The following is a 54,706-nucleotide window of genomic DNA, read 5'->3' on the forward strand; positions in this document are numbered from 1 at the left end:
CGCTGTCCCGGATCGCCGACGCCGACACCCTCCACCACACCCCGATCGGCGTCCTGCGCGCCGTCCGACGCCCCGTCTACGACGAGCTGATGGCCGATCAACTGACCCAGGCCGAGAGCGAGCAGGGCCAGGGCGACCTGGCCACCCTGCTCACCGGCCGCGACACCTGGACGGTGCAGGCCTCCTGATGAAGCAGGTGACCGCTTCGGCGCAGCTCGTGGCAGCGGGCCCGGGGAAGGGCTCGGACCAGGGCCTTCACCCGGACGCGCCTAGAGTTCCTGACATGACTACCGCACCGCTCACCAGCCCGCCCCGCGTCCAGCGTCTCCGTTCGGTGGTCCGTCACTGTCTCGCCGAGTCCCGTCCGGTGGTGCAGATCGTCTTCTTGATGCGGTTCGTGGTGGGGGCGGTGTGCGCGGTGAGCGACGGCGACGACTGGTCGGTGCCGGGGGTGCTGGTCGGCGCGCTGGCGATGACCTGCGCCGTGATGGCGGCCTACCTGCTGAACGGTGTGATGGACATCGCCGAGGACCGGGCGAACGGTTCGCAGCGCCCGATCGCCCGTGGCGACCTGCCGGTGCGGGTGGCGGCCGGAGTGGTGTGGTTCCTCTCCGGTGTCGCCCTGTTCCTGGCGGTCTTCGTGTCCGGGGAGTTCTGGCTGGTCGCGCTCTCGCTCTGCATGGGGTACGCGTACTCGGTGCCGCCGCTGGCCGCGAAGCGGCGCACCGCCACCAGTGCCGCCACCGTGATCGTCCTGGGGGCCTCCAGCTACCTGGCGGGTGCGGTCTCCGCGGGCGGCGAGATCCCGCGCGGCCCGCTGCTGTTCTGCGGTCTGCTGGCCCTGTGGATGGGCTTCGTGGGCGCCGTCACCAAGGACCTCAGCGACATCACCGGCGACCGCGCAGGCGGCCGGCGCACCATCGCCGTGGTGTACGGCGAGCGGGCGGCCCGGATGTTCGCCGCGGTGTCGGCCGTCGTGCTGGGCGGGGCCGGGCTGCTGCTCGGCCTGCACACCGGGCCCGCGCTGCTGGCCGGCGCCGTCCCGCTGGCCCTGGGCGCCGGCTGGGTCGTGCTGCGCTGCCTGTGGCCGGACGCGAACCGGGCCCGCGGCCCGTACCGGGCGTTCATGGTCACCCAGTACGCGGCGAACACGGGCCTGGCCGCCGGCCTCCTCGTCGGAGGGTGATTCCGATCAGCTGCTCAGCGACCGATCAGCCGCGCGGACAGCGCCTTGTTGACCGCGTCGAGCCGGGTGGTCGCGTCCAGCTTGGCGAAGATGTTCCGCAGGTGCCGCTTGACGGTGCCCTCGGTGATGCCCAGCTGGCGGCCGATCTGACGGTTGCTCATGGCCTCGGCCACGCATTCGAGCACCTCCAGTTCGCGCGAGGTGAGCACGTTCTGCGGCTCGGGCCGCTCGGCCGCGCGCGGCGGCCGGGCGGTCGGCCGGTGCGGGGTGAACAGCGTGGTGCCGCCGGCCACGGCGCTGCGCACCGCGGCGAGCAGCACCTCTCTGGTGGCCGACTTGTGCAGGTAGCCGAAGGCGCCCTCGGAGAGCAGCGCGTGCACCAGATCGTCGTCGTCGTGCATGGTCAGCACGACGACGCGGGTGTCCGGTACGGACGCCTTGAGCTGACGAACCGTCTCCAGCGGGCCGGGGCCGGGCATTTCGAGGTCGAGCAGGATGACGTCGGGCCGCAGCTCGGCCGCCTGGTGGACGGTCATCGGGCCGTCGCCCGCCTCCCCGACCACCGTGATGTCGGGCTCTCTGGTCAGCAGGTTGCAGAGCGCCGTGCGGAGCAGGACGTGGTCGTCGGCCGCGAGGACGCGGACCTGGGTGTCGTTCATGAAAGGTCTTCGCCTGCTCTGTTGGCGGCCGGAAGGGGTATGTGGAACTGGATCCTGGTGCCCTTCCCGCCGAGGTTGGTGACCGAGAGGGTGCCGCCCATGGCGGTGATCCGCTCCCGCATGGAGACCATGCCGTTGCCGCTCTCGAACTGCGGGCCGGAGACGTCGATGCCCATGCCGTTGTCGGTGACGTGGGCGTCGAGCACGCCCTTGCCGATGATCGCCTCCACCCGGACGCTGGTGGCGCCCGAGTGCCGGTAGGCGTTGCGCAGGCACTCCCGGATGACGAGGAAGATCTCGTCGTGGTGGAGGGCGGTCAGTTGCGCGGTGCCGCCCTCGACCTGGATGTCGACCGCCGTCCCGGCCGGGCGGGAGAGTTCGACGTAATCCAGCAGCCGGGTGTGGAAGTTGGTGCGGCTGCGCGGCGCGCGCAGCCCGTTGACCAGTTCCCGGACGAACCCGAAGGTGTCCTGGAGCGCGGCCTTGGCCTCGACGACCCGCTCCAGCCCCTGCCCGGAGTGGCCCTCCTCCAGCTCGTGGAGTTCTAGCGAGCGCATCGCCAGGGCCAGGCTGCTGCCGATCCGGTCGTGGATCTCCCGTGCCAGCCGGGCCCGTTCGGCCGAGTTGATCCGGTTGACGCCGCGCATCAGGAAGGCGTCGTAGCCGATCAGGGCGGCCCGCACCCGGCTGTCGATGCTGTGGTGCAGGGTCCGCACCGCGTACTGCATCCGGGCCAGCGCCACGTCGTCCGGCAGGCCGGCCATCAGGTCCGGCAGTGCGTCGAGGACGACGCCGGTGAGGATCCGGGCGGCCCGGAGCGACTCCATGGCCGGGATGTGCTGGAGCGCGCGCCGGGCGCCGAGCTCCAGTGAGCTGAACTCCGCGTCGAGCGGCGCGGGCACGTCGGAGCAGGGGCCGTGGTGGATGGCTCTGATGCAGTCGGCCATGATGTCGCGCGCCTGCTGCTCGCACTCCGGCCACACGGTCTCGTCCAGGACGAGGAGGCTGTCCGCGGCTCGGAGCGCCTCCGCGTAGGACACGATGGCCGCGTCGACGACCTCTTCCAGCCCGCAGGCTTCGGACGATGTTGTGGCTGCCACTACACTCCCCCGTTCGTTCACGACCGGCGCTCCGCTCGAGCCAGTCACGACCGACATGCCTTGTCGATCATAAGCGCAACAACGTCGCTGTCTGTCAACTGGGTGTAACGGATGGGGTGCAGGCACGGGTCCGCGGCCGACCGTGCGGTTCGGCGGCGAACGGCCCCTCCGGGACGGCGCGGCGCGGCCCTCGGGCGGCGTCCGCCGGTGGTCACCCCTGGTGGTCGAGCGCCTCCCAGCGCTGCTGCGAACCGTCCGTGACGACCCGGCCGAACTGCACGTCCGCGAAGTGGCCGCCGAAACCCAGTGTGTCCGGAACGGACAGCTCCCGGAGGATCCGCAACCGGGTCTCCACCGAGACGTCCCGGGCGGAGTCCACCAGGACCCGCCAGTCCGGACGTTCCACCTGCACGGCGCTGTGCAGGGCGTCTCCGATGACGACGAGCCGTCGGCCACCGGACGAGATGACGTACGAGGTGTGGCCCAGGGTGTGGCCGGGGGTGTTCCAGGCCGTCACGCCCGGGAAGACCTCCTGGCCGTCCGCCGCGCCGACCGCGTGCTCCCGCAGGTGCCGCGCGGCGGCGGGGGAGGGCGCCCCGTACCAGCCCTGCCACTCGGTGGCCGAGGTGACGAACCGTGCGGCGCCGAAGAGCAGTCCCGGCCCGGCCGGGTCGGGGGCGAAGGCCCACCCCGTGTGGTCCTCGTGGAGGTGGGTGAACGCGACGGTGTCCACCGCCCCGGGCGCCAGGCCGTGCGCGGCCAGGGCCGCCGGCAGCCGTCCGCCCTCCTCGGCACCGAGGAAGGGGTAGCTGTCGGCCGGCGCGGTGCGCCGCGGCCCGTACCCGGTGTCGATCAGCAGGGCCCGGCCCCGGTGCTCGACCAGCAGGCCGCCGACCGAGGCGACCAGGTAGCCGGCGTCGTCGAGGTGCCCGGTGTGCCGCTGCCAGTCGGCGCCGCCCGTCTCCGGGAACCAGGCGCCGGGGATCAGCTGGACGAAGCCGTCCGGGAGGTAGGTGAGTCGGTGCTCGCCGAACTCCAGCGTGCGGGCGGGGGCGATCCGGCGGAGCCGCTCGCCCCCCGTCGCCTCCGCGGCCGTCCGGGAATCGTCTGGCTGCTGCGGATACGGCGCGTGTTCAACCACGTCGATCACCGTAGACGGATCGACCGTGCACATTCAACGCCTATCCACTGCGGCGGCGGTCACACGTGGCCGAACTGTCGATCCTGCGATGGTTTTTGGCCATCTGTCAGGATTCCGGCCGGGCGCCTCCCGGCCGCCGCTCCGGCCCTCGCGTCGGCTCTTGCTCCGGTTCGGGTTCCGGTTCGGTTCCGGTTCGGGTGCCGCCCCGTCGCCGGCGGTGCGGGTGGGGCCCAGGAGGTGGCGGTGGTCACCCTTCCGCCCGCGCCGGGGTGGCCCCGGGCCCGGCCTCGGCGGCCGTTCCGGAGCCGCTCCGGAGACGAATCCGCAGGTCCGGGGCCTGATGGCGGGAGCGGCCCGCGGCGGCCACCGCGACGGGCCGGGAGGCGTCGAGGAGGGACCGAACGAATGTTCGAAAATCGGCGAAGCTACCATGTGGGCAACACCCTCAGCTCGAAAGATGGACTTGTGACTGTCAACGACGACGTGTTCACGGACTGGAAGAACCGCGAGGAGATCGCGGAGTCGATGATCCCGATCATCGGGCGACTGCACCGCGAGCGGGACGTCACCGTCCTGCTGCACAGCCGTTCCCTGGTGAACAAGTCGGTGGTCAGCATCCTCAAGACGCACCGCTTCGCCCGCCAGATCGCCGGCGAGGAGCTCTCGGTCACCGAGACGATGCCGTTCCTGAGCGCCCTGACCGCCCTGGACCTCGGCCCCTCCCAGATCGACCTCGGCATGCTCGCCGCGACGTACAAGGCCGACGACCGCGGCCTGTCGGTCGAGGAGTTCACCGCCCAGGCCGTCGTCGGTGCCACCGGCGAGAACAAGCTGGAGCGCCGCGACGCCCGCGACGTCGTCCTCTACGGCTTCGGCCGGATCGGACGCCTGGTCGCCCGCCTGCTCATCGAGAAGGCCTCGGGCAACGGCCTGCGCCTGAAGGCCATCGTCGTGCGCAACAGCGGCGGCGACGACCTGGTGAAGCGCGCCTCGCTGCTGCGCCGCGACTCGATCCACGGCCAGTTCCAGGGCACGATCACCGTCGACGAGGCGAACAACAAGATCATCGCCAACGGCAACGAGATCACCGTGATCTACTCCGACGACCCGACCAAGGTCGACTACACGGAGTACGGGATCAAGGACGCCATCCTGATCGACAACACCGGCCGCTGGCGCGACCGCGAGGGCCTGTCCAAGCACCTGCGCCCCGGCATCGCCAAGGTCGTGCTGACCGCTCCGGGCAAGGGCGACGTCCCGAACATCGTCCACGGCGTCAACCACGACACCATCAAGCCGGACGAGCAGATCCTGTCCTGCGCCTCCTGCACCACCAACGCGATCGTCCCGCCGCTGAAGGCCATGGACGACGAGTACGGCGTGCTGCGCGGCCACGTGGAGACCGTCCACTCGTTCACCAACGACCAGAACCTGCTGGACAACTACCACAAGGCCGACCGTCGTGGCCGCTCGGCGCCGCTGAACATGGTGATCACCGAGACCGGTGCCGCCTCGGCCGTCGCCAAGGCCCTGCCGGACCTCAAGGCGAAGATCTCCGGCAGCTCGATCCGCGTGCCGGTGCCGGACGTCTCGATCGCCATCCTCAACCTCCAGCTGGCCCGCGAGGCCAACCGCGAGGAGGTCCTGGACTACCTGCGGGGCGTCTCGCTGACCTCGCCGCTGAAGCGCCAGATCGACTTCACCGACTCGCCCGACGCGGTGTCGAGCGACTTCATCGGCTCGCGTCACGCCTCGATCGTCGACGCCGGCGCCACCAAGGTGGACGGCGACAACGCGATCCTCTACCTGTGGTACGACAACGAGTTCGGCTACTCCTGCCAGGTCGTCCGGGTCGTCCAGTACATCTCGGGCGTCGAGTACCCGACGTACCCGGTGCCGGCGGTCTGACCGTCCGGTGATCCGGTAGCGGTTCTCCGGTAGGCCCGGTAGTCCCGTGTAGTCCCGGCGGCGGGGCGGCAACCTCAGTGGTTGCCGCCCCGCCGCTTTTTCGTGCGCCCGGTCGCGGGTCCGTCGCCCGGGCCGGGGTGTCGACAGCAGGACACGACGTGTCTTATCGTGAACGGCGTGTTCACGAGTCACCGTGCTCACGAGTCGCAAGGAGGACCCACGCACATGGCGGACACCTTCGCGGCGGGGAAGGCGGCCCTGGTCGACCTCGCCCACCAGCGGATGCGCGAAGCGATCCGGGACAACGGCTGGACGGTGCGGCAGAAGCTCGCGCTGACCTGTCGCATCCTGTTCGACGCCGGCCACGACTCCGGCCTGGCCGGGCAGATCACCGCCCGGGCCGACCGGCCCGGCACCTACTACACCCAGCGCCTCGGCCTCGGCTTCGACGAGATCACCGAGTCCAACCTGCTGCTCGTCGACGAGGACCTGAACGTCCTCGAAGGCGACGGCATGGCCAACCCCGCCAACCGCTTCCACAGCTGGGTCTACCGGGCCCGCCCGGACGTCAACTGCATCATCCACACCCACCCGCTGCACATCTCCGCCCTCTCCATGCTGGAAACCCCGCTCGTCGTCTCCCACATGGACATGTGCCCGCTCTACGACGACTGCGCGTTCCTGGAGAAGTGGCCCGGCATCCCGGTCGGCAACGAGGAGGGCGAGCTCATCTCGGCCGCGCTCGGCGACAAACGGGCCCTGCTGCTGGCACACCACGGACAGCTGGTTGCCACCGGCACCGTCGAGGAGGCCTGCACCCTCGCCCTGCTCTTCGAGCGGGCCGCGAAGCTCCAGCTGCTGGCGAGCGCCGCCGGGCGGATCCAGGAGATCCCCGAGCTGCTGGCCAAGGAGGCCCACGACTGGATCTCCACCCCCAAGCGCGGCCAGGCCACCTTCGCGTACTACGCCCGCCGCGCCCTGCGGGCCGGGCACACCGACGCCGTCGGCACCACCACCACCGCGACCGCTCCCGAGGAGGGCGACTGAGATGAGCGCGCTGAACCTGGACGGCATCATCGGCTACCCCGTCACCCCGTTCACCGCCGACGGCGAGCGGGTCGCCGTCGACCGGCTGGCCGCCCTGGTCGAGCGGCTGGTGGCGGACGGCTGCCACGCCGTCGCCCCGCTCGGCTCCACCGGCGAGAGCGCCTACCTGGACGAGCACGAGTGGTGCGAGGCCGCCGAGACCTCGATCGCCGCCGTCGCCGGGCGGGTGCCGACCGTCGTCGGCATCGCCGAGCTCACCACCCGCAGCGCCGTCCGGCGGGCGCAGTTCGCCGAACGGGCCGGGGCGAGCGCGGTGATGGTGCTGCCGCTGTCGTACTGGCGGCTCGACGAGCGCGAGATCGTCCGGCACTACACCGAGGTCGCCGGCGCCGTCGACATCGAGGTGATGATCTACAACAACCCGGCCACCGCCGGGGTCGACCTCTCCCCGGAGCTGATGGTCTCGCTGGTCGAGAAGATCGAGAACGTCACCATGGTCAAGGAGAGCAGTGGCGACCTCGGCCGGATGCACCGGCTCTTCCAACTCACCGGCGGCGAGCTGCCGTTCTACAACGGGAGCAACCCGCTGGCGCTCGCCGCCCTGATGGCCGGCGCGGCCGGCTGGTGCACCGCCGCGCCCTGCCTGATCCCCGGGGCGACCCTGGAGCTGCACCGCGCGGTCCGCGCCGGGGACTTCGAGACCGCCTTCAAGGTGTTCCAGCAGCAGCTGGCCGTCCTGCAGTTCATCGTCCGCGGCGGGCTGCCGACCACCGTCAAGGCCGGGCTCGCGCTGCGCGGCTTCGACGCGGGCGGCCCCCGGCGGCCGCTGCTGCCGCTCGACGAGGAGCGGACGGCCGAACTGTCCTCCCTGCTGGCGGCCGTGGACGCCGGACGGCCCTGAGCAGGACGTCCTACGGCAGCGGGGGGACCTTGTCGCCGGGCTCGGCGGGCTCGTCGTGGATCACCACCAGGACCACGGCGGGCTCCGCCCCGGTGCTGCGGCAGCGGTGCGGCAGCGCCGCGTTGAAGTACACGCTGTCACCCGGACCGAGCTGGACGGTCCGCTCCGGGAACTCCAGCTCGGCGCTGCCCGCGTGCACGAACAGGAACTCCTCGCCCGCGTGCGACTTGAACGGCGCCGGGCCCCGGCCGGTCGGCGGGTACATCACGAACGGCGCCATCCGCTTGCCCGGCAGACCGGTCGCGATGCCCTCGTACCTCGGCGCCTCGCGGCCCTCCTCGCCCACCTCCGTCGCGGCGGTGAGCGGGGTGCGCTCGTCCGCGCGCACGACCGTGACCAGCTCCGGCTCCACCTCGTCCGAGAACAGCCGCCCGACGTCCACGCCCAGCGCGTGCGCCAGCTTGAGGGCGGTCGAGATGGACGGGTCGCTGATCCCGCGCTCGACCTTGGACAGATAGCTCTTGGTCACCCCGACCTGCGCCGCCAGGGCCTCCAGGCTGAGCCGGTTCTGCGTCCTCAGCACCCTCAGTCGGCTGGCCATGCGGGTACCCCTTGCTCCGGAAGATCGGCTCATTATTCCACCGAGGCCAGGGGCCGACCCCGGGCCCCGCCCCCCCGGGCCTGCTCGCCTTGCCCGGCGTGATCAGCGGGTGGCAGGCTGGCCGGGCAGCGCCGAAGGCCCGAGGGGGAACCGATGGAGATGGCAGCGGGGCGGGTGCCCGGCGGGTGGCCGACGGTCGAACTCGACCCGATCCGCCGGCTGCGGGTGCTGGCGGCCTCCGGGGCCGGGCGTCCGCTGTTCGCCGAACGGCACGTCGCGGCCCCCTTCGAGCAGGTGTGGGCCGTGGCGAGCGACCTCTCCGGCGAACTGCCGAAGCTGATCACCGGGCTGCGCACCTTCGACGTCCAGCCGGCGCAGGGCGGCCGGCCGGGGAGACTGGCGGGGGTGGCCGTCAGCGTCGTCGGGCACCGCGAACGGTTCGGCATCGTGCTGCGCAGCGGCTGGTGCCTGATGCAGAGCCGGGCGCTGCTCGGCGGGATGGCCGCCGTCCCCGAGGGCGAGGGCACCAGGTTCGCCCTGCTCGGCACCCTGCGGCTGCCCGGCTCCGGCCCGGTGCAGCGCTTCCTCGGCGGCCTCGCCGACCGGCGCGGCGAGGTGCTGCTCGACCGGCTCGACCGCCGCGTCGCCGAACGGGCGGCCGCCGCCGACTGACAGCGGCCACCCCCTGATCACGGCCGGAACAGGCGGCGGGCGGCGGCCGCGACCTCCTCGGGGCGTTCGTGCGGCAGGAAGTGCCCGCAGCCGGGCAGGACTTCGGCCCGCAGGTCGTCGGCGGGCGCCCCGGCGGTGGCGAGCAGGGCCGGGCGGGTCACCGGATCCCGGTCGCCGCCCAGGACCAGCGTCGGCACGGTCAGCCGGCGGTGGCGGAACCGGCCGAGGGCCAGCCGCGGGATGTCCCGCACCACGAAGCCCCAGTGCAGCCGCTCCCCGGCACGGGCCGCGCCCGGCTCCCGGCCGGCCGCCGTGTACTCCGCCAACTCCTCGGCGGGCCACGGGCTTTCGGCGGGCACGCCGCGCCGCAACAGGTAGCCGAGCAGCTCCGGCCGGTGCCGGATCACCCGGCGGCCGATGCCTGGGTACTCCAGCAGCGCGGTGTACCAGAACCGCCAGGCCGTCCCGAGCAGCGCGCGCTGCCGCGGCCAGGGGTGGGTCATGTTGAGGGCCAGCAGTCCGGTGAAACGCCCGGGTGCGCGCAGCGCCAGCTCGAAGCCGGTCCAGGCCCCCCAGTCGTGCCCGACCAGCCCGACCCGCTCCAGCCCGAGCCGGTCCAGCGCGGCCAGCACCAGGTCGGCCCGGTCGTCCGTGGTGTAGCCCCGGCGCGGCGCCTCGGACCAGCCGAAGCCCGGCAGGTCCAGGCAGAGCAGCCGGAACTCCCCGGCCAGCAGCGGCAGCACGTGCCGCCAGGCGTACCAGTGCTGCGGGAAGCCGTGCAACAGCAGCAGCGGCGTGCCGGTGTCGACCCCGGCCTCCGCCAGGTGCAGCCGGACGCCGTCCGCCTCGACCACGCGGTGGCGCACCCCGGGCAGTTCGGGCAGCGGGCGGTGCGTCGGCAGCTGATCGTCCATCGGGACCTCTCCTCGACCTCTCGGCGCGGCCCCGGCCGGTGCTGACGGGGGCCTTCGGGAGATGAAGAGGGCGGCCGACGGCCGGGCAATCCCTGCCCGCCGACACTTTTTTCCGTTCGCGGTTTCCGTTCAGCCCTCCCCGGTGCCCCAGGCGGTCCGGAAGCCCTGCCGGGCCCGGAACAGCCGGGAACGGACCGTGCCGAGCGGCAGATCGAGGATCTCGGACACCGACTGCTCGTCCAGCCCCTCGACATGACGAAGCGTCAGAACGGCTCGGTGGTCCGGCGGCAGCCGCTCCAGGACGTTCCGGATGTCGGCGGCCAACTCGTCGTCGCGCAGGTCGGGTTCCTCGGCCGGCTCGGCGGCGGCGGTGTGCCGGGTGCGGCCCGAGGCGCGGGTCGCGAAGCGGACCGCCTCGCGTGCGGCGATCGCCCGGGCCCAGCCGAACAGCGCCTCGGGTGCCTTCAGTTGGTGCAGGTGCCGGACGATCGCGATCATCGCCTCCTGCGCGGCGTCCGGCGCGTCCTGAAGCGCGATCGGGGCGCAGACCCGGCCGACGTACGGCATCAGCACGGTCAGCAGCTCGTCCAGCGCCAGCGCGTCCCCCTGCTGCGCCTCCTGGACGAGGGCGCGCAACTCCGCCGGCTCCAGGCGCTGCCCGGGCACCCCGGACGCGGCGCTCGCCGCCCCTGCCATGTCGCCCCCTCGACGGCCGTCCTCGCGGTCGGTTGGACGTTACCGGACGCCCGGCGCGGGCCAGGCCCTAGCCTGGTCGGATGACCGAGGAACTCCCCCCGGGCGGTGTCCCGATGACCGAGGCCGAGGCCGTGGCCCGGTGGACGACGGCGTGGACCCCCGCCGAGGTCGCGGACCGGCTGGCCGGGGTGTCCGCCCCCTGGTGCGTCGCCGGGGGCTGGGCCGTCGACCTGTTCCGGGGGCGGCAGACCCGCCCGCACGGTGACCTGGAGATCGCCGTCCCGGCCGCGCACTTCCCGGAGATCCGGGCCCGGTTCCCCGGCTTCGCCTTCGACATCGTGTCGTCCGGACACCTCTGGGAGGAGCCCGCGCCGGAGGTCTGGGACCTCACCCACCAGACCTGGCTGCGCGACCCGGCGACCGGGGAGTTCCTGCTCGACGTGTTCCGCGAGCCGCACGACGGCCCGACCTGGATCTGCCGGCGCGACCCGTCGATCCGGCTGCCGTACGCCGAGGTCGTCCGTCGTACGCCGGACGGGATCCCCTACCTGGCCCCGGAGTTGGTCCTGCTGTTCAAGGCCAAGGCCGATCGGCCCAAGGACCGGCACGACTTCACCGGCGCCCTCCCGCTGCTGGACGACACCCGGCGCCGCACCCTGGCCACCCTGCTGGCCCGGGTGCACCCGGGGCACGCCTGGCTGGCGCAGCTGGCCGTCTGACGGCCGAGCCCGGCGGCGGCCCGGTCGCCCTCGAGGGGCGGCTCGTCCGGGGAACCCCGCGCCTCGGCCTTCCGGGGCCATGGCCTCCCGGCACCTCGGCTTCCCCGTGCCTCGGTCTCCCCGTGAGCGTCCGGCTGAGCAGGGCGAACCCGGCCGGGGGAGTGTCCGGGCGGGGGGCTATCTTGAGGGGTCACGGACAGCCGGAGGGAGCGGGCGATGGGGATGGTGGCGGGTCGGCGGGTGGCCGCCGGAGTGGCGGTGGGCGTGCTGGTGGGCGTGCTGGCCGGGTGCTCGTCGAGCGGCTCGGAACAGGCCAAGGGCGCCGCGGCGTCGTCGAGCACGACGGCGGGCGCGGCCGGCGCGGCGGGTGGCGCGGCGGCCACCGCCCCGGCCGCGGGCTCCGCGACGGCGACGGCGCCCGGGTCGGGCGCGGGCACGCCCGCCGCGCCGGGGGTCGCCTCGGCGTCGGCCCCGGCGGCCGGTGGCACCGGCGGCACCGGGAGCACCGGCGGCGGGTCGACGCCCGCACCGGGCGGCACCGCGGCGGCCGACGCCCCGGCACCCCGGGCGGACTCCGAGGCCACGCTGCTGGACGACAAGGTCGTCGCGCAGGTGCTGCCCGACCCCAAGGTGATGGCCGGCTGGGAGGAGGAGAAGCGCAAGGTCGACACCGCCGACCACACCGTCACCTGCACCGCGAAGACCCCCTGCACCGGCAAGCCGCTCAGCGGCTCGGTCCGGTTCTCCTCCGGGGACCTCGTCACCCGCTTCATCGTCGAGACCCTGCCCAGCCGGGACGCCGCCAAGGACCGACTCAAGGAGACCTACGCCTCCTACGCCGCCGGCCCGTTCACGGCCGTCGACACCGCGGCGCTGGGCAGCGAGAGCAAGGCCTTCCAGGGCAAGCTGGCCGCCAGTGACGGCGTCGGCATCGTGATCCGCTCCGGCACCGTGGTGGCGAGCGTGACCACCGAGGGCGGGCCGGTCGACGTGGCCGCCACCCGGAAGTTCGCCGTGATGCTGGTCAAGCGGATCGAGCAGGCCCAGAACGGCAAGACCCCGGACGCCGGCCTCGGCGTCGGCTGAGTCCCCGTCCGGTCACGGACGGACCGGGCGCCCCGGGCCGGGTCAGGCCCGGGGCGCCCTGCCGTGCCGGGGTCCTGTCGTACCGGCGCCCTGCCGTATCGGCGTCCGGCCGCGGGGCGCCCGAGCGGGCTGGGCTGGGCGAACGGATGTCAGTCGAGCGTGATATGTACTCCACCGGGGTGGTCGGTGTGCGGCCATGCGAGAGATACCGATGAAGTGCGAGGGGGCCACACATGGCGCTGTTCCGACGCCGATCCGGCGAGGAGGCCGGTCAGGAGCGGGCCGGGCGGCGCGGGTTCGGCTTCGGCCGGCGTAGCGCCGAGCGGTCCGCGCCGTCCGGCGGCGGTGCGGTGCCCAGGCTCGACCCGGCGTACGGGGACGAGACGCTGCGGCTGATGCTGGACCAGGCCGCCGCCGGGGACTGGGCGGTGCTCGGCCCGGCGCTGGCCGCGATCGGGGACCAGGCCGAGCTGACCCTGACGGTGGCCGCGCTCGCCGACGTGCGCGGCGTCGACCAGTGGACGGCCCGGGTGCTCGCCGAGCGGCCCGAGGACACCATGGCCCTGCTGCTGTCCGGCGCCCGGCACGTCTACTGGGCCTGGGCGGCCCGGACCGGCGCGCGCGCCAAGCAGGTCACCGAGGAGCAGTGGAAGGTCTTCCACCAGCGCCTCGGCGTCGCCGAGGAGCAGCTGCTGGAGGTCGCCGAGCGCGAGCCGTCCTGGCTGGCCCCCTGGTACTTCCTGCAGACCAGCGCCATGGGCGCCTCGCTCGGCCCGGAGGTCGCCACCTGCCGCTTCGAGGCCGCGGTGCGCCGCGTCCCCGGGCATCCGGCCTCGCACCGCAGCCGCTTGCAGCAGCTGTCCGCCAAGTGGGGCGGCTCGCACGACGAGATGCACGAGTTCGCCCGCTCCGCGATGCTGGCCGCGCCCGAGGGCAGTCCGCTGGGCGAGCTGGTCGCGCTCGCGCACATCGAGCGCTGGCTGGACCTGCCGGACGGCGAGGACCACGCCTACCTCACCAGCCCGACGGTGCTGGCCGAGTTGCAGGAGGCCGCCTTCCGGTCCGTCCTGCACCCCGACTTCACGCCGGTGCGCGGCTGGCAGGGTGCGTTCAACACCTTCGCGATGGTGTTCTCGCTGGCCGACCAGCGCAAGACGGCACACCTGCTGTTCGAGGCGCTGGACGGCGTCGTCACCCAGGCGCCCTGGCAGTACCTCTCCGGCGACCCGGTCAAGGCCTACCGCGCCCACCGCGACCGCTGCGCGCGCTGACCGCACCCGCACCCGGCCGTCAGCCCCCGTCAGCCCCCGTCACCCACACGCGATCGAAAGAGCCCCCGGTGTCCGTGTCCCCATCCGACAGCCCGACGAGCGCGCACACCTTCCAGGTGGACCTGCGCGGCCTGGTGGACCTGCTCTCCCACCACCTGTACTCCAGCCCGCGGGTCTACCTGCGCGAGCTGTTGCAGAACGCGGTGGACGCCATCTCCGCCCGCCGCGCGCTCGACCCCGAGGCGCCCGCCCGGATCACCGTCCGCGCCGATGACGAGCTGACCGTCACCGACACCGGCATCGGTCTCACCGAGGCCGACGTCCACACCTTCCTCGCCACCATCGGCCGCAGCTCCAAGCGCGACGCCGACGGCCGGCTGGACGGCGCCGGGCTGGCCAAGGCCCGCGGCGACTTCATCGGCCAGTTCGGCATCGGCCTGCTCGCCTGCTTCGTGGTCGCCGACGAGATCACCGTGGTGACCCGCTCCGCCGCCACCCCGGACGCCCCGGTGATCGAGTGGCGCGGCGGCTCCGACGGCCGCTACACCATCCGCACCCTGCCCGCCGAGGCCAAGCCCGAGCCGGGCACCACCGTCACCCTCGCCCCGCGCGCCGACGCCGCCGAGTGGACCAGCCCGGTCCGCGTCCTCGGCCTCGCCCGGGACTTCGGCAGCCTGCTGCGCCACGACGTCACCGTGGTCGACCCGAACGGCACCGAGCACCGGATCAACCGGACCCCGCCGTGGGCGGAGAAGCACGCCTCCCCGCTGGCCCGGCGCGACGCGCTCACCGAGTACTGCCGCGCCGCCTTCGACTTCACCCCGCTCGACACCATCGACCTGGACCTGCCGCTGGTCGGCCTGCGCGGCGTCGCGTACGTGCTGCCCGACGCCGCCCCGCCCTCGCGCCGCTCCGGCCACCGGGTGCACCTCAAGGGCATGCTGCTCTCCGACCAGGCCGACGAACTCCTGCCGGAGTGGGCGTTCTTCGTCCGCTGCGTGGTCGACACCGACGGCCTGCGCCCGACCGCCTCCCGTGAGGGCCTGTACGCGGACGAGACGCTGGCCGCCGTCCGCGACGCGCTCGGCGCCCGGATCCGCGACTGGCTGACCGGCCTGTCCGCGAGCGACCCGGCGCTGCTGCACCGCTTCCTCTCCGTGCACCACCTGGCCGTCAAGGAACTCGCCCGCTACGACGACGAGTTGCTGCGGATGATGCTGCCCTGGCTGCCGTTCGAGACCACCGACGGCAACGTCACCCTGGACGAGTTCGCCCGCAGCCACCCGGTGGTGCTGGTCACCCGGACCGTCGAGGAGTTCCGCCAGGTCGCCCCGATCGCCGGCGCGGCCGGCCTCGGCGTGGTCAACGGCGGCTACACCTACGACCGGGACCTCGTGCACCGGCTGCCCGAGATCCGCCCCGGCGTCTCGGTCGCCGACCTCGACCCCGGCACCGTCACCGCACACCTGGACACCGTCGACCCGGCCGCCGAACTCGCCGCCAACGCGTTCCTGACCATCGCCCGCGAGGTGGTCGGCCGCTTCGACTGCGACGTGGCCCTGCGCAGCTTCCACCCCACCAGCGCCCCCGCCCTGCTGCTGGACAACCGGGAGGCCCGGCACGAGCGCACCCGCGCCCAACTCGCCGACGAGGCCGACGGCCTGTGGGCCGACATCCTCGGCTCGCTGCGCGCCGAGGTGCCCCGCGCCCAACTGGTGCTCAACCACCTCAACCCGCTGGTGCGCCGCGCCGCGTCCGTCACCAGCCGCGAGCTGGCCGTCACCGCCGTCGAGGCGCTGTACGGGCAGGCCGTGCTGATGACCCGCCGGCCGCTCAAGGCCAGCGAGAGCGCCCTGCTCAACCGCTCGTTCATCAGCCTGCTCGACCACGCGATGCTCGGCCACGAGGCGGCCGGCCCGGCCGGTGGCAGCGGTACCGATAGCGGCAAGGGCACCGGCTCCGGCACCGACCCGAAGGAGGCGTGATGCTGGACACCCCCGACGCGGTGATGGCCGCGCTGCGCGAGAACGACGCCCGCCCGTACGGCCGCCAGCGCACCGTCACGGCCGAGGAACTCGTCGACGCCGCCGAGCAGTTCGAGGACACCAGGGTCCGTGCGATGGCCCTGCTGGAGCTGATGGAGGCGTACGAGTACGACGGCGAGCGCAGCAAGTCGCCGGTGGTCTTCGCCCGCGTGCTCAAGCTCTGGGACACCGACCCGGACGGCTTCGGCGACTGGGCCCGGCACCAGGTGTTCTGGCGCTTCAAGTGGGTCGCCACCGCGCTCCAGGGCACCCCGGACGTCCCGCTCGCCGCCGTCGAACGCTGGCACGCCGAGCTGCGCGACCGCTACCGGGCGGCCGACTTCGACCTCCAGCCGTACTACGCCCAGCGCTACCACCTGGCCGCGCAGACCGGCACCGCCGTCCAGGACGCCTACGAGCTGTGGACCGCCCGCCCGCGCTCCGAGCTCAGCGACTGCCACGCCTGCGAGACCCGCGCCCGCGCCGAGCACTTCGTCCGCGCCGGCGACGACACCCGGGCCCTGGAGGTCTGGCGGCCGGTCCTCGACGGCCGCAGCAGCTGCGAGGAGGAGCCGTACCTCAGCCACGCCGCCGCCCTGCTGCCGCTGCTGCGCCTGGGCCGGCTCGACGAGGCCCGCTCCAGCCACCTGGTCGGCTACCGCTACGCCCGCGGCAAGGCCGGGCAGGGCCGGGCGCTCGGCCGGCACCTGGAGTTCTGCGCCCTGTCCGGCAACGAGCCGCGCGGCCTGGAGATCCTCGCCGAGAACCGCGACCTGTTCGACGGCGCCGGCGACCCGATCGGCCGGCTCGACTTCCTCACCGGTGCCGAGGTGCTGATCGCCGCCCTTGCCCGGGCCGGTCACGGCGGGCTCGCGGTCGGCGGCCCGCCCGGCACCGCCTGGACGGTCGACACCCTGCTCGCCCACCTGCGCACCGAGGCGGACGCGCTGGCCGCCCGCTTCGACGCCCGCAACGGCACCGACGCGGTGAGCGCCGCCCGCCGCGAGCGGCTGGTGCGCGAGCCGCTGCTCGCCGAACCGCTCGCGCTCGGCGTCCGCGCCGCCGCCGCGCCCGAACTGGCCGCCGCCCAGGCCGCCTCGGCCGCCGTCCCCGCGCCGCGCCGGGCCGTCGAACCGGAGCCGGAGGACTTCACCGCCCTGGTGGTCCGCGCCCGCGAACTGGACCGGAGCGGCCACCCGGACGCCGACCGGCTCTGGCGGCGGATCGGCGAACGCGTCGCCGCCGACGACCACACCCACCCCGAGGACACCGAGGTCGGCAGCCCCGAGCGGCTGCGCGCCGAGATCGCCGCGCACCGGGCCAACGAGCTGATGGAGCGCGGCGACCACCCGGCGGGCAAGGCCGGCCTGCTGGCCGCCGCCGAGCTGTTCGACCGGGCCGGGGTGCCCGGCCGGGCGCTCACCGCCCGTACCCGCGCGCTGATCGTCGAACTCGGCGAGACCGAGGGCGCGACGGCCGACTGGGCGGCGCTCGACGAGGCGCTGCGCCGGGCCGAGGAACTGCGCGCCGACGGCGGTACGTCCCTCGACGCCGGGCTGTCCGACGACGGCTACCTGGTCGTGCTCCAGGTCCGCGCCTACGCCGCGCACCACGAGCTGACCGGCGCGCTGCCCGAGGTGCCCGCCGAGCTGGCCGAACGCTTCGAGGCGGCCGTCGGCGGCTACCGCGAGGCGGCCGAGGCGATCGGCTCCGCCCGCCGGGCGGCCACGGCCCGGCAGTACTCGGCCGACGCGGCCGCCCGACAGGGCCGGATCGACGAGGCCGTCGCCGAACTGCGCGAGGTGCTGGCCCGGTTGGACGCCGCCGAGCTGCCCTGGCAGACCCCGCGGGTGCTCGGCCTGCTCGGCCAGGTGCTGCTGCACAGCGGCCAGGGCGCCCAGGCCGTCGAGGTGTTCCACCGCGCGCTGGCCGAGGCGGCCCGCTGGGAGGACGACTCCTACCCGTTCGCGCCGACCTACATGATGCTCGGCCACGCCAGCATGCTGGCCGAGGACCGCGGCGGCGCGATCCGGGCGCTGTCCGAGGCCGCCGCGCGCTTCGACCGCAAGGGCCGGGAGGGTGCCGAGGACGCCGCCCAGGTGCGGCTCCAACTCGCCGACGTGCTGCGTGAATCCGGCCGCGCGGCGGACGCCGTCGCGGTGCTGGAGTCGGTGCTGCTGGACGCCTCCGCCGCGGAGCTGGACGAGCGGATGCTCGCCCAGGCCCGGCTGGACCTCGCCCGCGGCCTCGGCGAGCTCGACGAGCACCGGGCCGCCGCCGAGGAGTACCTGCGGCTGGCCGACGCCGTCGCCGGCTGGGAGGACCAGAGCACCCACACCATGGTCGCCTGCGAGGCCTCGCTGGCGCTGGCCCAGGCCGACCGCTGGGACGCCGCCAGGGCCGCCCTCGACCGCGCCCTGGCGGCGCACGCGGAGGCGCCGCAGGTGGAGCAGATGGCCGGCACGCTGCGGGAGTTCGCCCGGCTGACCATGCACCACGAGGGCGCGGACGGGCTGGACGCCGCGCTGGCCCTGGTCGCCGAGTCGGAGGCGGTCGGCCGGCGCGCCGAGGAGTCCGGCCAGGAGTACAACTCCTGGCACCTGCGCGGCGGTACGCACTTCGAGCGGGGCCGCTGCCTGGCGATGGCCGGGCGGTTCGAGGAGGCGCTGGCCCAGCTGGAGCTGGCGATTCCGGTGTACGAGCAGGGCGGGCAGCGGTTCGAGGCGCCGCGCGCGGAGGCGCTGCGGCTGGCCGCGCTGATCGAGGGCACCGACCTCGGCCGCCGCGAGGCGGCCGTCGCCCGGCTGACCGCCGGCATCGCCCGCTGCGAGGCCGTCGGGCTGTCGGAGGGGGCGCAGATCCTGGCCGAGCTGCGGCAGCGGATCGCCGCCGGGCAGGACTGAACCGCGCTGCGGGCGGGCCCGGTCGACCCCGGGCCCGCCCCCTGTCGCGACCGACTGATCGCGCCACCGACTGATCACGTCACCGGCTGACCAGGTGACCGGCCGATCAGCAGGGTCCGTCGTCCGCCCAGACGCCCCACTGGCCGCTGGCGGTCGGTACCTCGTTCAGCGTCCACCACTTGGCGTGGTACTTGTGGCCGTTGTACGAGACCTTGTTGCCCGCCGTGTACGTGGTGCTCGCGCTCCACGCCGGGTCGGTGCAGCTGCCCGGGCTGGTCGGCGGGGTCGTGGGCGGGGTGGTCGGGGGAGTGGTGGGCGGAGTGGTGGGCGGGGTCGCCCCGGCGAACTTCACGGTGTACTTGGTGAAGTCCCAGTCGTTCTGCACCACGCTGGAGCAGGAGCCGGACAGCCCCGGGTCCACGGTGCCCGGGCACTGGCGGTCGCGGTTGACCGACCAGTAGGTGTACCGGGCCAGCTTGTGCGCGGTGGCGAAGTCCAGCACGGTCTGGAAGTCCGCCTGCCGGAAGTACTCGGCGGCGTCGGTGCGGCCGTTCATCATCGACACGCCCTCGTGGGCGTAGGCGGTGGCTTCGGACCAGCCGAAGGTGGTCTGCAGGATCTGGTTGAACTTCACCAGCGCGTCGGTCTGCGCCGCCGCGCCGTTGAAGCCCCCGTCGAACGGCATGATCGAGTAGTTGTTCGGCGTGAAGCCCTGCGACTTGGCCTCGTTCAGCATCTGGGTGCCGAACCAGCCGGTGCCGGCGTTGGTCCCGGCCGTGGTGATCGAGACGTACAGGCCCGGGTTGTTCTGCTGGAGGATCCGGGCGGCGCCGATCTCGTTGTGGATCGCGGCGCTGTTCTCGTACTCCGGCTCCTCCAGGTCGAAGTCGACCGCCTTGAGCTGGTACTTGGTGACCACCTTCTGGTACGCGGCGGCGGTCGCCTCCGGAGTGCCGCAGGTCTGGCCGAGCTTGGTGCCGCCGTAGCCGCCGACGGACACCGAGACGTCGCCGCCCTTGGCGCGGACCGCCTGGATGACGGCGGGCATGGTGGTGTCGGAGTCGATCGAGGAGGTGCCGCCCCAGGCCGGGGCGCAACTGCTGCCCTGGGCGAGGATGAAGGCCAGCTGGAAGGCCTTCTGGCCGGTGGCGTCCATCACGGCGGCGGCGTCCGGCGGGCTGTTGTCCTCGGGCATCAGGTAGGGCGCGGAGGCGTACCAGTTGCTGCCGAGGGCGGTGGCGGGGGTGAGGTCCGCCGCCGTGCCGGCCGCGGTGGTGCCGGCGGCCGCGGTGCCGGTCAGCGCGGCGGCGGCGCCGACGGCCAGGCCGAGGGCCCCGGCCAGCGCGAGCGCGAGGGCGGTGCGGCGGGGTCTGCCGTGGTGCGGGGGAGCGGGGCGTGCGGGAGCGGGGAGTGCAGGAGTCGGACGTGCTGGACGAGCGCGTTCCATCGGAAGGCCTTTCCAGGAAACGGCGGTGGGGGAGGGCCTGTTCACGCCGGAGGTGGGGGAGGCGTGGTGCAGGCCGAACTGCCCAGTGGCGTGCGATGGTTGCCATGGGCTGTCACTGGTATAGACCTCTCCTTGGCGGGTGGTCAACCCCCGGGAGCGCCCGTCATCCGGTGCGGGCGTGCGGTGCGCGGTGGACTGCGGTCGGCCGGACCACGGGCGGGCGGACCGCGGGCGGGTGGGCCGGGACGGGGCCGGCGGACTTGAGGGTCTGCAGGATCGGGGCGGATTCCAGGGCGGTGATCTCGGGGACGGCGCCCAGGCGTTGGGTGAGGTAGCGGTGGAGGTCGGCCGGATCCGTGCACAGGGCGGTGGCGGCGAGGTTGCTGGGGCCGGTGGTGGCGGCGACGAAGGCGAGCTCGCGGTGCGTGGCGAGGGCCTGTCCGACCCGGTCGAGGTGGGCCGGGGCGACGGTCATCCAGAGCAGGGCCTGGAGACCGGCGCCGAGCAGCCGGGGATCGATCTCCAGGTCGAGGAACACGGTGCCGTCCGCCCGGAGTTCGGCCAGCCGCCGGGCGACGGTGGCCGGGGTCCGGCCGGTGGCGGCGGCGAGCTCGCCGAGGGCGGTGCGGCCGTCCCGGTGCAGCGCGCCGAGCAACGCGCGGTCGGACTCGTCCAGCTCGCCGCCCGTCCGACCGGCGCCCGTGCTCGCGGCCGTCTCCGGTGTCGGCCGCAGTCGGGCCTGCTGCTCCTCGGAGAGCGCCTCGGTGCTGCCCGGCCAGACGGACGGGCCGCCCCGGTAGGTGTGCAGGACGCAGTGGGCGGAGACGGCGGTGACGCTGGCCGTCCGGGGGATGTCGCGCAGCAGCAGGGTGTGGGCCTCGGGGCCGGGTGCGGTCTCGACGACGGCGGTGATCTCGGTACCGCCGGAGGTGAGCTTCACCCAGGCCGTGTCGCCCCGCCGGACCAGCGCCTGGGCGAGGCTCTGCGCGGTGTGCGGGGCGGTGGTCAGCCGCACCAACCACTGGACGCGCCCGGCCCGGTGCGCCTCGGCGAGCCCGACCACCCGCAGCCCGGCCTCCGCCCGCAGCCGCCGGTAGCGGCGGGCGACCGTCTGCGGCGACACGTCCAGGACGGCGGCGATCCGGCTGAACGGCGCCCGCCCGTCGATCCGCAGGGCGTGCACGAGCGCGCGGTCGAGCTCATCGAGCATGCGGGGCTCCCAGGTGTCGGCCGACGGGATCCGATTCTCCCGCCGTGCCGGTCTCCGCTGGGCCCGCCGGCTCCGCCGGGCTGTCCGGGGTCGCCGGCCTCGGGTCCATCAGCCGCGTGGCGACGGCGGCCAGCGCGAGCGCGCCGACGGCGACCCAGCAGGCCCGCTGCGCCCCGACCGGGTCGGGGCAGGACAGGTAGACCCGGCCGAGCACGGCGACTCCCAGGGTGGCGCCGAGCTGCTGGACGGCGTTGAGCAGACCGGCCGCCGAACCGATCTCCTGCGGCCGCAGCGGCCGCAGCGCCGCCGTGAAGAACGCCGACGTGAACAGCCCCTGCCCGATGCCGATCACAGTGAGCGCACCCACCAGCAGGGTCGGCTGACCGTCCGTACGGTACGCGCCGACGGCGGCCAGCAGGCCTGCCACGAGGACGCCGAGCCCGGCGGCCGTCACCCGCCGCCCGTACCGGTGGACCAGGTACGCCCCCGAGCACCACGAGGCCACCGCCATCCCGGCCGAGCACGGCAGCAGGGTCAGCCCGCAGGTCAACGCATCGGCACCGGAACCGAGTTGCAGCTGGAGGACGACGACCAGCGTCAGCCCGGTGGTGACCGCGAAGAACAGCGCCGAACTCACCAGCGCGGCCGGGAAGCGCACGGTGGCGAACAGGCTGGTCTCGACCAGCGTCTCGGCGCCGCGCCGGGCCCCGCGCCGCTGCTGCGCCGCGAAGGCGACCGCGACGGTCGCCCCGGCGGCGATCGCCGCGAGGGCCGGACCGTCCGGCACGCCTGCGCCCTGTCCCAGCAGCGGGAGGACGACCAGCCCGGTGGCGAGGACGGCGAGGCCGGTGCCGGCCGGGTCGAGACCGGGAAGCCGAGGGGCGCGGTTCTCGATCAGCAGCGGTGCGAGGGCCAGGACGGCGAGCGAGAGCGGCAGGTTGACCAGGAAGACCGCGCGCCAGGAGGAGCCGAACAGGTCCGCGTGGGTGAGTACGCCGCCCAACACCGGGCCGAGGACCGCGGCGAGCCCCATCACCGGGCCGATGGTGCCCAGGGCACGGGCGGTTTCCGCGCCGTGGAACATGGCCTTGATCAGGCCGATCGTCTGCGGGATGATCACGGCCGCCGCCGCGCCCTGGACGGCCCGGAAGGCGATCAGCGTGCCCAGGGTCGGCGCGCAGGCACAGGCCAGCGAGGCGAGCAGGAAGCCCGCGACCCCGTACCGGAACACCCGACGCCGCCCGTACCGGTCGCCCAGCCGCCCACCGGTGAGCAGCAGGACGGCGAACGGCAGCGTGTACGCCGAGGTGAGCCACGGTACGGCGGACGGCGCCCCACCCAACTCCTCCCGCATCCGCGGCGCGGCGACCTGCACGATCGTCGCGTCCAGCAGGTTCATCGCCTCGGCGGTGAGCAGCGCACCGAGCGCCACCCAGCGGCGCGGGTGTACGGACATGGGACCTCCCACGGACAGCGGCCGCCACCCCGGCAACCGGACCGCCGCCCACCCTCCGCCCACCCCACCCCCCGATCCAGCCGGAGCCACCCCACCCGATGATTTCTGCCATCCACCCACCCCTCACCCCCGAAATCCGCCACCCACCCCCACCCGCCAGGCCACCCGCCCAGCCGCAAGCCGAGGGCCGGAGCCACAGGCGTCTGCTCCCTCAGCGCCTGCCGGGCGCGCGGGCCGGTGCCGCGCGGTACGAGGGCGCTGCGGTGCCGCCGGGTGCGGGGGCCCGCTCCGCGGCCCCTGGCGGCCCGCTGCTCAGCGGCAGGCAGCGGGCGGGAGCCAGGGGCGTGTCCGGTCCGTCGGTGCCTGCCGGGCGTGCAGGCGAGCAGGTCGGGGCTGCGCGGTGCCGCTGGGCGCGGGGCCCGCTGTCCGGCCCCGGGTGGGCGTCAGGGGGCTTGCGGCCACCGGGGCGCTGGCGCCTGCCGCAGGGAGGGGCCGCTTGTGGTGGGGTGCCTGCCCTCGCCGGCCCTGGGCGGGGGTCAGGGTGTCGTGGTCACTCGGACGTCGGGGCCCACTGCTGAGAGGAGTTCGCTGACGGTGGGGGTCCAGGGGCGGGTGCTGGGGCCGGTGAGGGTGAGGGTGCGGTGGACGGCGGGGCGGATGGGGATGAGGACGCAGCCGGGCGGGAGCATGGTCTGGGCGAGGGCGGGAATGACGGAGACGCCGACGCCGGCGTGGACCATCCCGATGAGGCTGTTGAGGTCGCGGATGCGGTGCCGTGGGGTGAAGCGGGTGCCGGAGCGGCGGTAGGCCTCGCGGATGTGGCGTTCGCAGCCTCCTTCGGAGAGCAGGAAGTCGTCGTCCTCCAACTCCCCGACGTGGATGGTCTCCTGGTCGGCGAGCGGGTGGTCGCGGCGCAGCAGGGCGTGCATGGAGTCGGCGCCGAGGGGGATGGCTCCGGGCGCGACCGCGCCGGCGTCGACGAGGACCGCGGCGTCGACGGTGCCGGCTTCGAGCCACGCGCCGAGTTCGGCGTCCTCGCCCTCGAAGATGTGCACGGTGATCCGGGGGTAGGCGGCCTTCCAGTCGCGGAGCAGCCCGGGCAGCACCGCCTGGCAGACGGTGGTCGGGGCGGCCAGCCGGACGGTGCCGGCGAGCCCGCCGGAGTGACGGGTGGCGATGGTGCGGACGGCGGCGGCGGAGGCGACGGCGGTGCGGGCGTGGGGGAGGATCTCCTCGCCCAGCGGGGTGGGCCGGGCCGGGTTGCCGCGCCTCAACACGGGTGCGCCGAGGGCCTTTTCGAGGGCGGCGATGACGTGGGAGACGGCGGACTGACTGATCCCCAGTTCGTCGGCGGCCGTGCCGAAGCCGCCGGTGTCGGTGACCGCGACCAGCGCCCTCAGCTGGGCCAGGTTGATCTCCTTGTTGTCCGAGGCCATGAGTCTTCCTCATCTGTCCGGCACCGTCACTTGTTGGACTCATGTTCCGTGCCCGGGCCACCCTCTGTCCAGGTGGAGAACCGTGGACGAGTGCGGAGGTGGTCGAGAGTGCGGCGTTGGTGGCCGGGCTTCGTGATGCTGTCGGCGATCTGGGGCGCGAGCTTCGCCCTGATCAAGGTGGCGGTGGACGCGGGGGTGCCGCCGGTCTGGGTGGCGTGCTGGCGTTGCGTGCTGGGTGCCGCCACGCTGTGGACCGTCCTCGTGCTGCGCCGCGAGCGGGTGCCCCGGGACCGGGCGCTCTGGCGCCACTCGGCGGTGGTGGCGCTGCTGCTGAACACCGTGCCGTTCACCCTGTTCTCGTTCGGCGAGACGAAGGTCAGCTCGGTGCTCGCCGGCGTGATGAACGCGACCACCCCGTTGTTCACCCTGCTGTTCGCGGTGCTCACCGTCGCCGAGGAGCGCCGCCCGGGCGGGCGCCGGCTGGCCGGCCTGGCCCTCGGGTTCGTGGGCGTGCTGACCGTCCTCGGGGCGTGGCGCGGCATCGGCTCGGGCGAGGCCGTCGGCGGCCTGGCCTGCCTGGCCGCCGCCTGCTGCTACGGTGCGGGCTTCGCCTACCTGCGCCGCAACCTCGCCGGTCGGCCGGAGTCGGTGACCACCCTCTCCGCCGTCCAGATCACCTGCGCCACCGCCGAGTTGGGCGTGCTCGCACCGCTCGCCGCGGGCGCCCCGCACTGGCCCGGCGCGGGCCCGGCCGCCGCCCTGCTGGTGCTGGGCGCGGTCGGTACGGGCTTCGCGTACCTGTTGAACCTCGGCCTGGTCCGGGCCGCGGGCACGGCGGTGGCCTCCGCCGTCACGTACGTCATGCCGCTCTGGTCGACCGCCCTGGGAGCGGCCTTCCTCTCCGAGTCGGTCCGCTGGAACGCCCTGCTCGGCGGCGCGGCCGTGGTCGCCGCCGTCGCGCTCACCCGCCCGCAGCCGCGCCCGCAGCCCGAGCGGAGCCAGCACCAGAAGAACGCCAACCACCGCACCAAGCACGCCCATATGTGACTCCCTCCCCTCGGTCGACCCCGGACAACACCGCCGGAACCGGGACGATCGGACAGCTGAATTCGTATCCGATCTGACGTTCGGTGTCCACTGAATTACGGAAAGTCCCCGACCCCCGCTATCGTGGCCGCGTGGTGAGGTCGTGGGATGCTGCGGTGGAGCGGGCGCAGGACCGGCTGGCGGCGGGGCCGCGGCTGCGGTCGGCGGCCGACGGGGACGAACGGCGCTTCGCGCTCTGGGACTTGGCGTCCCTGGTGGAGGGCGAGCTCGGTGAGCGGGTGGCGCCGGACGCGCTCGCCCCGCCCGCCGAGCGGCAGTGGCGCGAACGCCTGGGGGAGAGCGGCCGGGAGTGGCCGGGCGGCGAGCTGTACCGGCGTCGGTACTGGGTGCTCGACACCGACGGCAGTACGGTGGCCGGGACGGTCGCCGTGGACAACTGGACCAAGGGGCCCGGCCAACTCGCCGTCTCCTCCCTCTACCTGAGCCCGGAGGCCCGCGGCCGCGGCCTGGCCGCCGCCGCGCTGGACGAGGTGTACGCGGCGGCCACCGCCGAGGGCCTGCCCGGCTTCCGCCTGGAGGCGCACTGGACCTGGCAGCACGCCGTCCGCTACTACCTGCGGCGCGGCCTCTGGGTGGTCGGCTGGAAGCACGCCCTCGCGCTGGCCCGGATGCCCCAACTCCCGCCCTACCGCGTCCGGGAGGAGGACGACCGGCTGGTCCTGCGGATCGCCGACCGGCAGCGCGGCTGGGTCCCGCTGCTGGCCGCCGGCTACGAGGGCCGGGTGGGCTGCCGGAGCGCCGGCACCCGGGCGGGCGGCGAAACCCCGGACGTCCCCGAGGTCGCGCAGCCCCCCGACGACCGCTGGCTGCGCCTCGACGAGACGGCCGACTACCGGGGTGCCGACGGCTGGGTGCACGGCTACGCGCGCTCGACGCTGGCCCTGTACCTGGCGCTGGCCGGCCGCCCCCTGGTGCGCGGCCCGCAGTGGTGGGCGGAGGCGTGGCGCTGGTCGGACGCCGGCGAGCCGGAGGGCCTGGCGTACAAGATCGGGCACTTCGAGCGGACCGCCCGGGCGGCCGGCCGGCGGGTCGTCAGCCCGTACCGCCCGACGCCCGCGGAACGGCCCGCCCCCCACGACCCCGCCCCGCACGACCCCGCCGTCCACCACCCGGCCCTCCGCCACCCCACCGCGCACCACCCCGCCCCGCGCGGACCCTTCACCGCACCCCGCCCCGCCGTCGGGCGGCTGGCAGACTCGGGGGATGGCTGAGATCGAGATCGACGGCGCCCCCGCCGACGTGGCGCAGGTGGCCGCGCTGGGGCTGCTGAACTACGGGCACTTCACCACCCTGCGCGTCGAGGCGGGCCGGGTCCGGGGCCTGGACCTGCACCTGGACCGCCTGGTCCGGGACTGCCGGACGCTGTTCGCCGTCGACCTGGACCGGTCCGAGGTCCGCGAGCGGATCCGCGCCGTGCTCCCCGCCGACGGCGCACCGCTGATCGTCCGGGCCACCGTGTACGACCCCGGGCTCGGCCTGGAGCGCCCCGCCGGCCCCGCCGCGCCCCGTCTGCTGGTCACCACCCGCCCGGCGCCGGCGGCCGCGCCCGGCCCGCTGCGGGTGCGCACCGCGACGTACAGCCGGGACCTCCCGGAGGTGAAGCACGTCGGCCTGTTCGGCCTGGTCCACCACCGCCGCAGTGCCCAACTCGCCGGCTTCGACGACGTCTTGCTGCTGGACCCGGTCGGCCGGGTGACCGAGGGCGCCACCTGGAACATCGGCTTCCACGACGGCCGCCGGCTGGTCTGGCCGCAGGGTCCGAGCCTGCCCGGCGTCACCGCCGCGCTGCTGGCGGCCGCCCACCCGGGGGAGCAGTCCCGCGAGCCGGTGGACGCCGTCGGCCTGGACCGCTTCGTGGCCGCGTTCGCGGTGAACGCGGGCGTCGGCGTACGGCCCGTCGCGTCCGTCGACGGTACGGCCTTCGACCCCGCCCACCCCGCCGTCGCCGAGCTCGCCGCGACCTACCGGGCGATCGCCGCCGACCCGCTGTAGGCGCGTGGCGTCAGCAGGACCCCGGCACCCGCGCAGCACCCCGGTCATGCCAACCCCGGTCAAGCCGCCCGGTCATGCTGCCCCGGCCATGCCGCCCCGGTCGAGGATCGCTCAAGGCCCACACCAGAGCGTCCCTCGTACGGGTGACGAACCTGGTCCGAGCAGGCGCAATGGGGTGGTGGATCACGCCAAAGCTCTTTATTGGAACTGATCGTGATGTCGGATCAGCTACGCTCTCGCCCGCCCCGCCCGACCCGCCGAGCAGAGAGAGTAGCCCGACAATGAGCAGTCCTCCCGCGGTCACCGCGCCCCGTTGGCCGCTGATCCTGCTACGCATCACCGCGACCACCCTCGGCCTGCTGGCCCTGCTCCAGGTGATGCTGGCCGGCAGCTTCCTCAACGGCACCTACGAGTCGCTCAAGGACCACGAGGGCACCGCGATGACGCTGGGCACGGTGGTCGTCGTCCAGCTGGTGGTCGCCGCGCTGGTCCGCCGCCCCGGCCGCGGCCCGCTCTGGCCGCTGTGGACCACCGCCGTGCTGACCGTCGCCGTCATCGGCCAGATCGCCGCCGGCTACGGCCGGGCCATCGGCGTGCACGTCACCCTCGGGGTGCTGCTGGTCTGCGGCATCCTGTTCGGGCTGGTCGGCGCCTGGCGGCTGCCGCTGCCCGCCCGCGCGGGCAGCCTGCCGGCGCCGGACGGCAGCGGACGGCTGCCGCGTCCCGGCGGGCCGGTGGAGGTGTCCAAGTGAACCGCCGCCGGTTCCTCGGCATCGGCGCCTCCGTCCTCGGCGCGGGCGCGCTGGCCGCGGTCGCCGTGCCCTCGGCCGCCCGGCTGCTCGCCGAAGGCCGCCCGGGCCGACTGCTCAGCAGCGAACTCGACCTGCCGGAGCCGTTCCAAGTGCCGCTGCCGGTGCCGTCCGTGCTCCAGCCCGTGCGCAGCGACGGCACCACCGACTACTACGAGATCACCCAGCGGGTCGCCAAACTGGAGATCCTGCCGGGCGTCAAGACCGAGGCCTGGACGTACGGGGGCACCTTCCCCGGGCCGACCGTGGTCACCCGGTCGGGGCGGGCGGTGGTGATCAAGCACCGCAACGAGCTGCCGGTCCCCTCCGTGGTCCACCTGCACGGCGGCCACACCCCCGCCGACAGCGACGGCTACCCGGTCGACCTGCTGCTGCCCGTCGGCTCCCCGGGCGGATCCGCCGGCCACGCGGGCATGCCCGGGATGGCCGGAACGGGTGGGACGGCCGGCATGGAGGGCATGGCCGGGATGGAACACGCCGCCGGGAAGACCGTCACCGGCGAGCGCGCCCACACCTACCCGGGCAACCAGCGCGCCGCCACCCTCTGGTACCACGACCACCGGATGGGCTTCACCGGCCCCGGCGTCTGGCGCGGCCTGGCCGGCTTCCACCTCGTGCACGACGACGAGGAGAACGCCCTGCCACTGCCGCGCGGCGAACGCGACCTGCCGCTGATGATCGCCGACCGCGCCTTCGCCGCCGACGGCTCCTTCCACTACCCCGCCACCGACGCCGCCCTCGCGGTGCCCGGCGTCACCGACGAGTACATGAACGGCGTCCTCGGCGACGTCATCCTGGTCAACGGCGCCCCCTGGCCCCGCCTCGACGTGGACCGCGCCCGCTACCGGCTGCGCCTGCTCAACGCCTCCAACGCCCGCCTCTACCGCCTCGAACTCGACCCGCAGCCCTCCGGCGGCGACGCCCTCGTCCAGATCGGGTCCGACGGCGGCCTGCTGGACGCCCCGGTCGCCCACGACGCGCTGGAGATCGCCCCCGCCGAGCGCTTCGACATCGTCGTCGACTTCTCCCGCTACGAGCCGGGCACCTCCGTCCGCCTGCTCAACCGCTTCGGCAGCGGCCGCACCGCCGAGGTGATGCGCTTCGACGTCTCCTCCCGGCAGGTCCACGACGACGCGACCGTGCCGGACAAGCTGTCCACCGTCGAACACCTGGACGCCGGTGCCGCCGTCACCACCCGTTCCTTCAACTTCCGGCGCAGCCGCGGCGACGGCTGGACCATCAACGGCCAGGCCTACGAACCGGGCCGCGAACTCGCCCGGCCCGCCCTCGGCAGCACCGAGATCTGGCGGCTCTCCAGCGACGTGCACCACCCCGTGCACGTCCACCTCGACCACTTCCAGGTGCTCGGCCGCAACGGCAAGGACCCGGGCCGGTACGACGGCGGCTGGAAGGACACCGTCGACCTGCGGCCGGCCGAGGCGGTGGAGGTGCTGGTGCGCTTCACCGACTACCGGGGGACGTACATGCTGCACTGCCACAACCTGGAGCACGAGGACATGTCGATGATGGCGGACTTCGTCGTGGAGTGATCCCGGCGGCCCGGGCCCCGGAGGCCGAGGCCCCCGGAGCCCCGGGGGCGGTGCCGTCACCGGAGTGAACCCGGCGCTCCCGGCGGCCCGGGTTTCACCCGAACGGCAGAGGTGCCGGGGGGCGTGCGCTGCGCCCCCCGGCACCCGTGCCCTAGCGTCACGAGGGAGGTGCAGGGGGAGGGTGCACCCGCCACCCCGTCGTCGACCGAGGAGCCGTGCATGACCACCCCCGCCGAACGCCGTCGGCACGGCCGGGAGGCCCGCGACCGTGTCTCCCGCTCCGCCCACGGCCGCTGGATCCCCGCCGCCGACCGGCCCGACCCGATCGACGTCCTGGTGCGCCAAGGGGCCGACCGGGTCACCCGGCTGCTGCCGATCCGCTACGGACGGATGTCCGACACCCCGTTCACCTTCCTGCGCGGCGCCGCCGCCGTCATGGCCGCCGACCTCGCGGCCGTGCCCGACAGCGGCCTCACCGTCCAACTCTGCGGCGACGCCCACCTGTTGAACTTCGGCGTGTACGCCTCCCCGGAACGCGCGCTGCTCTTCGACGTCAACGACTTCGACGAGACCTATCCCGGGCCCTTCGAGTGGGACGTCAAACGCCTCGCCGCCAGCGTGGCCGTCGCCGCCCGCGACAACGGCCTGGACGACGACCGGGTGCACCGCGCCGCCCGCACCGCCGTCCAGGGCTACGCCACCGCCATGCACAGACTGGCCGCGATGGGCGAACTCGACGTCTGGTACGCCCGGATCGACACCGAGGACCTGCTCCCGCTGGTGCCCAAGGCCAAGCAGCGCAAGCGGGTCGAGGAGAACCTCGCCCGGGCCCGCCGCCGCACCAGCCTCCATGCCTTCGGCAAACTCACCGAGGAGCGGGACGGGCGGCGCCGCATCGTCAACGACCCGCCGCTCATCGAACCGCTGAAGAAGACCGAACTGCGCGAGGTCGGCAAGGTGTTCAGCGACTACCGGGCCACCCTCGCCGAGGACCGCCGGGTCCTCCTCGACCGCTACCGCTTCCTCGACGGTGCCATGAAGGTCGTCGGCGTCGGCAGCGTCGGCACCCGCTGCTTCATCCTCCTGCTGGAGGGCCGCGACGAGCGCGACCCGCTGTTCCTCCAGGTCAAGGAGGCCGGGCGGTCGGTGCTCGAGGACCACCTGCCGCCCACCCGGGTCGACGCCGAGGTCGCCGCGCACCACGGCGGCCGGCGTGTGGTCACCGGGCAGCACCTGATGCAGGCGGCCAGCGACATCTTCCTCGGCTGGACCACCGGCCCGGCCGGCCGCCACTTCTACGGGCGCCAACTGCGCGACATGAAGGGCTCGGCCGAGGTCGGCGACATGACCCCGTCCGGCCTGCGCGCCTACGCCGACCTGTGCGGCCGCACCCTCGCCCGGGCGCACGCGCGCACCGGCGACCGGATCGCCATCGCCGGCTACCTCGGCAAGGCCGACACCTTCGCCGACGCGATCGCCGACTTCTCCCTCCAGTACGCCGACCAGACGGTGGCCGACCACGCCGAACTGCTCGCCGCCATCGAGGCCGGGCGGATCACGGCGACGAAGGGGATCTGACCCGGCGGGGGCCCGGGCCGGGAGAGCCGGCCCGGGCCCCGGCGGCCCGGCCAACCGGCCCGTCCACCGGCCCGTCCACCGGCCCGGCCCCGCGACCCCGCGGCCTCACCCGACGGGCTGCAACAGCTGCTCCCGCACCGCCGCCAGCCGCTCCAACTGCTCCCGCTGGGACGGGAGGTCGAGCGCCCCCAGGCGGACCACCAGGTGCCGGGCACCGGCCGCGGCGTACCGGCCGAGCGTGGCGGCGACCTCCTCGGGGGTGCCGAGGGCGAAGGCCTGGATCTTCTCCACCTCCGCCAGCGGCAGGCCGTAGTTGGCCAGGGCGTAGGCGTCCACGGTCTGCCGGGCGGCCTCGACGTCGCGGTCGATCCGGACATTGACGAAGAGGGCCGGGGTGACGGCCCCGGGGTCGCGTCCGGCCCCCTGTGCGGCGTCCCGGACGCCGGCGAGCCCGTCGGCGTAGCCCTGCGGGGTGGGCGGGTAGGGCAGCCAGCCGTCGTACCGGCGCCCGGTGCGGGCGAGCGCGGCCGGAGTCGCGCCGCCGAGCCAGATCGGCGGCCCGCCGGGGCGGAACGGGGTGGTCATGGGCGGGATGGCGTCGAAGGAGTGGAACTCGCCGTGGAACTCCGTGTCCCCGCGCCACAGGGCCCGCCACAGGTCGACCGTCTCGTCCAGCCGGGCGAACCGCCGCTCCCACGGCACCTGGGACAGCTCGTGCAGCGGCTGGCCGAAGCGCCCGGGGAAGCCGGCGCCGACCGCGACCGCCAGCCGACCGCCCGACAGCAGGTCGATCGAGGCCAGCGTCTGCGCGGCCAGGACCGGGCGCCGCAGGACGGGCAGCAGCGCCCCCGTGCCGAGCGTGATCCGTTCCGTCACCGAGGCGACGGCCGACAGCATGGTGAGCGGCTCGATCCGCGGGGTGAGCAGGGAGTCGTTGACGAAGATCGAGGAGAACCCCAACTCCTCGGCCCGGCGGGCGAATCCGATCAACTCGCGGGGGTCTCCGGCGGGCGTCCACTGGGCCTGGCCGGTCGGAAGGAAAACACCGATGTCCATGCCGCAGATCCTGCCCGCGCCGCGGGAGTCGGCTCAATTCCCTTCCGGGAATGGCGGCCGGCGCGCGCCCGGGATAGAACTCTCCTCGTGGACTTCCCCCAGGCGCTGCGCGAGCGCCGCACCGACCGCCGGCTCAGCCAACTCGACCTCGCCACCCGGGCGGGCACCACCCAGCGGCACCTCAGCTTCATCGAGTCCGGCCGTTCCGTCCCCAGGCGGGGCATGGTGGTCCGGCTCGCCGAATCCCTCGACCTGCCGCTGCGCGACCGCAACGAGCTGCTGCTGGCCGCCGGTTACGCCCCGGTCTACCCGGAGAGCCCGCTGGACGGGCCCGCGCTGGCGCCGGTCCGGACGGCGATCGACCACATCCTGGCCGGCCACCTCCCGTACCCCGCCCTGGTGGTGGACCGTCGGGGCGAGGTCGTCGCGGCCAACCGGGCCCTGGACCTGGTGACCGAGGGTGCCGACCCGCGCCTCGTCGGCCCCGGCACCAACGCCTACCGGCTCGCCCTCCACCCGGACGGCCTCGCCCCGCGCATCGTCAACTTCGCGGCCTGGGCCCGGCACATCCTCGAACGAACGACCCATCTCGGCGAACTGCACGCCGAGTTGACCACCTACGTGCCCGAACTCGAGGTCACCGAGCAGCACCTGGGCTTCGCCGTGCCGCTCCAGCTGCGCACCTCGGTCGGCGAGCTGCACCTGATGACGACGGTGACCACCTTCGCCACCGCCGTCGACATCACCCTCGCCGAGCTCAAGTTGGAGGCCTTCCTCCCCGCCGACGAGGCGAGCGCCCAGGCGCTGCGCGGTGCCGCCCCCGCTCAGAACCCCGGGAACTGGTAGTCGGCGGCGATCCGCCCGTCCGCCCCGAGCACCACGAACTCCGCACCGCCGCCGACCGGTTCACCCCCACTGGTCGGCACCATCTCCCAGCCGAACCGGACCACGTCCCGCAGCCGCACCGCGTCCTGCCGCGCCCGGAAGGTGAACTCCCCGGGCGCCACGAACTCCTCGTACGCCCGCGTCACCCGCACCTCCAACTCCTCGTACCCGCGCGCCTCCAGCACCGGCTCGTCGAAGCCGACCCGCGCGGCCGCCTCCCGCACCTCGACCGGCGGATGCAGCAGATGCGTCCCGTCCTCGGTCCACAGCTCCTCGATCGCCTTCCGCCGCAGGCCGGCATCCGACTCCGTCCACAACGCGGCGTAGCGGTCGGCGAGTTGCTGGGCGGTGGTGTGGTTGCTCATGGTCCTGTTCCTCCGTGTGATCGGCTCTGCCCCCCATCCTGCGGGCCGGTCCGCGGGGCGACAATTCCCGCCAGGGAATCACTCGCGGGGCCGCAGGCCGTCCAGTACCAGCCGGAACAGGTGGTCGCGGCGGTCGGCGAGGGTGGGGGCCCGGTCGGCGATCCAGCTGAGGGCGTTGGCGAGGGCGAAGATGTCGACGGCGGTGACGTCGGGGCGGATGGTGCCGTCCTGCTGGGCGGCGGCGAGGAGGTGGCCGGCGGCCTGTCGTTGACAACCGGAGGACAGCCCAGCAGGGCGTCAGTCAGTGCCCGAGCCACGACCACCGGAACCTGAGTATCAGCATCAATGTCAGTGCCGTGTGCAAGGGTGACGGCATGCTGGCGATCACGGTGCAGGACAACAACGGGCGACACCTCCGGGTGAGCGCGGACGAACTGGCGCGCCTGGTGCGGCGGATCGGTGCGGACGGCGACCGTTTCCTGGTCGTCCAGCGGATACCGGACCTGCCCGACGTCTACATCCAGGTGTGGCACGCCGAGGGCGGCGACTACGCGCTCGAACACCGCGACGGCTCCGCCGAGCGGCACTTCGAGGTGCGGCTCGACGGGCCCGAGCCGGTCGCCGCCGCGATGACGGCCTGGGCGCAGGGCGAACCGGGTTGGGGCGACGGCTTGGCCTGGGAGCGGCTCGACACGGGGCCCGCGCCCGAGCCCGTCCCGCCGCTGGTGCTCACGGCCGAGGAGACCGGGGATCTGGAGGAGCGCCTGCGCCTCACCCTCGCCGGCGGCTACACCACCCGCGCCCGGCTCGCCGAACTGGCCGAGGACTACCTGGTCGCGGGCGACCGCCGTCCGGTCACCCGCGAGCAGGCCGGGCAACTCGCCGACCGGCTCTGGCTGGAGCGGGTCGGCGAGCAGACCGGCTGGCTGGGCGAGACCGACCCGGAGCGCCTCACCCGTGCCTTCGGCGCCCTGGAGGTCGCGGGCATCACCGCCCGGGAGGACTTCACGTGCTGCCGCAGCTGCGGCGACGCCGAAATCGGCGCCGAGGGCGATCCCGACGCCCGCGGCTTCGTCTACTTCCACTCCCAGTGCACCGACTCCGCCGCCGCCGGTCACGGTCTGTCCCTCCTGTACGGCGGCTTCGACGGCTCCCCGCTGACCACCACTGCGGTCGGCCACGAGGTGGTCGCCGCCCTCACCGCCGCAGGTCTGCCCACACGCTGGAACGGTGACCCGTCCCGCGCGATCGAGGTCCACTCCCTCCTCTGGCGCCGCCGACTGGTCGGGTGACGCCCCATGACGCCCATAAGCCAATGACGCCCGTGACACCCATGAGGGCGTCACGCCCGTGACGCCCGCCCCAAGCCGGCCGGCCGTCTCCGGGCCTACGGCACCAGCAGGTGCAGGGCGCCGGGGGTGACCGTCACCTCCACCGGGAGCGGGGCGATGAACTCGCCGTCGGCGTAGGCGGTGATGGCGGGGGATTCGATCCGCAGGGACGGGGTGCGGTGGGTGGTGACCTCCGGGTGTCGGGTGTGGGTGCCCTTGAAGATGGTGGGGAAGAAGCGGGCGATGCGCAGCCGGGGCATGGCGGCGACGAGGGTGAGGTCGAGCTGGCCGTCGTCGGGGAGGGCGCCCGGGCAGATGAGCATGCCGCCGCCGTAGCTGCGGGTGTTGCCGACGGCGGCGAGGGTGAGGTCGCGTTCGATGACGGTGCCGTCGGCGAGGGTGACACGGAAGGGCAGCGGGCGCAGGTTGGCGAACTCGGCGAGGATGGCGAGGTTGTAGCGCATCCGGCCGCGCGGCCAGCGCAGCCGGTTGGCCCGGTCGCTGACCAGGGAGTCGAAGCCGGTGGCGAGCACGGAGCCGAACCAGCGGGTGGTGCCGTCGGCGGCGGTGATCCGGCCGAGGTCGACGGTGCGGACGCGCCCGGCCGCGATGACGTCGGCGGCGGCTTCGGGGTTGTCGCGGGGCAGGCCGTACTCGCGGGCGTGGTCGTTGCCGGTGCCGGCGGGGATGACGCCGAGCGGGACGCCGGTGCCGGCGAGGGCCTGGAGGGCGAGGTTGATCATGCCGTCGCCGCCGACGGTGACGAGCGCGTCGACGCCGTCCGCGACGGCCTCGCGGGCGAGGCGCAGGGCGTCCTCGGGGTCGCGGCCGGTGTGCGGGTCCACCTGGAGGCCGAGGGCGCGCAGCCGGGCGACGGCCCGGTGGGCGGCGGGTGCGGCGTGGCCGGCACCGGCCGCCGGGTTGCCGAGGACGGCGACCCGGCGGACGGCTGGTCTCGGGTCGTTGCTCACCTTTGATCTCCCAGGGTGCTCCGGCCTTCAGGCCGGGGAGGTGGGGGTCCCCCCGCCCGGAGGGTGGGGGAGGGTCCTTGGGCCGGAGCCGCGAAGCGGCGGAGTGATCTTCGGTGGTTCTGACGTGAGTTGTTGTCGGTGGCCCTCGGTAGGTTGATCTCGTGCATCTGCGGTACTCCTTTCGCATCTACCCGACGGTGGGTCAGCGTGCTGCGCTGGCTCGGACGTTCGGGTGTGCTCGGGTGGTGTTCAACGACGCCTTGGCGGCGCGGAAGGAGGCCCGCAGGAGCGGACTGCCGTACCCGAAGGCCACGTACTTGCAGAAGTCCGTGATCACGGCGGCGAAGAAGACCACCGAGCGGGCGTGGCTGGCGTCGGTGGGTGTGGACCCGCTGATCCAGTCCCTGCGGGATCTGGACACGGCCTACCGGAACTTCTTCGACTCGGTGTCCGGCAAGCGGGCTGGTCGGCCGATCGGGCTTCCCCGGTTCAAGTCCAAGCGGGACGCGCGGCAGTCCCTGCGGTTCACGCGCAACGGGTTCCGCATCCGGAGCAACGGCAAGTTGAACCTGGCGAAGATCGGTGACGTACGGGTGAAGTGGTCCCGTGTGCTGCCCGCGGATCCGTCGTCCGTGACGATCGTGCTGGACCCGTCCGGCCGGTACCACGCCAGTTTCGTCGTGGACGTCGAGCCGGACCACCTGCCCGAGGTCGATGCCGAGGTCGGCATCGACCTCGGGCTGACCACCTACGCCGTCCTCTCGGACGGCAGCGTCATCGACAACCCGCGCTTCCTCCGCAAGGTCGAGAAGAAGCTGAAGGCCGCGCAGCGGGAGCTGTCCCGCAAGGCCAAGGGCAGCAGGAACCAGGAGAAGGCCCGCCGGAAGGTCGCCAAGGCGCACGCCAAGGTGGCCGATACCCGCATGGACTGGCTGCACAAGCAGACGACCAGGATCATCCGCGAGACCCAAGCGGTGTACCTGGAGGATCTGAACGTGCGCGGCCTCGCCCGTGGCCGTCTGGCCAAGTCCGTCCACGACGCCAGATGGTCCACCTTCCGGCGACTGCTCGAAGAGAAGGCAGCTCGCTACGGGCGCACCGTCCACGTTGTGCACCGCGCCTTCCCGTCCTCCCAGCTGTGCTCGGCGTGCGGGCACCGTGACGGACCCAAGCCCCTCGCCGTCCGCGAGTGGGCCTGTGGTGCGTGTGGTGTGCTGCATGACCGTGACCTCAACGCTGCTCGAAATATCCTGGCCGCCGGGCAGGCGGACAGGCTAAACGCCCCTGGAGGGCCGGTCAGACCCGGCGTGGCGATCCCACGCCAGGCACGGCCCGTCGAACGGGGAACCCACCTCGGCGACCTGCGAAGCACGGGTGTCCGTGCCGCAGGCGCGGGAGGAATCCCCGCCCTTCAGGGTGGGGAGGATGTCAAGGGATCAGCTTGCCGGGGTTGAGGATGCCCGCCGGGTCGAGTTCGGCCTTGACGGCGCGCAGGATGCGCACGCCGAGGTCGCCGATCTCCTCGGTCATCCAGGGCCGGTGGTCGGCGCCGACGGCGTGGTGGTGGGTGATGGTGCCGCCGGCGGCGATGATGGCGTCGCCCGCGGCCCGCTTGGCGCCGGCCCAGCGGGTGAGCGGGTCCTCGCCGAGGGCGGCGACGACGGTGAAGTAGAGCGAGGCACCGGTCGGGTAGACGTGCGAGATGTGGCAGAGCACCAGCGCGCCGGGCAGGGCGGTGGTGAGCGCCTCGGTGACGGCGACCCGCAGGTGGGGCAGCCGGCTCCAGTCGGCGGCGGTCTCCATGGTTTCGCAGAGCGCGCCCGCGTTGAGCAGCGAGTCGCGCAGGTAGGGGGCGTTGAAGCGGCCGTGTTCCCAGGCGCGGGCGGGGGCCTCGCCGAGGGTGGTGCCGCCGGCGGCGAGCAGGGCGTCGCCGGTGAGCCGGTGGCGGGCGGCGACCTGTTCGGCGGTGCCTTCGAAGACGGTGACGGCGAGGCAGCCGCTGACGGCGGGGGCGCCGCCGATCTGCTCGGTCGTGGCGAGGTTGACCATGGTCTCGGCCTCGTCGGAGAGCCGGATGACGGTCGGGCCGGTGCCCTGCTGTTCGACGGCGCGCAGCGCGGCGGTGCCGGTGGCGAAGTCGGGGAAGCTCCAGGCCTCGTAGGACTTCACGGCGGGCAGCGGGTGAACGCGCAGGCGGACGGCGGTGATCACGCCGAGGGTGCCTTCGGAGCCGAGGAAGAGTTCCCGCAGGTCGGGGCCGGCGGCGGAGGCGGGGGCGCGGCCGAGGTCGAGCACGCCGACGGGGGTGACCACGCGCAGGCCGCGGACCATCTCGTCGAAGCGCCCGTGGCCGGCGGAGTCCTGGCCGGAGGAGCGGGTGGCCGCGAAGCCGCCGATGGTGGCGTAGCGGAAGCTCTGCGGGTAGTGGCCGAGTTCCCAGCCGCGTTCGGCGAGCAGCGCCTCCGCCGCCGGGCCGGTGAGGCCGGCGCCGAGGACGGCCTCGCCGGAGGTCTCGTCGAGGTCGAGCAGCTGGTCGAGGCGGCGCAAGTCGAGCGAGACGACGGCGCGCAGCCCGCCGCGCTCGGGGTCGAGGCCGCCGACGACGCTGGTGCCGCCGCCGAACGGGACGACGGCGATGCGGCGTTCGGCGCAGAGCGCGAGGACGGCGGCGATCTCGTCCTCGTCGCCGGGCAGGACGACCGCGTCGGGCGCGTCCTGCGGCCCGCGGCTGCGGCGGCGCAGCAGGTCGGGGGTGGACTTGCCGCCGGCGCGGGGGAGCCGGTCGGCGTCGGCGGCGCTGACGTGGGCCTCGCCGACGGTGGCGGCGAGGGCCTTGAGGTCGTCCTCGGCGAGCCGCGACGGGTGCAGTACGACCTCGTCGGCGGTGGGTCCGGGGGCCGCGTCGCCGGTGACGCCGAGGGCCGCGGCGAGCAGGCCCTTGATGTCGGCGGACAGCTCCTTGGCCAGGGCCGGGTCGCCCCAGGCGTCCCACTTCATCGGGGGGAGCGGCAGCGCGGCGCCGGCCGCTTCCGCTTGCGTCTCAGGTGCCATGCGTTACAGTTTCACACATCATGTCAAGTAGTAACGCCGAACATGCCGACCTTCAGCGCGCCACGCAGCCGCGCAGCACCGACGACGCGATCCTGGACGCCGCCGCCGACCTGATCGTCCATCTCGGCGTGCGCCGGACGCAGTTGGCGGAGATCGCCCGCCGCGCCGGGGTGAGCCGCCCGACCGTCTACCGGCGCTGGCCGGACGTCCGGGCGGTGATCGGCGCGCTGCTGACCCGGGAGATCCTCGCCGCCTCGGAGGGCGTCGCCCTGGAGGCGCACGGGCGCGGCGCCGTCATCGACCGCGAGACCCTGGTCGACGGGGTGGTCGAGGTCGCCGTCCGGCTGCGCGACCACCCGGTGCTCGGTGCCCTGCTGCACTCCGCCGACTCCGACCTGCTGCTGGAGTACGTCGTCGAACGGCTCGGCACCAGCCAGCGCGGCCTGCTGGAGGCGTTGCGGGCCGGCATCGAGCAGGGGCAGGCGCACGGCTCGGTCCGGGCCGGCGAGCCGGTCGAACTGGCCGCGATGGTCCTGCTGATCGCCCAGTCCACCGTCCAGTCGCACCGCATGGTCGCCTCCCTGCTGCCCGAGGCGGCCTGGCGGCGCGAGCTGGCCAGAGCACTGAACGGATACCTCGCGCCATGACCTCGACGGCCGACGGACGGAACGACGGGCGGAACGCCAACCAGAACGCCGACCGGAACGGCGGACGGAACGCCGACCGGAACGGCGTCCGGAACAGGGGACGGAGCGCCGGGCCGGCCTCCGGGCCCTTCGCGGGCACCAGCCGCCTCAACGCCGTGCGGCGCCGACTGGAGCTGGACGCGCTCGCCGACGACCCGCGCGTCGACCTGCTGGTGATCGGCGGCGGCGTCACCGGCGCCGGAGTCGCCCTGGACGCCGCCTCCCGCGGCCTGCGCACCGTCCTCGTCGAGGCCCGCGACCTGGCCTTCGGCACCAGCCGCTGGAGCTCCAAGCTGGTGCACGGCGGCCTGCGCTACCTCGCCTCGGGCCGGATCGGCGTGGCCCGGGAGAGCGCCGTCGAACGCGACGTGCTGATGACCCGCACCGCCCCGCACCTGATCCGCGCGCTGCCCCAACTGGTGCCGCTGCTCCCGGGGTTGCTGCGCCCCGGGCAGGCCTCGCTGATCCGGGCGGGCTTCCACGCGGGGGACCTGCTGCGGCTCACCGCGGGGACGCCGGGCGCGCTGCTGCCCCGGATGCGCCGGGTCGACGCGGCGCGGACCCGGCACCTGGTGCCGGGCGTCCGGGCGGCCGGGCTGTCCGGCGCTCTGGTCGCGCACGACGGTCAACTCGTCGACGACGCACGGCTGGTGGTGGCGCTGGCCCGGACGGCCGCGCAGTACGGCGCGAGCGTGCTGACCAGGGTGCGGGCCGAGCAGGTCACCGGCACCTCCGCCCGGCTGGTCGACACGGTGTCCGGGCAGTCGCTGACCGTCGAGGCGGGCACGGTGGTCAACGCCACCGGCGTCTGGGCGGGCGAGGTGGACACCTCGATCAAGCTGCGGCCCAGCCGGGGCACCCATGTCCTGGTGGACGCCGCCGCGCTCGGCCACCCCACGGCGGCCCTCACCGTGCCGGTGCCGGGCTCGACCAGCCGTTTCGTCTTCGCGCTGCCGCAGCAGCTGGGCCGGGTGGCGATCGGGCTCACCGACGAGGACGCGCCCGGCCCGATCCCGGACGAGCCGGTGCCCACCGAGGGCGAGATCGGCTTCCTCCTGGACACCGTGAACGCCGCCCTGGAGACCGCGCTGACCAGGGCGGACGTCCGGGGCGCGTACGCCGGGCTGCGACCGCTGCTGGACACCGGGGGCGGCAGCACCGCCGACATCTCCCGGGAGCACGCAGTGCTGGAGTCGCCGTCCGGGGTGATCACGGTGGTCGGCGGCAAGCTCACCACCTACCGGCGGATGGCCGAGGACGCGGTGGACACCGCCGTCCGGCTGCGGGGCCTGTCGGCGCGGGCCTGCTGGACGGACAGCCTGCCGCTGGTCGGCGCCCCCGGGCACCGGGACAGCCGCCCGGTGCCGGTCGGGGCGTTGCCCGCCTCGCTGTTCGCCCGGCACGGCGGCGCGGCGTGGGAGGTGGTGGCCGGTGGGGAGTCCGAGCCCATCGCCGACGGCCTGGACGTGACGCGGGCCGAGATCGCGTACGCCGTCACCCACGAGGGCGCGCTGGACGTCGCGGACGTGCTCGACCGCCGCACCAGGATCGGCCTGGTCGCCGAGGACGCGGACCGGGCCCGGGCGGCGGTCGAGGAGATCCTGGGGGAGTGCCAGGACTCCTGACCCCCGGGGCGTAGCCGACCGGTTCGAACGGCCCCGCAGCCCTTGCCCCTTGCCACCCGCCGTGTGCTGTTCTATATCTTATAGAGCAGGAAGACAGGCGGGAGCGGACGTGATTCTGAGCGTTGACCTGAACAGCGAGGTCCCGATCTACCAGCAGATCAGGGACCGGGTGGTCGAGGCGATCGCCTCCGGAGAGCTCGCCGTGGGCAGCCCGCTGCCCTCGACCCGGCAGCTCGCGGCCGACCTCGGCATCAACTTCCACACTGTCAACAAGGCCTACGACCTGCTGCGTCGGGAGGGCCTGCTGCTGCTCAACCGCAAGAACGGCGCGGTCGTGCAGCGTGACGCGAGCTCCGGCCCGCCGGCCGCCCACTTCACCGAGGACTGGACGGCGCGGCTGCGCACCCTGCTGGCCGAGGCCGTCGCCCAGGGCATGGGCGACCGCGAGGCGCTCGCGGCCTGCGAGTCGACGCTCGCCCGGTTCACCGTGACCGCAAGAGGACAAGGAGAGCCGGCATGACGACCGGAGAACTGCTGCCCCGCGCACTCGGCCCGTTATTGTTCCTGGTCACGGCCTGGTTAGTGCCCTCGCTGACCGGCCCGACGCTGCCCTTCGGCGTCCGGGTGCCGCCCGCACACGCGGCCGATCCGGTGATCGCCGCGCAGCGCAGGGCCTACCGCCGGTGGGTCGGCGCCGCGGGCGGGGGGTCGCTGGGCCTGGGGCTCGTGCTCGCGCTGGTCGCCGGCGACGCGTCGGCCGGATCCGACGCGTCGGCCCCCGTGGACGCCCCGACCGGCCTGCTGGACGCCCTGGCCAGCCCGGTGACCGTGCTGGGGCCGGTCGCTGCCTGCGTCGCCGGGTTCGTCCGGGCCCGGTCCGCGATCCGCTCGGTCAAGCTGCGGGAGGACTGGTACGGCGGGCTGCGGCAGGCGGTCGCCGTGGACACCTCGCTGCGGACGAGGCCGGAGCGCTTCCCGTGGCGCTGGAGCACGCCCGCCCTGGTGGTGATCGCGGCCACCGCCGTCGCCGGGGTGATCCGCTACCCGGCGATGCCGGACCGCCTCCCGCTGCACGTCGGCGCTTCGGGAGCCGTCGACCGCCTCGCCGCCAAGACCGTGTTCAGCGCCTTCCTGCCGGTGTTCGCGCAGATCGGGCTCACCGTCGTCGTGATCGGGACGACCCGGCTCGTCTTCCGCGCCCGGGCCGACCTCGACCCCGCCCGCCTCGCGGCCAGCGTGCTCCAGCACCGCGTGTTCCTCTCCCGGACCGCGATCTCGATGCAGCTCCTCGCGGCCGCCGTCGATCTGACCGTCCTCGTCGCCGCCTGGCAGACCTGGGGCGGGGCCACCACCGTCAACACCGCCGTGACCGCGGCCCCGGCGCTCGCCGGCACCGTCGGGGTGATCGCCGTCGCGGTCCGCACCGGGCAGGGCGGCAGCCGCCTGCGGGTGCTGGTGCAGGCCCAGCCCACGGCGGAGCGCACCGCGGTGCACTGGGACGACGACGACCGCTGGCGGGTCGGCGGCCTGTGCTACGTCAACCGGGAGGACCCGGCGGTGCTCGTCCCCAAGCGGTTCGGCTTCGGCTGGAGCCTCAACTTCGGCAATCCGCGCTCCCTGTTCCTGCTGCTCCCGCCCGCCCTGCTCGGCGTCCTCGTGATCTCGCTCAACCTGCTGGGCGACCTGTCCTGCTGACCGCGCATCCGCACGAACAGTCATCTGACGAACGGAGAAGAGCATGCGCCGCCACACCCGCGCCCTCGCCGGGTTCATCGCCCTGGCCACCTGCGCCGCGTTGGGCAGCACCGCCGCTGCGGCCGAACCGGCTGCCCACCAGGGCCTGTTGCCCGCGGTCGACCGCGAAGTGCAGTTCACCGCGGACGGCAGCACCACCTACGGCACCGTCCACGTCCCCGCCCACCGCCCCGGACGGCGCCTCGCGGCCGCCCTGCTGATACCCGGCAGCGGCCGGACCGACCGCAACGGCGACGAACCGCCGAACCTCGCCCCCGGCACCCTCGCCCGCATCGCCGAAACCCTCGGCGAGGACGGCGTGATGACCCTGCGGTTCGACAAGTACACGACCGGCCGGACCGGTTACGGCCGCCTGGACCACGACCGCGCCGACCTGGACATGGACGCCTTCACCCGTCAGGCCGAAGGCGCGTACGCCGCGCTGCGCGCCCAGCCGGAGGCGAACCCGCACGCACTGCTGATCGTCGGCCACAGCGAGGGCGCGCTGCGGGCGCTCCTGGTCGCACCGCACGTCCACCCCCGGCCGGCCGGTCTCGCCCTGCTCGCACCCCAGGACGAGCGCTTCCTGGACAGCCTGGAGCGGCAGCTGGACGACTCACTGGACCAGGCCGTCGCAGCCGGTGCGGTCACCCCCGCCGACGCGGTGCGCTACCGGCAGCGCATCGCCCAGGTCGTCACCGACTTCCGGGCCGGCCGGCCCGTCGACACGAGCGGCCTGCCGGACAAGCTCCCCGAGTTCCTCGACGGCGTCCTCAACCCGCAGAACGCCCGCTTCGTCCGCACCGACGACGCCGTCGACCCGACCGCGGCGGCCCGCCGCATCGCCCCCGGCACCCGGGTCACCGTCACCTGCGGCACCGCGGACGCCAACATCCCCTGCCCGACCGTCCCGCCGCTGCTGGCCGCGCTCACCGACGCCGGTACGACCGGGCCCGGGCTGCGCGTCCTGCCCGGGGTGGACCACTTCCTCCACCCCGCCGGCGCCCCCGCGGACGGCGGGCCGCTGGCACTCCCGGCCACGGCGGCCCTGCACGAGTTCAGCCGGCCCTGGCGCACCCGGTAACGGTGGGTACTCGGTAATGGTGGGTACTCGGTAACGGTGCGTACCTGGTAACGGTCAGCCGGCGGTGGGCGACCAGGGGAAGGGCGCCAGGTCCGGCTCGACCCAGCCGGTCTTGGCGCGCTCGCCCGCCAGCGTCTCGGGGCGGTAGTGGCGGGCCAGCAGGTCCTTGTCGAGCAGTTCGGGGTGGCGGGCGGCGAAGGCGTCGAAGTCGTCTGCCACCTCCGCGGCCTCGGCGTCCTCGGTGGGGCGGGCGTGGTGGCCCACCAGCTCGACCCAGGCCCGGGTCATCGTGACGTGGAACTTCTGCGGCGCGCCGGCCTTGGTCGCGGTGCGCAGGATGCCGTCGCCGACCAGGTCGAGGGCGGCGGCGCTGCCGTGGCGGCGGACCGCCAGCCAGGTCAGCCGGACGTGCTCGCGGTGGCCGAAGCGTCCGGCGTCCGCCAGCACCTCCTGGAGCAGCGCGTCGAACTCGTCGGGGGAGGGGGCGTCGGGGGCGGGGGTGGTGGCGTTCATCCGACCATTGTCCCAGGTCAGCCGACCTTCCCCGGTTGGCCGAGCTTCCCCCGCCTCAGCGCCCCACCCGCTCCGGCATCGCGTGCTCCGCCCCCGCCACCTCCAGGACGCAGGCCAGCGGATGCTCCGCCGCCCCCGTGCGCTCCAGGCGCACCGCGAGTGGCGAGGACGGCTCCTCGGCGAGCTGCGCCGCCAGCGTCAGCGGGTAGTCGCCGTGCCCGTGGACCCGGTGGAAGGCGCACTCCTTGCCGTCGACCAGCAGCTCGGTCTCGGTGATCCACCCGGAGCGGATGTTGACGGTGACCGAGTGCCCGGCCCGGTCGAGGTGGAAGCTGTACCGCTGGCGCATGGGAACCTCCCGCGCGGGGCATGGAGCTCTGAGGCACGGGGGAGCACTCGCCCCGGCACGGCAAGTCTAGGCCGGGACCCTGAGGAATTCCCGGGGCGGAGCCCGACCGCAGGTGGATTCTCGTGATCTCTACAGTGTTGTAGATTCGTCCGCAGGGAGAGATCCGAGGAGGGCATTGTGGGAGTTTCGCTGGCCAAGGGCGGCAACGTCTCGCTGAGCAAGGAGGCGCCCGGTCTGAGCGCCGTGATCGTGGGCCTCGGCTGGGACGTGCGCACCACCACCGGGGCCGACTACGACCTGGACGCCAGTGCGCTGCTGTGCAACGCGCTCGGCAAGGTGGTCTCGGACCAGCACTTCGTCTTCTTCAACAACCTGAGCAGCCCCGAGGGTTCGGTCGAGCACAGCGGCGACAACCTGACCGGTGGCGGCGACGGTGACGACGAGCAGATCAAGGTCGACCTGGAGCGGGTGCCGGCCGACGTGGCCAAGGTGGTCTTCCCGGTGTCGATCTACGACGCCGACGCCCGGCTGCAGAACTTCGGCCAGGTCCGCAACGCGTTCATCCGGATCGTCAACCAGGCCAACGGCCAGGAGATCGCCCGCTACGACCTGAGCGAGGACGCCTCCACCGAGACCGCGATGGTCTTCGGCGAGCTCTACCGCAACGGCGTCGAGTGGAAGTTCCGTGCGATCGGCCAGGGTTACGCCTCCGGCCTGCGCGGCATCGCCACCGACTACGGCGTCAACGTCTGATCCTTCAGGCCTGAAGCCCACGGCCCAAGGTCACAAGGCCTCGGGCCCAGGGCCCCAACACCTCAGGCCTGCGGGGGTTTCGGCGACCGTGCCAGTGGCTGGCCGCCGAAACCCCCGCCGCCGATGAGCTGTTGCTGCCACCAGGCGGACATGCTCTGCTCGGTCATGGCCGGCCAGTCGGTCGCGGTGGTGACCTGCGCCCGGCCGAGCTTGCGGCCCAACTCCACCAACTCCCGCCCGGCCGCGGTCCGTTCGCGGTCGTACGCGGACAGCAGCGTCGACCACGACCCGCCGGTCCGGGCGGCCTCCCGCCCGGCCTGCTCGAAGGCGTACGCGTCCTGGAGGGCCTTCACCGCGCCGCTGGTGTTGTGCGGGCGCACGACGGTGGCCGCGTCCCCGCCGAGGAGCAGGCGTCCGGCGGCCAGGCGCGGGGCCGCCAGGTCGTAGAGGGGCTGGAGCAGGGTCCGTTCGCGCGGGGTGAGTCCGACCACCGCGGCCCAGTACGGCGGCAACTGGTCGGCGAGCCGGTCCAGTTCGTCGAGCTGCTGGTCGGTGAGCGACCCCGCCGGGATGCTGGTCGGCCCGGCCGGTTCCAGCCACTCGGGCGTGGGCGCGTAGAAGACCCAGTTCACCTGGGTGGTGCCGGGGTGGAGCCCCGGGATGCGGTAGATCACGACCTGGCCGCCGGGGTAGCAGACGGTGGTGCACTCGTCGCTCGGCCAGCCCCGGCCGCCGTCCGGCAGGCCGTCCTCCAGCAGGGCCGCGTCGTAGCTGCCGCGCCAGCACACGTACCCGGCGTACTCGGGCCGGGCCTCCGGGCAGACCGCCGCGCGCACCGCCGAGCGGTAGCCGTCCGCGCCGATCACCAGGTCGAACCGTTCGCCGGCGCCGCCTGCGCCCCCAGCGCTGCTCCCGCCGCCCCCGCCGCCCTCGCCGCCCGTGTCGGAGACCCAGGCGCCGTCCTGGTCGCCGCCGACCGTGGTGACCGTGGTGCCCGGCCGGAACTCCACGGTGTCGGGGGTGCGCTCGCGCAGTGCCTGCCAGAGGACGGCCCAGTGGTGGGAGTGGAACGGCATCGGCTGGTGCCAGAGCTCCCGTCCGCGCGGGTCCCGTTCGCCGGGGGAGGCGGTGACCCAGCGGCGGGTGGTGAGGCGGTGGCGGCGGACGTCGTCGCCGATCAGCCCGGCGCGGACGAGTTCGTCGAAGCGCTCGTTCTGGATGCAGATCCCGACGCCGCGGTCCTCCAGCCGGCCGGGGCTGCGTTCCAGGACGACGACCTGCTCGGCCCCGAGCCGGGCGGCGGCCCCGGCGAACGCGCTTCCGGCGATGCTGCCGCCGACCACGGCAACCGAGCCACCCCGCATGACCGTCCCCTCTCACGTCCCACGTACTCACGTACCGCGATCTTGGCATGGCGGATAGTCACGACCATACGCCGCCCGCTGTGCTTCCGTCCCCCGGATGTGCGGCCGGAACTCTCTTATGCAACTAGTTGCATAGCGGTCGGAGCGTCCCTTACCCTGCGGTAACAAGCCCGCCCCGCCCCCGAGCCCCGCCGCCCCCAGGAGACGTCGATGAGCGCCACGCCCGGCAGCCCCTACCCCCACCTGCTCAGCCCGCTCGACCTCGGCTTCACCACCCTCCCCAACCGCGTGATCATGGGCTCCATGCACGTCGGCCTGGAGGAGGCCCCCGGCGGTTACGAGCGGATGGCCGCCTTCTACGCCGAGCGCGCCCGCGGCGGCGTCGGCCTGATCGTCACCGGTGGCATCGCCCCCAACGAGGCCGGGCGCCCCTGGGAGGGCGGCGCCATGCTCACCACCGAGACAGAGGCCGACCGCCACCGCGTCGTCACCGACGCCGTGCACGCCGCCGGCGGCCGGATCGCCCTGCAGATCCTGCACTTCGGTCGCTACGCCTACCACCGCGACCTGGTCGCCCCCAGCGCGATCCAGGCGCCGATCAGCCCGTTCCCGCCCAACGAGCTCACCGCCGAGCAGGTCGAGCAGACCATCGAGGACTTCGTCCGCTGCGCCGAACTCGCCCGCCGCGCCGGGTACGACGGCGTCGAGATCATGGGCTCCGAGGGCTACCTGATCAACGAGTTCGTGGTCGCCGCCACCAACCGGCGCGAGGACGCGTGGGGCGGCGACTACGAGCGGCGGATGCGCTTCCCGGTCGAGATCGTCCGCCGGGTCCGCGAGCGCGTCGGCACGGACTTCATCATCGTCTACCGCCTCTCCATGCTCGACCTGGTGCCCGGCGGCTCCACCCTCGACGAGGTCGTCCAGCTCGCCCAGGCCGTCGAGGCCGCCGGGGCCACCATCATCAACACCGGCATCGGCTGGCACGAGGCCCGCATCCCCACCATCGCCACCTCCGTGCCGCGCGGCGCGTACGCCTGGGTGACGAAGAAGGTGATGGGCAAGGTCGGCATCCCGCTGGTCACCACCAACCGGATCAACACCCCCGAACTGGCAGAGCAGTTGCTCGCCGACGGCTACGCCGACCTGGTCTCGCTGGCCCGCCCGCTGCTCGCCGACGCCGACTTCGTCGCCAAGGCGCAGGGCGACCGCGCCGCCGCCATCAACACCTGCATCGGCTGCAACCAGGCCTGCCTCGACCACACCTTCAGCGGCCTGATCACCTCCTGCCTGGTCAACCCGCGCGCCTGCCACGAGACCGAACTCGTGCTCTCACCCACCAAGTTGCGCAAGCGCATCGGCGTCGTCGGTGCCGGTCCGGCCGGCCTCGCCTTCGCCGTCTCCGCCGCCGAACGCGGCCACCACGTCACCCTCCACGACGCCGCCGACACCGTCGGCGGACAGCTCAACGTCGCCCGGCGCATCCCCGGCAAGGAGGAGTTCGACGAGACGCTGCGCTACTACCGCACCCGGCTCGCCGAGTTGGGCGTCACCCAGCGCCTCGGCGCCACCGTCACCGCCGACCAGCTCGCCGCCGAGGAGTACGACGAGATCGTCCTCGCCACCGGCGTCACCCCGCGGACCCCGGTCGACATCCCCGGCATCGACCACCCCAGCGTGCTCGGCTACCTCGACGTGCTGCGCGACGGCGCGCCCGTCGGCGAGCGCGTCGCCATCCTCGGCGCCGGCGGCATCGGCTTCGACGTCGCCGAGTACCTCACCGACCAGGGCGACCAGGCCAGCCTCAACCCGCCCGTGTTCCAGGCCAAGTGGGGCATCGACCCGCAGTACCGCGACCGTGGCGGCCTGCGCACCCCCGAGCAGCCCGCCCCGCCGCGCAGCGTGCACCTGCTCCAGCGCAAGAGCAGCAAGGTCGGCGCCGGGCTCGGCAAGACCACCGGCTGGATCCACCGCACCGAACTCAAGCACCGCGGCGTGGTGATGGTCCCCGGCGTCGGCTACGACCTGATCGACGACGCCGGCCTGCACATCACCGTGGACGGCGAACGCCAACTGCTGCCCGTCGACACCATCGTGCTCTGCACCGGCCAGGAACCGCGCCGCGACCTGTACGAGGCGCTGCGCGAGCGCGGCCTGGAGCCGCACCTGATCGGCGGCGCCGACGTCGCGGCCGAACTCGACGCCAAGCGGGCGATCAAGCAGGGCACCGAGCTGGCCGCCACGCTGTAGCCCTCGGACGGCTCCTCCGGCGGGGTTCCTCCGGAAGGGCTCCCGCGGCGGGGTTCGTTCGACGGGGCTCGTTCGGTGGGGCTCCGTCGGTGGCCGCCTAGGATCGACCCATGTCACTGCCGCACGCCATCCTCACCGCCCTGCTGGAGAAACCCTCCTCCGGGCTGGAGCTCACCCGGCGGTTCGACAAGTCGATCGGCTTCTTCTGGCCCGCCACCCACCAGCAGATCTACCGCGAACTGGGCCGGCTGGAGGGCTCCGGACACATCCGGGCCCTCCCGCAGACCGGCCCGGTCCGCGGGCAGAAGAAGGAGTACGAGGTGCTGCCCGCGGGCCGCGCCGAGCTCGAACGCTGGACCGCCGAAGGCGCCGAACCACGCGCCGTCCGCGAACCGCTGCTGCTGCGGCTGCGGGCGGCGGCGGTGGTCGGCACCGGCGGGCTGGCGGAGGAACTGGAGCGCCACCTCGCCCTTCACCGCGCGCAGTTGGACGACTACCTGGAGATCGAGCGGCGCGACTTCCCGGCCGAAACTGTCGGGACCGCCGACGGCGCCGACACCGGGGTCAGGCTCCAGCACGCGGTGTTGCGGGCCGGCATCGGCCTGGAGACCTTCTGGGTGCAGTGGCTCGCCGACACCCTCGCCGCACTTCCCGGGGACCCTGCCTGACCTGCGCCGTTCCCTGCCCGCGCGCTCCGGGTGGACCCCGGTGGGACACTGGTCAGCAGTCCCTGCCCCACCTCTCTCCCGGGGGCCCGCATGTCCCACCCGAGGCCTCTTCACGTCCTCGCCGCCGCAGCCCTCGCCGCGGCGGCAGCCCTGGCCCCGGCCGGCCACGCCGCCGCCCAGGACCTGCCCACCACCGAGCAGCTCAAGGCGGCCCTGCTCACCGCCGCCGACCTCGGCCCGGGGTACACCGAGATCCCCTCGACCGAAAGCCCCAGCCCCGGTGAGAACCCCTCCCCGGTCAGCGGCTGCGACGCCCTGAGCAACCTGATCAACCAGCACGCCGGCGAACCCAGCCCGGCGACCCCGCACGTCGAGGTCGAACTCGACGGCCAGGACGGCAACCCGATGGTGACCGAGTCCCTCACCGCGGAGGACCAGGCCAAACTCACCGCCGACTTCAACACCGCCAGCGACGCGTTCAAGAGCTGCCACTCCCTCACCTTCAACGCCGGCACCACCGACGCGGTGACCTTCACCGTCACCCCCATCGTCCTCGGCGACCGCCCCGACGCCCCCGCCGTCCGCCTCGACGGCACCATCGCGGGCGTCCCGCTGAACGCCTACATCGGCCTCGAACGCTTCGGCACCGTCGGCATGGCCTACGGCTTCTTCCAGCGCGAGGCCGGCTCCTCCCAACTCGCGTCCATGCAGTACCGCACCGCCGTCGCCAAGGTCGAACGCACCCTCGGCACCACCGCCGGCAGCACCACACCCCCCACCGGCCCCGCCGCCTCCGTCTGACCCCAGGGCAAGCGCAAGCCCCCCGCCGAGCAAACGCCTCGGCAGGGGGCTGGCGTGGTGAGGCCGCAGTGCCTGTCATACCCCGGCCGGCGGGTGGGCGGTGCCGAAGGGGTTGTCGATCACGTAGCGCCAGTGGCCGTCGTGGCCGCGGCGGGCGACGTCGGTGGCGGTGCCGGTGAGGTGGACGGGGGTGCCGTCGGGGGTGGTGCCCTCGATGGTCCAGTCGACGATGAGGAGGGCGATGTCGTCGGCGACGTAGGTGTGCCGGGGGCGGACGGTGATGGGCAGGCCGAGGGCGAGGAAGTCGGCGCTGGCGCGGGTGAGTTCGGGGCCGGTGACGCCGACACCGGGGGTGGGGGCGAAGACCGCGCCGGGTTCGTAGACCTGGGTGACGGCGGCCGGGTCGCCGGTGTTGAACGCGGCGGCGAAGGCGGCCGGGTGTTGTGCGGGGTCGGTGGTGAGGGGGAGGCTGGTGGGGAGGAAGTCAAGCGAGCAGTGAAGCCGGGCGCGGCGTAGGTCACCAAACGGGAAGCGACGACGGCCGGTCGTGGGATGCCGAGTTGGTGCCGGACAGTCGCGGCCGGACGGCACGGCCCGAGGCGGAGTGTCCGGTGGAGCTGGCGCTGTCGGCACTGGCCGGCCGCTGGACCACCCTGGTGCTACGGGAGTTGATGCACGGACCCGCCTCCTTCGGGGAGTTGCGCGGCCGGCTGCCGGAGATCAGTCCGAAGGTCCTGGCGGATCGCCTCCACGCCCTGGAAGAACGGGAGTTGGTGTCCTGCGAGCGCCTGCGCGGCTTTCCGGTGCGGACCTCGTACCGGCTGACGGTGGCGGGCCGGGCGCTGCGTCCGCTGCTGGTGGAGCTGTACCGCACGGGAGTTGAGCTCTCGAGGACGGCGGCTCCCGGCACTTGACCTCAAGTGCACTTCAAGGTCCAGAGTGATCCGCATGACGAGCCAGCTGAACCAGGCGAAGCAGATGAACCAGGCGAACCAGGTGAACCAAGCCGAAGACCTCAAGGCCATCGAGGAGATCGTCGCCACCATCGAGCGCACCCAACGCGCCCAGGACGCCGAGGGGTTCCTCGCCCTCTTCCACCCCGACGCACTGTGGACCACCGCCCACGGCAAGGTGCTCGTCGGCCTCGCCGAGATCGCCGAGTTCACCCGCAGCGTGCTGCCGCAGGCGAGTTGGGACGGCGAGGTCACGTACGAGGTGGCGCACGTGCAGTTCCTGCGGCCGGACGTGGCGGCCGTCAAGGTGCGGCAGGTCTACCACGTGCCGGGGGGCGCCGCGGAGGGCGATTCGGAGGGCACCCCGCTGTACGTGATGACCCGCGAGCCCGACGGCCGGTGGCTGCTGCACGCCTGCCAGAACACCCAGGTGCACACCGGCAAGTAGCACGCTGCTGCGCCCGCCCTACGGCGCCCGCCCTGCTACGGGCAGGCCTCCTCGACCCGCATCGCCGCGAGGTCGACCACCTGCCCGGCGAGCACCGTCCCCGCCTCGGGGCTCTGCGAGCACACCCGCCACTCCCACTGCACCACCACGGTCCGTCCGCGGGGATCCGCGTCGTGGACGCTGACCGGGTACCACAGGGGCAGCAACGCCCGTGCGGCGAGCACGGTCTGGCCGCGCAGCTCGGGCATCGGGGCGTTCGGCGGGCTCGGTGTGGGGATGGCGTACCCGGGCCGGTCGTCCGGCGGCAGGGTGTGGGCGGGGTCGGTCATCGGATCGCAGGCGACCAGCCCGAGCACGAGCACGGCCGCCGGCACGAACAGTGTCCAGGTGCGGCGCATTGGTCTCCCCCGGTGGAATTCGCCTACGGGCACCGTGAGTTGACCGTACCCGTGGCGGGGCCCCGACAAGGCGCCCGTGACCGCCTCGCGGCCGGGACGTCGCAGTGTCGTTAGCTGCGCCGTTGGCCGCTGAGCGCCACGGGCACCGGCACCGGCGCCGGGGAGGTGTCCGGCTCGCCGGCCGCGACGGGGGTGCGGCCGGCGAGTCGGCAGCCGAGGCAGTCGGGGTGGCCCCGGCGTCCGGCGGGGTCGGGGGTGCGCCAGTGGCGGAGGTGGTGGGGCCGTGGGCCGGTGGGTTTGCCCCGGCCGGCGAGGTGGAGCAGCCAGCTGGCGACGCCGCCGAGGGCGGTGACGAGCGCGCCGAGCCAGAGTCCGGTGGGGGAGGCCAGGATGAGGGCCGCGCCCGCGATGGTGAAGCCGAGGATCGCGATGACGGATCCGGTCCAGCCTGCGACGGTGTGCCCCATGTCGTGATCGCCGTGTGCGCCCATGTCTCCTCGTTTGGTGTGATGGACGGGTGGTGGTGGACGAGTCGATCGTTTATCTCACGAGGTAAGTAACTTAGATACTAAGGAGACTCCGGGTGAAGGGCAAGCCGCGCCCCCAGGCAACCCCTGAGCAGGCGCTTTACGCGATGGACCGGATGATCGCGCTGGCCCAGTTCGGCCAGCAGGACATCGCCGCCCGGCTCGGGCTCAACGTCACTGACCTGACCTGTCTCGGCTTCGTCATCGAGGCCGCCATGGCCGGGGAGTCCATGGCCGCCGGCGACCTCGCCGAACGTGCCCAGCTCACCACCGGCGCCGTTACCGGCGTCCTCAACCGGCTGGAGAAGGCCGGCTACGCACACCGCGAGGCCGACCCGTCCGACCGCCGCCGGGTCCGCGTGGTGATGGCGGACGACGCGCAGCAGCGCATCCTCCAGGTCTACGGCCCGTTCTACGAGCGGATCGGCGCACTGTTCGCCGACTACACCCCGGACGAGGTCGCCGTCCTCGCCGACTGGTTCACCCGGGCCCGGGCGCTGATGCACGAGTCGCTGGAGGAGATCCGGGGCGGCGACGCGGCGCCGTAGGCCAACGGCCGAACAATGGGTGAAGTCGAACTGTTGGTTGACCCAAAGTCATTGACAGTGCGGCGACAAGGTGGCTTGACTGGCGGTTTCCGTGTCTGACGATCCGTAGGGGAATCCGCCATGTTCAAGACCGCTGTCGCCGCCGCCGCCCTGGTGCTGGGTGCGGCGCTGCTGTTCGCCGTCGCGCCGAGCAACGCCGCGCCCGCCCACGCCCCGCAGGCGGTCAGCGCGAACAACGGCAACCCCTGCTGCTGAGGCTCGCCTCTGAGTTTTGCCGTGCGCCCCGGGGCCGGTCCGCGCGATGCGGACCGGCCCCGGGTGCGTGAGGAGGGTGTGGCAGTGCTGCGGCCTGCCATGCTGTGTCACATGTTATTGACCCTGACCGGCGGATCCGGGGCCGGAAAGACCGCGCTGGCACGGGCGCTGGCGGCCTCGCCGGCCCGCCCCGGCCCGGTGGGCGTGCTGCACGCCGACGACTACTACTTCCCGACGCCGGGGCGAGGCGGCGTCTGGGCGCCCGATGAGTCCGGCGTCCCACGCCTGGACGTGGGGGACCCGGCCTCGGTGGACTTCGACCGGCTCACGGCCGACACCGAAGCCGCGCTGGCGGCCTCCGCCGCCGTGATCGTCGACGGACTCTTCGCCCGGCTGATCACCCCGCGCTCGCGCGGCCCGCGCCTCGACGTCTTCGTCGACCTGCCTGCGGACCTCCGGCTGGCCCGCAAGATCGACCGCAAGTGTGTTCGCGGCGACTTCCCGGTGGCCGTACTGCTGCACAACTACGTCCAGCACCGCCGGGCCGCCCACGAGCGCCACATCGAGCCCCTGCGGCCCCGCTGCGAGCTGGTGGTGGACGGCGGGCAGCCGCCCGAGGCCCTGGCCGAGCGGATCTGGTCACTGGCGCTGGCGGGGTGACGGTGCGGAGTGGGAAGT

54 protein-coding genes and 1 pseudogene are annotated in these 54,706 nt (G+C 73.9%); 34 read left to right on the forward strand and 21 right to left on the reverse strand.

The window, feature by feature from the left end; translation table 11 throughout:
- Both ABTY15_RS31185 and ABTY15_RS31190 read left to right on the forward strand, forming a co-directional pair.
- Positions 1-188 (forward strand): annotated as a pseudogene (locus ABTY15_RS31185) (2-oxoacid:ferredoxin oxidoreductase subunit beta); the annotation flags it as partial.
- A 95-nt stretch (positions 189-283) separates the two neighbouring features.
- Positions 284-1,186, forward strand: coding sequence for a UbiA prenyltransferase family protein (locus ABTY15_RS31190; protein ID WP_350602525.1), 903 nt, complete (start codon positions 284-286; stop codon positions 1,184-1,186).
- Positions 1,187-1,200: 14 nt separating this feature from the next.
- Here the strand turns inward: ABTY15_RS31190 and ABTY15_RS31195 are convergent, their stop codons facing one another.
- The 3 genes from ABTY15_RS31195 to ABTY15_RS31205 form a co-directional block, all read right to left on the reverse strand.
- On the reverse strand, positions 1,201-1,845 hold the full coding sequence (locus ABTY15_RS31195) for a response regulator (protein WP_350602527.1): 645 nt from the start codon (positions 1,843-1,845) through the stop codon (positions 1,201-1,203).
- Positions 1,842-2,945 carry a sensor histidine kinase gene (locus ABTY15_RS31200; protein WP_350602528.1) on the reverse strand — a complete coding sequence of 368 codons (1,104 nt, stop codon included), beginning with the start codon at positions 2,943-2,945 and terminating at the stop codon, positions 1,842-1,844. Before ABTY15_RS31200 ends, ABTY15_RS31195 begins: the two co-directional genes overlap by 4 nt.
- A 211-nt stretch (positions 2,946-3,156) precedes the next feature.
- Entirely contained in the window at positions 3,157-4,086 is a 930-nt protein-coding gene (locus ABTY15_RS31205; RefSeq protein ID WP_350602530.1) for an MBL fold metallo-hydrolase, read from the reverse strand.
- 465 nt (positions 4,087-4,551) lie between these two features.
- On the opposite strand from ABTY15_RS31205, the gene ABTY15_RS31210 reads away from it, so the two are divergent.
- The 3 genes from ABTY15_RS31210 to ABTY15_RS31220 all read left to right on the forward strand — a co-directional run bounded on the left by ABTY15_RS31210 (position 4,552) and on the right by ABTY15_RS31220 (position 7,942).
- Entirely contained in the window at positions 4,552-5,994 is a 1,443-nt protein-coding gene (locus ABTY15_RS31210) for a glyceraldehyde-3-phosphate dehydrogenase (RefSeq protein ID WP_350602532.1), read from the forward strand.
- Positions 5,995-6,219: 225 nt separating this feature from the next.
- Positions 6,220-7,041, forward strand: a complete 822-nt coding sequence (locus ABTY15_RS31215) for an aldolase (RefSeq protein WP_350602533.1) — start codon at positions 6,220-6,222, stop codon at positions 7,039-7,041.
- Position 7,042: 1 nt separating this feature from the next.
- Positions 7,043-7,942: a dihydrodipicolinate synthase family protein gene (locus tag ABTY15_RS31220; protein ID WP_350602535.1), complete on the forward strand. Its 900-nt coding sequence runs from the start codon at positions 7,043-7,045 to the stop codon at positions 7,940-7,942.
- Positions 7,943-7,952: 10 nt separating this feature from the next.
- Here ABTY15_RS31220 and ABTY15_RS31225 read toward each other — a convergent pair whose 3' ends face one another.
- Positions 7,953-8,543 (reverse strand): helix-turn-helix domain-containing protein, encoded by a 591-nt coding sequence (locus ABTY15_RS31225; protein WP_350602536.1) that lies wholly within the window; start codon positions 8,541-8,543, stop codon positions 7,953-7,955.
- A gap of 153 nt (positions 8,544-8,696) precedes the next feature.
- Here ABTY15_RS31225 and ABTY15_RS31230 point away from each other — a divergent pair, with 153 nt between their 5' ends.
- Positions 8,697-9,215, forward strand: a complete 519-nt coding sequence (locus tag ABTY15_RS31230) for a hypothetical protein (protein ID WP_350602538.1) — start codon at positions 8,697-8,699, stop codon at positions 9,213-9,215.
- Between the two features lie 17 nt (positions 9,216-9,232).
- Here ABTY15_RS31230 and ABTY15_RS31235 read toward each other — a convergent pair whose 3' ends face one another.
- Positions 9,233-10,129 carry an alpha/beta fold hydrolase gene (locus tag ABTY15_RS31235; protein ID WP_350602540.1) on the reverse strand — a complete coding sequence of 299 codons (897 nt, stop codon included), beginning with the start codon at positions 10,127-10,129 and terminating at the stop codon, positions 9,233-9,235.
- A gap of 129 nt (positions 10,130-10,258) precedes the next feature.
- Positions 10,259-10,825, reverse strand: coding sequence for an RNA polymerase sigma factor (locus ABTY15_RS31240; protein ID WP_350602542.1), 567 nt, complete (start codon positions 10,823-10,825; stop codon positions 10,259-10,261).
- Positions 10,826-10,905: 80 nt separating this feature from the next.
- Here ABTY15_RS31240 and ABTY15_RS31245 point away from each other — a divergent pair, with 80 nt between their 5' ends.
- The 5 genes from ABTY15_RS31245 (at position 10,906) to ABTY15_RS31265 (ending at position 18,828) form a co-directional block, all read left to right on the forward strand.
- Positions 10,906-11,544 (forward strand): nucleotidyltransferase domain-containing protein, encoded by a 639-nt coding sequence (locus tag ABTY15_RS31245; protein ID WP_350602543.1) that lies wholly within the window; start codon positions 10,906-10,908, stop codon positions 11,542-11,544.
- A gap of 216 nt (positions 11,545-11,760) precedes the next feature.
- Positions 11,761-12,630: a hypothetical protein gene (locus ABTY15_RS31250; RefSeq protein ID WP_350602544.1), complete on the forward strand. Its 870-nt coding sequence runs from the start codon at positions 11,761-11,763 to the stop codon at positions 12,628-12,630.
- Between the two features lie 233 nt (positions 12,631-12,863).
- Complete coding sequence (locus ABTY15_RS31255; protein ID WP_350602546.1) at positions 12,864-13,901, forward strand: hypothetical protein; 1,038 nt, start codon at positions 12,864-12,866, stop codon at positions 13,899-13,901.
- A 68-nt stretch (positions 13,902-13,969) separates the two neighbouring features.
- Positions 13,970-15,886 carry an HSP90 family protein gene (locus tag ABTY15_RS31260; protein WP_350602548.1) on the forward strand — a complete coding sequence of 639 codons (1,917 nt, stop codon included), beginning with the start codon at positions 13,970-13,972 and terminating at the stop codon, positions 15,884-15,886.
- Positions 15,886-18,828, forward strand: coding sequence for a hypothetical protein (locus ABTY15_RS31265; protein WP_350602549.1), 2,943 nt, complete (start codon positions 15,886-15,888; stop codon positions 18,826-18,828). The genes ABTY15_RS31260 and ABTY15_RS31265 overlap by 1 nt, the downstream gene beginning before the upstream one ends.
- A gap of 106 nt (positions 18,829-18,934) precedes the next feature.
- Here the strand turns inward: ABTY15_RS31265 and ABTY15_RS31270 are convergent, their stop codons facing one another.
- From ABTY15_RS31270 to ABTY15_RS31285, 4 genes are all read right to left on the reverse strand, one after another.
- The gene (locus tag ABTY15_RS31270; RefSeq protein WP_350602552.1) at positions 18,935-20,275 is read right to left on the reverse strand and encodes a chitinase; all 1,341 of its coding nucleotides are present in this window, start codon (positions 20,273-20,275) and stop codon (positions 18,935-18,937) included.
- A 163-nt stretch (positions 20,276-20,438) separates the two neighbouring features.
- Positions 20,439-21,485, reverse strand: coding sequence for an Lrp/AsnC family transcriptional regulator (locus tag ABTY15_RS31275; protein ID WP_350602556.1), 1,047 nt, complete (start codon positions 21,483-21,485; stop codon positions 20,439-20,441).
- Positions 21,475-22,941: an MFS transporter gene (locus tag ABTY15_RS31280; protein WP_350602560.1), complete on the reverse strand. Its 1,467-nt coding sequence runs from the start codon at positions 22,939-22,941 to the stop codon at positions 21,475-21,477. Before ABTY15_RS31280 ends, ABTY15_RS31275 begins: the two co-directional genes overlap by 11 nt.
- Positions 22,942-23,477: 536 nt before the next feature.
- Positions 23,478-24,377, reverse strand: a complete 900-nt coding sequence (locus tag ABTY15_RS31285) for a LysR family transcriptional regulator (protein WP_350602564.1) — start codon at positions 24,375-24,377, stop codon at positions 23,478-23,480.
- 108 nt (positions 24,378-24,485) lie between these two features.
- Between ABTY15_RS31285 and ABTY15_RS31290 the strand changes: the two genes are divergently transcribed.
- From ABTY15_RS31290 to ABTY15_RS31315, 6 genes are all read left to right on the forward strand, one after another.
- Positions 24,486-25,424: a DMT family transporter gene (locus ABTY15_RS31290; RefSeq protein WP_350602567.1), complete on the forward strand. Its 939-nt coding sequence runs from the start codon at positions 24,486-24,488 to the stop codon at positions 25,422-25,424.
- A gap of 131 nt (positions 25,425-25,555) precedes the next feature.
- A complete protein-coding gene (locus tag ABTY15_RS31295; protein ID WP_350602571.1) occupies positions 25,556-26,695 on the forward strand; it encodes a GNAT family N-acetyltransferase in 1,140 nt (379 codons plus the stop codon).
- Positions 26,688-27,476, forward strand: coding sequence for an aminotransferase class IV (locus tag ABTY15_RS31300; protein ID WP_350602575.1), 789 nt, complete (start codon positions 26,688-26,690; stop codon positions 27,474-27,476). The genes ABTY15_RS31295 and ABTY15_RS31300 overlap by 8 nt, the downstream gene beginning before the upstream one ends.
- Before the next feature lie 281 nt (positions 27,477-27,757).
- Positions 27,758-28,228 (forward strand): hypothetical protein, encoded by a 471-nt coding sequence (locus ABTY15_RS31305; RefSeq protein WP_350602578.1) that lies wholly within the window; start codon positions 27,758-27,760, stop codon positions 28,226-28,228.
- Positions 28,225-29,835: a multicopper oxidase family protein gene (locus ABTY15_RS31310; RefSeq protein ID WP_350602581.1), complete on the forward strand. Its 1,611-nt coding sequence runs from the start codon at positions 28,225-28,227 to the stop codon at positions 29,833-29,835. Before ABTY15_RS31305 ends, ABTY15_RS31310 begins: the two co-directional genes overlap by 4 nt.
- 219 nt (positions 29,836-30,054) lie before the next feature.
- Complete coding sequence (locus tag ABTY15_RS31315) at positions 30,055-31,413, forward strand: DUF2252 domain-containing protein (RefSeq protein WP_350602585.1); 1,359 nt, start codon at positions 30,055-30,057, stop codon at positions 31,411-31,413.
- 105 nt (positions 31,414-31,518) lie between these two features.
- On the opposite strand, the gene ABTY15_RS31320 is transcribed toward ABTY15_RS31315, so the two are convergent.
- Entirely contained in the window at positions 31,519-32,469 is a 951-nt protein-coding gene (locus ABTY15_RS31320) for an LLM class flavin-dependent oxidoreductase (RefSeq protein WP_350602589.1), read from the reverse strand.
- A gap of 87 nt (positions 32,470-32,556) precedes the next feature.
- Between ABTY15_RS31320 and ABTY15_RS31325 the strand changes: the two genes are divergently transcribed.
- Positions 32,557-33,315, forward strand: coding sequence for a helix-turn-helix domain-containing protein (locus tag ABTY15_RS31325; protein WP_350602592.1), 759 nt, complete (start codon positions 32,557-32,559; stop codon positions 33,313-33,315).
- On the opposite strand, the gene ABTY15_RS31330 is transcribed toward ABTY15_RS31325, so the two are convergent.
- The gene (locus ABTY15_RS31330; protein WP_350602596.1) at positions 33,294-33,719 is read right to left on the reverse strand and encodes a hypothetical protein; all 426 of its coding nucleotides are present in this window, start codon (positions 33,717-33,719) and stop codon (positions 33,294-33,296) included. The two genes, ABTY15_RS31325 and ABTY15_RS31330, sit on opposite strands and share 22 nt — an antisense overlap.
- Before the next feature lie 78 nt (positions 33,720-33,797).
- Entirely contained in the window at positions 33,798-34,004 is a 207-nt protein-coding gene (locus ABTY15_RS31335) for an SbtR family transcriptional regulator (protein ID WP_350602678.1), read from the reverse strand.
- A gap of 89 nt (positions 34,005-34,093) precedes the next feature.
- Between ABTY15_RS31335 and ABTY15_RS31340 the strand changes: the two genes are divergently transcribed.
- Positions 34,094-35,011, forward strand: coding sequence for a DUF6891 domain-containing protein (locus tag ABTY15_RS31340; RefSeq protein WP_350602598.1), 918 nt, complete (start codon positions 34,094-34,096; stop codon positions 35,009-35,011).
- Between the two features lie 95 nt (positions 35,012-35,106).
- Here ABTY15_RS31340 and ABTY15_RS31345 read toward each other — a convergent pair whose 3' ends face one another.
- Positions 35,107-36,021: a diacylglycerol kinase gene (locus ABTY15_RS31345; RefSeq protein ID WP_350602602.1), complete on the reverse strand. Its 915-nt coding sequence runs from the start codon at positions 36,019-36,021 to the stop codon at positions 35,107-35,109.
- 161 nt (positions 36,022-36,182) lie between these two features.
- On the opposite strand from ABTY15_RS31345, the gene ABTY15_RS31350 reads away from it, so the two are divergent.
- Positions 36,183-37,475 (forward strand): RNA-guided endonuclease InsQ/TnpB family protein, encoded by a 1,293-nt coding sequence (locus tag ABTY15_RS31350; protein ID WP_350602606.1) that lies wholly within the window; start codon positions 36,183-36,185, stop codon positions 37,473-37,475.
- Here the strand turns inward: ABTY15_RS31350 and ABTY15_RS31355 are convergent.
- Complete coding sequence (locus ABTY15_RS31355) at positions 37,450-39,072, reverse strand: FAD-binding oxidoreductase (RefSeq protein WP_502893635.1); 1,623 nt, start codon at positions 39,070-39,072, stop codon at positions 37,450-37,452. The genes ABTY15_RS31350 and ABTY15_RS31355 overlap by 26 nt on opposite strands.
- Before the next feature lie 20 nt (positions 39,073-39,092).
- Between ABTY15_RS31355 and ABTY15_RS31360 the strand changes: the two genes are divergently transcribed.
- The 5 genes from ABTY15_RS31360 (at position 39,093) to ABTY15_RS31380 (ending at position 44,201) form a co-directional block, all read left to right on the forward strand.
- Entirely contained in the window at positions 39,093-39,719 is a 627-nt protein-coding gene (locus ABTY15_RS31360; protein ID WP_350602613.1) for a TetR/AcrR family transcriptional regulator, read from the forward strand.
- A complete protein-coding gene (locus ABTY15_RS31365) occupies positions 39,716-41,383 on the forward strand; it encodes a glycerol-3-phosphate dehydrogenase/oxidase (protein WP_350602615.1) in 1,668 nt (555 codons plus the stop codon). Before ABTY15_RS31360 ends, ABTY15_RS31365 begins: the two co-directional genes overlap by 4 nt.
- Positions 41,384-41,492: 109 nt before the next feature.
- Positions 41,493-41,903: a GntR family transcriptional regulator gene (locus ABTY15_RS31370; protein ID WP_350602622.1), complete on the forward strand. Its 411-nt coding sequence runs from the start codon at positions 41,493-41,495 to the stop codon at positions 41,901-41,903.
- Complete coding sequence (locus ABTY15_RS31375; protein ID WP_350602623.1) at positions 41,900-43,078, forward strand: DUF1648 domain-containing protein; 1,179 nt, start codon at positions 41,900-41,902, stop codon at positions 43,076-43,078. The genes ABTY15_RS31370 and ABTY15_RS31375 overlap by 4 nt, the downstream gene beginning before the upstream one ends.
- 43 nt (positions 43,079-43,121) lie before the next feature.
- Positions 43,122-44,201 carry an alpha/beta hydrolase gene (locus ABTY15_RS31380; RefSeq protein WP_350602627.1) on the forward strand — a complete coding sequence of 360 codons (1,080 nt, stop codon included), beginning with the start codon at positions 43,122-43,124 and terminating at the stop codon, positions 44,199-44,201.
- Between the two features lie 54 nt (positions 44,202-44,255).
- On the opposite strand, the gene ABTY15_RS31385 is transcribed toward ABTY15_RS31380, so the two are convergent.
- A complete protein-coding gene (locus tag ABTY15_RS31385; protein WP_350602629.1) occupies positions 44,256-44,714 on the reverse strand; it encodes a hypothetical protein in 459 nt (152 codons plus the stop codon).
- Between the two features lie 55 nt (positions 44,715-44,769).
- A complete protein-coding gene (locus tag ABTY15_RS31390; RefSeq protein WP_350602632.1) occupies positions 44,770-45,063 on the reverse strand; it encodes a hypothetical protein in 294 nt (97 codons plus the stop codon).
- 177 nt (positions 45,064-45,240) lie between these two features.
- Here ABTY15_RS31390 and ABTY15_RS31395 point away from each other — a divergent pair, with 177 nt between their 5' ends.
- Positions 45,241-45,816: a TerD family protein gene (locus ABTY15_RS31395; RefSeq protein WP_350602635.1), complete on the forward strand. Its 576-nt coding sequence runs from the start codon at positions 45,241-45,243 to the stop codon at positions 45,814-45,816.
- A gap of 62 nt (positions 45,817-45,878) precedes the next feature.
- On the opposite strand, the gene ABTY15_RS31400 is transcribed toward ABTY15_RS31395, so the two are convergent.
- Positions 45,879-47,180 (reverse strand): FAD-dependent monooxygenase, encoded by a 1,302-nt coding sequence (locus ABTY15_RS31400; RefSeq protein ID WP_350602637.1) that lies wholly within the window; start codon positions 47,178-47,180, stop codon positions 45,879-45,881.
- Between the two features lie 210 nt (positions 47,181-47,390).
- On the opposite strand from ABTY15_RS31400, the gene ABTY15_RS31405 reads away from it, so the two are divergent.
- From ABTY15_RS31405 to ABTY15_RS31415, 3 genes are all read left to right on the forward strand, one after another.
- A complete protein-coding gene (locus ABTY15_RS31405; RefSeq protein ID WP_350602641.1) occupies positions 47,391-49,430 on the forward strand; it encodes an oxidoreductase in 2,040 nt (679 codons plus the stop codon).
- A 110-nt stretch (positions 49,431-49,540) separates the two neighbouring features.
- A complete protein-coding gene (locus tag ABTY15_RS31410) occupies positions 49,541-50,098 on the forward strand; it encodes a PadR family transcriptional regulator (protein WP_350602644.1) in 558 nt (185 codons plus the stop codon).
- A 90-nt stretch (positions 50,099-50,188) separates the two neighbouring features.
- The gene (locus ABTY15_RS31415; protein WP_350602647.1) at positions 50,189-50,899 is read left to right on the forward strand and encodes a hypothetical protein; all 711 of its coding nucleotides are present in this window, start codon (positions 50,189-50,191) and stop codon (positions 50,897-50,899) included.
- Positions 50,900-50,974: 75 nt separating this feature from the next.
- Here ABTY15_RS31415 and ABTY15_RS31420 read toward each other — a convergent pair whose 3' ends face one another.
- Entirely contained in the window at positions 50,975-51,490 is a 516-nt protein-coding gene (locus ABTY15_RS31420; RefSeq protein ID WP_350602651.1) for a YybH family protein, read from the reverse strand.
- 20 nt (positions 51,491-51,510) lie between these two features.
- On the opposite strand from ABTY15_RS31420, the gene ABTY15_RS31425 reads away from it, so the two are divergent.
- Positions 51,511-51,813: a winged helix-turn-helix transcriptional regulator gene (locus ABTY15_RS31425; RefSeq protein ID WP_350602653.1), complete on the forward strand. Its 303-nt coding sequence runs from the start codon at positions 51,511-51,513 to the stop codon at positions 51,811-51,813.
- Positions 51,814-51,877: 64 nt separating this feature from the next.
- Positions 51,878-52,300, forward strand: coding sequence for an SgcJ/EcaC family oxidoreductase (locus tag ABTY15_RS31430; protein ID WP_350602683.1), 423 nt, complete (start codon positions 51,878-51,880; stop codon positions 52,298-52,300).
- Between the two features lie 35 nt (positions 52,301-52,335).
- Here the strand turns inward: ABTY15_RS31430 and ABTY15_RS31435 are convergent, their stop codons facing one another.
- Together ABTY15_RS31435 and ABTY15_RS31440 are read right to left on the reverse strand one after the other, a co-directional pair.
- Positions 52,336-52,698: a PASTA domain-containing protein gene (locus ABTY15_RS31435; protein WP_350602658.1), complete on the reverse strand. Its 363-nt coding sequence runs from the start codon at positions 52,696-52,698 to the stop codon at positions 52,336-52,338.
- Between the two features lie 110 nt (positions 52,699-52,808).
- Entirely contained in the window at positions 52,809-53,189 is a 381-nt protein-coding gene (locus ABTY15_RS31440; protein ID WP_350602660.1) for an HGxxPAAW family protein, read from the reverse strand.
- Between the two features lie 92 nt (positions 53,190-53,281).
- On the opposite strand from ABTY15_RS31440, the gene ABTY15_RS31445 reads away from it, so the two are divergent.
- The 3 genes from ABTY15_RS31445 (at position 53,282) to ABTY15_RS31455 (ending at position 54,688) form a co-directional block, all read left to right on the forward strand.
- Entirely contained in the window at positions 53,282-53,773 is a 492-nt protein-coding gene (locus ABTY15_RS31445) for a MarR family transcriptional regulator (protein ID WP_350602666.1), read from the forward strand.
- A 120-nt stretch (positions 53,774-53,893) separates the two neighbouring features.
- Positions 53,894-54,028, forward strand: coding sequence for a hypothetical protein (locus ABTY15_RS31450; RefSeq protein WP_350602668.1), 135 nt, complete (start codon positions 53,894-53,896; stop codon positions 54,026-54,028).
- Positions 54,029-54,139: 111 nt separating this feature from the next.
- Entirely contained in the window at positions 54,140-54,688 is a 549-nt protein-coding gene (locus tag ABTY15_RS31455) for a uridine kinase family protein (protein WP_350602670.1), read from the forward strand.
- Positions 54,689-54,706 lie beyond the last annotated feature (18 nt).

This window comes from Kitasatospora sp. NPDC097643 (assembly GCF_040302625.1).
Taxonomy (GTDB): domain Bacteria; phylum Actinomycetota; class Actinomycetes; order Streptomycetales; family Streptomycetaceae; genus Kitasatospora.

What these genes read in the sequence shown, in the direction of transcription:
- ABTY15_RS31385 (WP_350602629.1), bottom strand. Translation starts at nt 44,714, where the DNA reads ATGAACGCCACCACCCCCGCCCCCGACGCCCCCTCCCCCGACGAGTTC.
- ABTY15_RS31225 (WP_350602536.1), bottom strand. Translation starts at nt 8,543, where the DNA reads ATGGCCAGCCGACTGAGGGTGCTGAGGACGCAGAACCGGCTCAGCCTG.
- ABTY15_RS31265 (WP_350602549.1), top strand. Translation starts at nt 15,886, where the DNA reads ATGCTGGACACCCCCGACGCGGTGATGGCCGCGCTGCGCGAGAACGAC.
- ABTY15_RS31435 (WP_350602658.1), bottom strand. Translation starts at nt 52,698, where the DNA reads ATGCGCCGCACCTGGACACTGTTCGTGCCGGCGGCCGTGCTCGTGCTC.
- ABTY15_RS31250 (WP_350602544.1), top strand. Translation starts at nt 11,761, where the DNA reads ATGGGGATGGTGGCGGGTCGGCGGGTGGCCGCCGGAGTGGCGGTGGGC.
- ABTY15_RS31430 (WP_350602683.1), top strand. Translation starts at nt 51,878, where the DNA reads ATGAACCAGGCGAACCAGGTGAACCAAGCCGAAGACCTCAAGGCCATC.
- ABTY15_RS31380 (WP_350602627.1), top strand. Translation starts at nt 43,122, where the DNA reads ATGCGCCGCCACACCCGCGCCCTCGCCGGGTTCATCGCCCTGGCCACC.
- ABTY15_RS31245 (WP_350602543.1), top strand. Translation starts at nt 10,906, where the DNA reads ATGACCGAGGAACTCCCCCCGGGCGGTGTCCCGATGACCGAGGCCGAG.
- ABTY15_RS31375 (WP_350602623.1), top strand. Translation starts at nt 41,900, where the DNA reads ATGACGACCGGAGAACTGCTGCCCCGCGCACTCGGCCCGTTATTGTTC.
- ABTY15_RS31195 (WP_350602527.1), bottom strand. Translation starts at nt 1,845, where the DNA reads ATGAACGACACCCAGGTCCGCGTCCTCGCGGCCGACGACCACGTCCTG.
- ABTY15_RS31255 (WP_350602546.1), top strand. Translation starts at nt 12,864, where the DNA reads ATGGCGCTGTTCCGACGCCGATCCGGCGAGGAGGCCGGTCAGGAGCGG.
- ABTY15_RS31450 (WP_350602668.1), top strand. Translation starts at nt 53,894, where the DNA reads ATGTTCAAGACCGCTGTCGCCGCCGCCGCCCTGGTGCTGGGTGCGGCG.
- ABTY15_RS31240 (WP_350602542.1), bottom strand. Translation starts at nt 10,825, where the DNA reads ATGGCAGGGGCGGCGAGCGCCGCGTCCGGGGTGCCCGGGCAGCGCCTG.
- ABTY15_RS31280 (WP_350602560.1), bottom strand. Translation starts at nt 22,941, where the DNA reads ATGTCCGTACACCCGCGCCGCTGGGTGGCGCTCGGTGCGCTGCTCACC.
- ABTY15_RS31220 (WP_350602535.1), top strand. Translation starts at nt 7,043, where the DNA reads ATGAGCGCGCTGAACCTGGACGGCATCATCGGCTACCCCGTCACCCCG.
- ABTY15_RS31300 (WP_350602575.1), top strand. Translation starts at nt 26,688, where the DNA reads ATGGCTGAGATCGAGATCGACGGCGCCCCCGCCGACGTGGCGCAGGTG.
- ABTY15_RS31320 (WP_350602589.1), bottom strand. Translation starts at nt 32,469, where the DNA reads ATGGACATCGGTGTTTTCCTTCCGACCGGCCAGGCCCAGTGGACGCCC.
- ABTY15_RS31415 (WP_350602647.1), top strand. Translation starts at nt 50,189, where the DNA reads ATGTCCCACCCGAGGCCTCTTCACGTCCTCGCCGCCGCAGCCCTCGCC.
- ABTY15_RS31360 (WP_350602613.1), top strand. Translation starts at nt 39,093, where the DNA reads ATGTCAAGTAGTAACGCCGAACATGCCGACCTTCAGCGCGCCACGCAG.
- ABTY15_RS31365 (WP_350602615.1), top strand. Translation starts at nt 39,716, where the DNA reads ATGACCTCGACGGCCGACGGACGGAACGACGGGCGGAACGCCAACCAG.
- ABTY15_RS31405 (WP_350602641.1), top strand. Translation starts at nt 47,391, where the DNA reads ATGAGCGCCACGCCCGGCAGCCCCTACCCCCACCTGCTCAGCCCGCTC.
- ABTY15_RS31305 (WP_350602578.1), top strand. Translation starts at nt 27,758, where the DNA reads ATGAGCAGTCCTCCCGCGGTCACCGCGCCCCGTTGGCCGCTGATCCTG.
- ABTY15_RS31235 (WP_350602540.1), bottom strand. Translation starts at nt 10,129, where the DNA reads ATGGACGATCAGCTGCCGACGCACCGCCCGCTGCCCGAACTGCCCGGG.
- ABTY15_RS31390 (WP_350602632.1), bottom strand. Translation starts at nt 45,063, where the DNA reads ATGCGCCAGCGGTACAGCTTCCACCTCGACCGGGCCGGGCACTCGGTC.
- ABTY15_RS31215 (WP_350602533.1), top strand. Translation starts at nt 6,220, where the DNA reads ATGGCGGACACCTTCGCGGCGGGGAAGGCGGCCCTGGTCGACCTCGCC.
- ABTY15_RS31330 (WP_350602596.1), bottom strand. Translation starts at nt 33,719, where the DNA reads ATGAGCAACCACACCACCGCCCAGCAACTCGCCGACCGCTACGCCGCG.
- ABTY15_RS31400 (WP_350602637.1), bottom strand. Translation starts at nt 47,180, where the DNA reads ATGCGGGGTGGCTCGGTTGCCGTGGTCGGCGGCAGCATCGCCGGAAGC.
- ABTY15_RS31455 (WP_350602670.1), top strand. Translation starts at nt 54,140, where the DNA reads ATGTTATTGACCCTGACCGGCGGATCCGGGGCCGGAAAGACCGCGCTG.
- ABTY15_RS31270 (WP_350602552.1), bottom strand. Translation starts at nt 20,275, where the DNA reads ATGGAACGCGCTCGTCCAGCACGTCCGACTCCTGCACTCCCCGCTCCC.
- ABTY15_RS31190 (WP_350602525.1), top strand. Translation starts at nt 284, where the DNA reads ATGACTACCGCACCGCTCACCAGCCCGCCCCGCGTCCAGCGTCTCCGT.
- ABTY15_RS31340 (WP_350602598.1), top strand. Translation starts at nt 34,094, where the DNA reads ATGCTGGCGATCACGGTGCAGGACAACAACGGGCGACACCTCCGGGTG.
- ABTY15_RS31355 (WP_502893635.1), bottom strand. Translation starts at nt 39,072, where the DNA reads ATGGCACCTGAGACGCAAGCGGAAGCGGCCGGCGCCGCGCTGCCGCTC.
- ABTY15_RS31440 (WP_350602660.1), bottom strand. Translation starts at nt 53,189, where the DNA reads ATGGGCGCACACGGCGATCACGACATGGGGCACACCGTCGCAGGCTGG.
- ABTY15_RS31410 (WP_350602644.1), top strand. Translation starts at nt 49,541, where the DNA reads ATGTCACTGCCGCACGCCATCCTCACCGCCCTGCTGGAGAAACCCTCC.
- ABTY15_RS31230 (WP_350602538.1), top strand. Translation starts at nt 8,697, where the DNA reads ATGGAGATGGCAGCGGGGCGGGTGCCCGGCGGGTGGCCGACGGTCGAA.
- ABTY15_RS31275 (WP_350602556.1), bottom strand. Translation starts at nt 21,485, where the DNA reads ATGCTCGATGAGCTCGACCGCGCGCTCGTGCACGCCCTGCGGATCGAC.
- ABTY15_RS31285 (WP_350602564.1), bottom strand. Translation starts at nt 24,377, where the DNA reads ATGGCCTCGGACAACAAGGAGATCAACCTGGCCCAGCTGAGGGCGCTG.
- ABTY15_RS31315 (WP_350602585.1), top strand. Translation starts at nt 30,055, where the DNA reads ATGACCACCCCCGCCGAACGCCGTCGGCACGGCCGGGAGGCCCGCGAC.